This is a genomic window from Flavobacterium sp., from assembly GCF_035195345.1.
Classification (GTDB): Bacteria; Bacteroidota; Bacteroidia; order Flavobacteriales; family Flavobacteriaceae; genus Flavobacterium.
The window spans coordinates 576,715-633,021 of sequence record NZ_CP136574.1 but is presented as its reverse complement, the minus strand read 5'-3'; the positions used below and the strand labels follow the sequence as shown (position 1 = coordinate 633,021).

At 30.6% G+C, this 56,307-nt stretch carries 61 protein-coding genes, 1 tRNA gene and 1 pseudogene (1 of these 63 only partly in view); 36 read left to right on the top strand and 27 right to left on the bottom strand.

The features are described 5' to 3' along the window. Positions 1-395: the beginning of a 3-methyl-2-oxobutanoate hydroxymethyltransferase gene (gene panB / locus RSE15_RS03020; RefSeq protein ID WP_324069511.1), read on the bottom strand. The gene continues 424 nt to the left of window position 1, outside the view; 395 of the gene's 819 nt are visible here — the first part of the coding sequence; its start codon is at positions 393-395; its stop codon lies beyond the left edge, outside the window. Between the two features lie 126 nt (positions 396-521). Here panB and nhaD point away from each other — a divergent pair, with 126 nt between their 5' ends. From nhaD to RSE15_RS02985, 7 genes are all read left to right on the top strand, one after another. Next, positions 522-1,808, top strand: coding sequence for a sodium:proton antiporter NhaD (gene nhaD / locus RSE15_RS03015; protein ID WP_324069510.1), 1,287 nt, complete (start codon positions 522-524; stop codon positions 1,806-1,808). Between the two features lie 9 nt (positions 1,809-1,817). Beyond that, on the top strand, positions 1,818-2,258 hold the full coding sequence (locus RSE15_RS03010) for a YybH family protein (protein ID WP_324069509.1): 441 nt from the start codon (positions 1,818-1,820) through the stop codon (positions 2,256-2,258). Between the two features lie 89 nt (positions 2,259-2,347). Beyond that, positions 2,348-3,418, top strand: a complete 1,071-nt coding sequence (locus tag RSE15_RS03005) for a sensor histidine kinase (RefSeq protein ID WP_324069508.1) — start codon at positions 2,348-2,350, stop codon at positions 3,416-3,418. After that, on the top strand, positions 3,411-4,094 hold the full coding sequence (locus RSE15_RS03000; protein ID WP_324069507.1) for a response regulator: 684 nt from the start codon (positions 3,411-3,413) through the stop codon (positions 4,092-4,094). Before RSE15_RS03005 ends, RSE15_RS03000 begins: the two co-directional genes overlap by 8 nt. A gap of 13 nt (positions 4,095-4,107) precedes the next feature. Next, the gene (locus RSE15_RS02995; RefSeq protein WP_324069506.1) at positions 4,108-4,362 is read left to right on the top strand and encodes a hypothetical protein; all 255 of its coding nucleotides are present in this window, start codon (positions 4,108-4,110) and stop codon (positions 4,360-4,362) included. Next, positions 4,359-6,296: a KUP/HAK/KT family potassium transporter gene (locus tag RSE15_RS02990; RefSeq protein WP_324069505.1), complete on the top strand. Its 1,938-nt coding sequence runs from the start codon at positions 4,359-4,361 to the stop codon at positions 6,294-6,296. Before RSE15_RS02995 ends, RSE15_RS02990 begins: the two co-directional genes overlap by 4 nt. Continuing rightward, entirely contained in the window at positions 6,297-7,346 is a 1,050-nt protein-coding gene (locus RSE15_RS02985) for a porin (RefSeq protein WP_324069504.1), read from the top strand. On the opposite strand, the gene RSE15_RS02980 is transcribed toward RSE15_RS02985, so the two are convergent. The 3 genes from RSE15_RS02980 to RSE15_RS02970 are packed head-to-tail and all read right to left on the bottom strand — an operon-like array spanning position 7,318 to position 10,331. Next, positions 7,318-7,656, bottom strand: coding sequence for a ribosomal maturation YjgA family protein (locus tag RSE15_RS02980; RefSeq protein ID WP_324069503.1), 339 nt, complete (start codon positions 7,654-7,656; stop codon positions 7,318-7,320). The two genes, RSE15_RS02985 and RSE15_RS02980, sit on opposite strands and share 29 nt — an antisense overlap. A gap of 50 nt (positions 7,657-7,706) precedes the next feature. Continuing rightward, positions 7,707-8,912 (bottom strand): SH3 domain-containing protein, encoded by a 1,206-nt coding sequence (locus RSE15_RS02975; RefSeq protein ID WP_324069502.1) that lies wholly within the window; start codon positions 8,910-8,912, stop codon positions 7,707-7,709. Between the two features lie 3 nt (positions 8,913-8,915). Then, positions 8,916-10,331 (bottom strand): L-serine ammonia-lyase, encoded by a 1,416-nt coding sequence (locus RSE15_RS02970; protein ID WP_324069501.1) that lies wholly within the window; start codon positions 10,329-10,331, stop codon positions 8,916-8,918. Between the two features lie 150 nt (positions 10,332-10,481). On the opposite strand from RSE15_RS02970, the gene RSE15_RS02965 reads away from it, so the two are divergent. After that, a complete protein-coding gene (locus RSE15_RS02965; RefSeq protein WP_324069500.1) occupies positions 10,482-11,390 on the top strand; it encodes an EamA family transporter in 909 nt (302 codons plus the stop codon). 135 nt (positions 11,391-11,525) lie between these two features. Next, complete coding sequence (dnaK, locus tag RSE15_RS02960) at positions 11,526-13,412, top strand: molecular chaperone DnaK (RefSeq protein ID WP_324069499.1); 1,887 nt, start codon at positions 11,526-11,528, stop codon at positions 13,410-13,412. 179 nt (positions 13,413-13,591) lie between these two features. On the opposite strand, the gene RSE15_RS02955 is transcribed toward dnaK, so the two are convergent. The 3 genes from RSE15_RS02955 to RSE15_RS02945 form a co-directional block, all read right to left on the bottom strand. Next, positions 13,592-15,568, bottom strand: a complete 1,977-nt coding sequence (locus RSE15_RS02955; RefSeq protein WP_324069498.1) for a M56 family metallopeptidase — start codon at positions 15,566-15,568, stop codon at positions 13,592-13,594. 1 nt (position 15,569) lies between these two features. Then, a complete protein-coding gene (locus tag RSE15_RS02950; RefSeq protein ID WP_324069497.1) occupies positions 15,570-15,929 on the bottom strand; it encodes a BlaI/MecI/CopY family transcriptional regulator in 360 nt (119 codons plus the stop codon). A gap of 84 nt (positions 15,930-16,013) precedes the next feature. Continuing rightward, positions 16,014-17,240 carry an MDR family MFS transporter gene (locus RSE15_RS02945; protein WP_324069496.1) on the bottom strand — a complete coding sequence of 409 codons (1,227 nt, stop codon included), beginning with the start codon at positions 17,238-17,240 and terminating at the stop codon, positions 16,014-16,016. Between the two features lie 84 nt (positions 17,241-17,324). On the opposite strand from RSE15_RS02945, the gene RSE15_RS02940 reads away from it, so the two are divergent. The 3 genes from RSE15_RS02940 to RSE15_RS02930 are packed head-to-tail and all read left to right on the top strand — an operon-like array spanning position 17,325 to position 19,306. Next, positions 17,325-17,915: a DUF1684 domain-containing protein gene (locus RSE15_RS02940; RefSeq protein WP_324069495.1), complete on the top strand. Its 591-nt coding sequence runs from the start codon at positions 17,325-17,327 to the stop codon at positions 17,913-17,915. After that, on the top strand, positions 17,908-18,558 hold the full coding sequence (locus tag RSE15_RS02935; RefSeq protein WP_324069494.1) for a TatD family hydrolase: 651 nt from the start codon (positions 17,908-17,910) through the stop codon (positions 18,556-18,558). The genes RSE15_RS02940 and RSE15_RS02935 overlap by 8 nt, the downstream gene beginning before the upstream one ends. Before the next feature lie 25 nt (positions 18,559-18,583). Then, positions 18,584-19,306 (top strand): tRNA threonylcarbamoyladenosine dehydratase, encoded by a 723-nt coding sequence (locus RSE15_RS02930; protein WP_324069493.1) that lies wholly within the window; start codon positions 18,584-18,586, stop codon positions 19,304-19,306. Positions 19,307-19,341: 35 nt separating this feature from the next. Here the strand turns inward: RSE15_RS02930 and RSE15_RS02925 are convergent, their stop codons facing one another. From RSE15_RS02925 to RSE15_RS02915, 3 genes are read right to left on the bottom strand one after another with little or no spacing between them, the layout of a single operon-like run. Further along, complete coding sequence (locus RSE15_RS02925) at positions 19,342-19,791, bottom strand: hypothetical protein (protein ID WP_324069492.1); 450 nt, start codon at positions 19,789-19,791, stop codon at positions 19,342-19,344. A gap of 20 nt (positions 19,792-19,811) precedes the next feature. After that, entirely contained in the window at positions 19,812-20,834 is a 1,023-nt protein-coding gene (locus RSE15_RS02920) for a GyrI-like domain-containing protein (RefSeq protein WP_324069491.1), read from the bottom strand. Positions 20,835-20,867: 33 nt separating this feature from the next. Beyond that, the gene (locus RSE15_RS02915) at positions 20,868-21,071 is read right to left on the bottom strand and encodes a hypothetical protein (RefSeq protein WP_416380764.1); all 204 of its coding nucleotides are present in this window, start codon (positions 21,069-21,071) and stop codon (positions 20,868-20,870) included. 59 nt (positions 21,072-21,130) lie between these two features. Between RSE15_RS02915 and RSE15_RS02910 the strand changes: the two genes are divergently transcribed. Beyond that, positions 21,131-21,514, top strand: a complete 384-nt coding sequence (locus RSE15_RS02910; RefSeq protein WP_324069489.1) for a pyrophosphohydrolase domain-containing protein — start codon at positions 21,131-21,133, stop codon at positions 21,512-21,514. A gap of 62 nt (positions 21,515-21,576) precedes the next feature. On the opposite strand, the gene RSE15_RS02905 is transcribed toward RSE15_RS02910, so the two are convergent. Next, positions 21,577-22,644 (bottom strand): branched-chain amino acid aminotransferase, encoded by a 1,068-nt coding sequence (locus tag RSE15_RS02905; protein ID WP_324069488.1) that lies wholly within the window; start codon positions 22,642-22,644, stop codon positions 21,577-21,579. A gap of 313 nt (positions 22,645-22,957) precedes the next feature. Here RSE15_RS02905 and RSE15_RS02900 point away from each other — a divergent pair, with 313 nt between their 5' ends. The 4 genes from RSE15_RS02900 (at position 22,958) to RSE15_RS02885 (ending at position 25,066) form a co-directional block, all read left to right on the top strand. Next, on the top strand, positions 22,958-23,449 hold the full coding sequence (locus RSE15_RS02900; RefSeq protein WP_324069487.1) for a DUF4920 domain-containing protein: 492 nt from the start codon (positions 22,958-22,960) through the stop codon (positions 23,447-23,449). After that, positions 23,449-23,919, top strand: a complete 471-nt coding sequence (locus RSE15_RS02895; protein ID WP_324069486.1) for a hypothetical protein — start codon at positions 23,449-23,451, stop codon at positions 23,917-23,919. Before RSE15_RS02900 ends, RSE15_RS02895 begins: the two co-directional genes overlap by 1 nt. 154 nt (positions 23,920-24,073) lie before the next feature. Next, a complete protein-coding gene (gene mnmD, locus RSE15_RS02890; RefSeq protein WP_324069485.1) occupies positions 24,074-24,739 on the top strand; it encodes a tRNA (5-methylaminomethyl-2-thiouridine)(34)-methyltransferase MnmC2 in 666 nt (221 codons plus the stop codon). A 132-nt stretch (positions 24,740-24,871) separates the two neighbouring features. Beyond that, the gene (locus tag RSE15_RS02885) at positions 24,872-25,066 is read left to right on the top strand and encodes a hypothetical protein (protein WP_324069484.1); all 195 of its coding nucleotides are present in this window, start codon (positions 24,872-24,874) and stop codon (positions 25,064-25,066) included. 37 nt (positions 25,067-25,103) lie between these two features. Here RSE15_RS02885 and RSE15_RS02880 read toward each other — a convergent pair whose 3' ends face one another. Further along, positions 25,104-26,042 (bottom strand): LysR substrate-binding domain-containing protein, encoded by a 939-nt coding sequence (locus tag RSE15_RS02880; RefSeq protein WP_324069483.1) that lies wholly within the window; start codon positions 26,040-26,042, stop codon positions 25,104-25,106. Positions 26,043-26,136: 94 nt separating this feature from the next. Between RSE15_RS02880 and RSE15_RS02875 the strand changes: the two are divergent. The 4 genes and pseudogenes from RSE15_RS02875 to can all read left to right on the top strand — a co-directional run bounded on the left by RSE15_RS02875 (position 26,137) and on the right by can (position 29,308). Further along, positions 26,137-26,615: pseudogene (locus tag RSE15_RS02875) on the top strand (Dps family protein). 87 nt (positions 26,616-26,702) lie between these two features. Further along, the gene (locus RSE15_RS02870; protein WP_324069482.1) at positions 26,703-26,993 is read left to right on the top strand and encodes a hypothetical protein; all 291 of its coding nucleotides are present in this window, start codon (positions 26,703-26,705) and stop codon (positions 26,991-26,993) included. A 63-nt stretch (positions 26,994-27,056) separates the two neighbouring features. Further along, on the top strand, positions 27,057-28,652 hold the full coding sequence (locus RSE15_RS02865) for a SulP family inorganic anion transporter (RefSeq protein ID WP_324069481.1): 1,596 nt from the start codon (positions 27,057-27,059) through the stop codon (positions 28,650-28,652). 20 nt (positions 28,653-28,672) lie between these two features. Continuing rightward, positions 28,673-29,308, top strand: coding sequence for a carbonate dehydratase (can, locus tag RSE15_RS02860; protein WP_324069480.1), 636 nt, complete (start codon positions 28,673-28,675; stop codon positions 29,306-29,308). Between the two features lie 2 nt (positions 29,309-29,310). On the opposite strand, the gene RSE15_RS02855 is transcribed toward can, so the two are convergent. Next, positions 29,311-29,883: a pentapeptide repeat-containing protein gene (locus tag RSE15_RS02855; protein ID WP_324069479.1), complete on the bottom strand. Its 573-nt coding sequence runs from the start codon at positions 29,881-29,883 to the stop codon at positions 29,311-29,313. 127 nt (positions 29,884-30,010) lie between these two features. Between RSE15_RS02855 and RSE15_RS02850 the strand changes: the two genes are divergently transcribed. Further along, a tRNA-Ala gene (locus tag RSE15_RS02850) sits at positions 30,011-30,084 on the top strand. Between the two features lie 31 nt (positions 30,085-30,115). Here the strand turns inward: RSE15_RS02850 and RSE15_RS02845 are convergent. Together RSE15_RS02845 and RSE15_RS02840 are read right to left on the bottom strand one after the other, a co-directional pair. After that, positions 30,116-30,880: a TIGR02757 family protein gene (locus RSE15_RS02845; RefSeq protein WP_324069478.1), complete on the bottom strand. Its 765-nt coding sequence runs from the start codon at positions 30,878-30,880 to the stop codon at positions 30,116-30,118. A gap of 1 nt (position 30,881) precedes the next feature. Next, positions 30,882-31,550 (bottom strand): ABC transporter ATP-binding protein, encoded by a 669-nt coding sequence (locus tag RSE15_RS02840; RefSeq protein ID WP_324069477.1) that lies wholly within the window; start codon positions 31,548-31,550, stop codon positions 30,882-30,884. 279 nt (positions 31,551-31,829) lie between these two features. On the opposite strand from RSE15_RS02840, the gene msrA reads away from it, so the two are divergent. Genes msrA through RSE15_RS02825 form a run of 3 tightly spaced genes read left to right on the top strand, consistent with a single transcriptional unit; the run spans position 31,830 to position 33,406 of the window. Then, positions 31,830-32,357 carry a peptide-methionine (S)-S-oxide reductase MsrA gene (gene msrA, locus RSE15_RS02835; protein WP_396161573.1) on the top strand — a complete coding sequence of 176 codons (528 nt, stop codon included), beginning with the start codon at positions 31,830-31,832 and terminating at the stop codon, positions 32,355-32,357. 15 nt (positions 32,358-32,372) lie between these two features. Beyond that, on the top strand, positions 32,373-33,041 hold the full coding sequence (gene folE / locus RSE15_RS02830; protein ID WP_324069476.1) for a GTP cyclohydrolase I FolE: 669 nt from the start codon (positions 32,373-32,375) through the stop codon (positions 33,039-33,041). A gap of 53 nt (positions 33,042-33,094) precedes the next feature. Beyond that, positions 33,095-33,406 (top strand): hypothetical protein, encoded by a 312-nt coding sequence (locus tag RSE15_RS02825; RefSeq protein ID WP_324069475.1) that lies wholly within the window; start codon positions 33,095-33,097, stop codon positions 33,404-33,406. 42 nt (positions 33,407-33,448) lie between these two features. Here RSE15_RS02825 and RSE15_RS02820 read toward each other — a convergent pair whose 3' ends face one another. The 4 genes from RSE15_RS02820 to RSE15_RS02805 all read right to left on the bottom strand — a co-directional run bounded on the left by RSE15_RS02820 (position 33,449) and on the right by RSE15_RS02805 (position 37,448). After that, on the bottom strand, positions 33,449-34,285 hold the full coding sequence (locus RSE15_RS02820; RefSeq protein ID WP_324069474.1) for a GIN domain-containing protein: 837 nt from the start codon (positions 34,283-34,285) through the stop codon (positions 33,449-33,451). 306 nt (positions 34,286-34,591) lie between these two features. Then, the gene (locus RSE15_RS02815; protein WP_324069473.1) at positions 34,592-35,317 is read right to left on the bottom strand and encodes a head GIN domain-containing protein; all 726 of its coding nucleotides are present in this window, start codon (positions 35,315-35,317) and stop codon (positions 34,592-34,594) included. 17 nt (positions 35,318-35,334) lie between these two features. Next, positions 35,335-37,113: a PspC domain-containing protein gene (locus tag RSE15_RS02810; protein ID WP_324069472.1), complete on the bottom strand. Its 1,779-nt coding sequence runs from the start codon at positions 37,111-37,113 to the stop codon at positions 35,335-35,337. Positions 37,114-37,118: 5 nt separating this feature from the next. After that, on the bottom strand, positions 37,119-37,448 hold the full coding sequence (locus RSE15_RS02805) for a PadR family transcriptional regulator (protein ID WP_153200888.1): 330 nt from the start codon (positions 37,446-37,448) through the stop codon (positions 37,119-37,121). A 232-nt stretch (positions 37,449-37,680) separates the two neighbouring features. On the opposite strand from RSE15_RS02805, the gene RSE15_RS02800 reads away from it, so the two are divergent. From RSE15_RS02800 to RSE15_RS02755, 10 genes are all read left to right on the top strand, one after another. After that, positions 37,681-38,136, top strand: coding sequence for a DUF4442 domain-containing protein (locus tag RSE15_RS02800; protein ID WP_324069471.1), 456 nt, complete (start codon positions 37,681-37,683; stop codon positions 38,134-38,136). 122 nt (positions 38,137-38,258) lie between these two features. Continuing rightward, positions 38,259-39,164, top strand: a complete 906-nt coding sequence (locus RSE15_RS02795; RefSeq protein WP_324069470.1) for a TIGR01777 family oxidoreductase — start codon at positions 38,259-38,261, stop codon at positions 39,162-39,164. An 84-nt stretch (positions 39,165-39,248) separates the two neighbouring features. Next, on the top strand, positions 39,249-39,812 hold the full coding sequence (locus tag RSE15_RS02790) for a nucleotide exchange factor GrpE (RefSeq protein ID WP_324069469.1): 564 nt from the start codon (positions 39,249-39,251) through the stop codon (positions 39,810-39,812). A 56-nt stretch (positions 39,813-39,868) separates the two neighbouring features. Next, positions 39,869-40,987 (top strand): molecular chaperone DnaJ, encoded by a 1,119-nt coding sequence (gene dnaJ / locus RSE15_RS02785; protein ID WP_324069468.1) that lies wholly within the window; start codon positions 39,869-39,871, stop codon positions 40,985-40,987. Positions 40,988-41,145: 158 nt separating this feature from the next. After that, positions 41,146-42,066, top strand: coding sequence for an ABC transporter ATP-binding protein (locus RSE15_RS02780; RefSeq protein ID WP_324069467.1), 921 nt, complete (start codon positions 41,146-41,148; stop codon positions 42,064-42,066). Between the two features lie 2 nt (positions 42,067-42,068). Continuing rightward, on the top strand, positions 42,069-43,376 hold the full coding sequence (locus RSE15_RS02775) for an ABC transporter permease (RefSeq protein ID WP_324069466.1): 1,308 nt from the start codon (positions 42,069-42,071) through the stop codon (positions 43,374-43,376). 43 nt (positions 43,377-43,419) lie between these two features. Then, a complete protein-coding gene (locus RSE15_RS02770; RefSeq protein WP_324069465.1) occupies positions 43,420-43,821 on the top strand; it encodes a hypothetical protein in 402 nt (133 codons plus the stop codon). 23 nt (positions 43,822-43,844) lie between these two features. After that, positions 43,845-45,008, top strand: coding sequence for a sigma-54-dependent transcriptional regulator (locus RSE15_RS02765; RefSeq protein ID WP_324069464.1), 1,164 nt, complete (start codon positions 43,845-43,847; stop codon positions 45,006-45,008). Positions 45,009-45,095: 87 nt separating this feature from the next. Beyond that, positions 45,096-45,710 (top strand): DEAD/DEAH box helicase, encoded by a 615-nt coding sequence (locus RSE15_RS02760; RefSeq protein ID WP_324069463.1) that lies wholly within the window; start codon positions 45,096-45,098, stop codon positions 45,708-45,710. Positions 45,711-45,724: 14 nt separating this feature from the next. Beyond that, complete coding sequence (locus RSE15_RS02755) at positions 45,725-45,943, top strand: DUF2007 domain-containing protein (RefSeq protein WP_324069462.1); 219 nt, start codon at positions 45,725-45,727, stop codon at positions 45,941-45,943. 58 nt (positions 45,944-46,001) lie between these two features. On the opposite strand, the gene RSE15_RS02750 is transcribed toward RSE15_RS02755, so the two are convergent. Further along, on the bottom strand, positions 46,002-48,125 hold the full coding sequence (locus tag RSE15_RS02750; protein WP_324069461.1) for a M3 family metallopeptidase: 2,124 nt from the start codon (positions 48,123-48,125) through the stop codon (positions 46,002-46,004). Between the two features lie 175 nt (positions 48,126-48,300). Here RSE15_RS02750 and RSE15_RS02745 point away from each other — a divergent pair, with 175 nt between their 5' ends. After that, positions 48,301-49,935 (top strand): ABC-F family ATP-binding cassette domain-containing protein, encoded by a 1,635-nt coding sequence (locus tag RSE15_RS02745; RefSeq protein WP_324069460.1) that lies wholly within the window; start codon positions 48,301-48,303, stop codon positions 49,933-49,935. Between the two features lie 34 nt (positions 49,936-49,969). Here the strand turns inward: RSE15_RS02745 and RSE15_RS02740 are convergent, their stop codons facing one another. The 7 genes from RSE15_RS02740 to RSE15_RS02710 form a co-directional block, all read right to left on the bottom strand. Beyond that, positions 49,970-50,311, bottom strand: a complete 342-nt coding sequence (locus RSE15_RS02740; RefSeq protein ID WP_324069459.1) for an FEKKY domain-containing protein — start codon at positions 50,309-50,311, stop codon at positions 49,970-49,972. Continuing rightward, complete coding sequence (locus tag RSE15_RS02735) at positions 50,301-51,452, bottom strand: carboxypeptidase-like regulatory domain-containing protein (protein WP_324069458.1); 1,152 nt, start codon at positions 51,450-51,452, stop codon at positions 50,301-50,303. Before RSE15_RS02735 ends, RSE15_RS02740 begins: the two co-directional genes overlap by 11 nt. 42 nt (positions 51,453-51,494) lie before the next feature. Further along, on the bottom strand, positions 51,495-52,388 hold the full coding sequence (locus RSE15_RS02730) for a hypothetical protein (protein WP_324069457.1): 894 nt from the start codon (positions 52,386-52,388) through the stop codon (positions 51,495-51,497). Between the two features lie 2 nt (positions 52,389-52,390). Continuing rightward, positions 52,391-52,924, bottom strand: a complete 534-nt coding sequence (locus RSE15_RS02725) for an RNA polymerase sigma factor (RefSeq protein ID WP_324069456.1) — start codon at positions 52,922-52,924, stop codon at positions 52,391-52,393. 210 nt (positions 52,925-53,134) lie between these two features. Then, positions 53,135-53,830, bottom strand: coding sequence for an ABC transporter ATP-binding protein (locus RSE15_RS02720; RefSeq protein WP_324069455.1), 696 nt, complete (start codon positions 53,828-53,830; stop codon positions 53,135-53,137). Positions 53,831-53,850: 20 nt separating this feature from the next. Next, entirely contained in the window at positions 53,851-55,314 is a 1,464-nt protein-coding gene (locus RSE15_RS02715; RefSeq protein ID WP_324069454.1) for a DUF5687 family protein, read from the bottom strand. Positions 55,315-55,364: 50 nt separating this feature from the next. Then, positions 55,365-56,186, bottom strand: coding sequence for a DUF6929 family protein (locus tag RSE15_RS02710; RefSeq protein ID WP_324069453.1), 822 nt, complete (start codon positions 56,184-56,186; stop codon positions 55,365-55,367). Positions 56,187-56,307: the final 121 nt, after the last annotated feature.

Genomic DNA, 56,307 nt, shown 5'->3' with positions numbered 1-56,307 from the left:
ATTGAATCTTTGATTTCACTTCCACCTTCTAATTTAACGGCATGTCCACCGCTTTCTTTCATAATTCGGATAGCAGAGCGTAAGGCTTCTTTAGAATCTGATTGGTAGCTTCCGAAGGGTAAATCAACTACAACCAAAGCTCTTTCACTAGCTCTAACTACACTAGAGGCGTGATAGATCATTTGATCAAGTGTAATTGGAAGCGTAGTTTCATGTCCGGCCATTACATTACTCGCAGAATCACCAACTAAAATTACGTCAACTCCAGCAGAATCTACAATTTTTGCCATTGTAAAATCGTAAGCAGTTAACATGGAGATTTTTTCTCCATTTTCTTTCATTTCAATTAATGTTTTTGTCGTAATTCTCTTGTAATCTTTCTTCGCTACTGACATTATTTTTAATTTTAAAAAAAACAAAGGTACTAAATGTTATTTGCTTTTTAGTTTAAAAAAAATAATTATCAAATATTAAATTAAAGTTAAATTAATGTTTTATTTTTGTGTTTTAAATACAAAAAAATGATATCTATCTTACTTTTAGTAGCAATTTTAGGCTATTTGTCTGTTATTCTTGAATCTCCTATAAAAATTAACAAAACGATTACTGCTTTACTTACTGGAACAATATGTTGGGTGGTTATTGCCTCATTTAGCCATGATGATCAACATTTAGTTACCGAAAGATTAATGGAGTATTTTGGAGAAATTTCAGGCTTGTTAATTTTTTTAATGGGTGCTATGACTATTGTTGAGTTAATAGATATTCACAAAGGTTTTACGGTTATTACAAGAAGAATTAGAACTACATCAGTTTTAAGATTATTATGGATAGTTGCATTTATCACATTCTTTCTTTCAGCCTTATTAGATAACTTAGCTACTGCAATTATTATGGTGACGCTTCTAAGAAAGTTAATGCCTAAAAGCGAAATTAGAATGTTATTAACAGGTATTGTTGTAATTGCAGCCAATGCAGGAGGTGCTTTTAGTCCTATTGGAGACGTTACGACAACTTTATTATGGATTGGTGGTCAGGTTAGCTCTTTTGGAATTGTAAAAGCGTTGATTTTACCTTCAATTATGGTTTTATTAGTTCCGGTGATTATAGCAAGTTTTAAAATGAAAGGTTTTGCTGTTCTTCGTGCTCAAGTTTCTATGGCTCAAGTGAGACAGGAAGAAAAAATGAGAGGAAGTGTGAGTGTGTTTATTGCTGGTGTAGTAGGTTTAGTTATGGTACCTGTTATCAAAACATTAACTGGTTTACCTCCCTTTATAGGGGTTTTAATTTCGCTATCAATGGTCTCATTGGTTTCGATTATGTATCATAGAAATAAAACACAAGAAGAAAAAGATAAATTTTCGGTTGCTTATGCTTTAACCAAAGTAGATGTAAGTTCTATACTATATTTTATGGGTATTTTATTAATGGTATTTGCTTTGCAAGAAGTAGGTGTTTTGAAAGAAATGGCTACCTTTTTAATTACGAATTTACCAAATACAAATTCGATGGTTATAGCTATTGGTGCCTTATCATCAATTGTGGATAATGGAAGTTTAGTTGCTGCTACTCAAGGAATGTTCTCACTTGCAGATTACCCAATGGATCATACATTGTGGGAGTTTATTGCTTTATGTGCTGGAACGGGTGGTAGTATGTTGGTTATTGGTTCTGCTGCTGGGATTGCGGTTATGGAAAAAGAAAAAATTACTTTTATGTGGTATTTAAAAAAGATAACTCCTTTAGCTGTAGCAGGTTATATTGCTGGAATTGTAACTTATTTGGTTCAAGTGCTACTAATGCATTAAACTAAATTTATGAGAGCTAAACTTTTTATTCTTTTTATTCTTCTATCAAATTCGATATTAGCACAAGAAATTTCTCCTAAAAAAGTAATTGATGATTTTTTTACTGCTTTTCATGCCAAGGATACTACTGCTTTAAAGCAGTTGTGTCATGAAGATATTGTAATGAAAACAATTGCTAATACTAAAGAAGGCAATAAATTGGTTGAAGCACCGTTTCAAGATTTCTTAAAATCGATAGCTACAATTCCGTCTAATATGAAGTTTTTTGAAAAATTAACCGATTACAAAGTAGAAATAGATGGTAATTTGGCACATGTTTGGACGCCTTATGAGTTTTATGTGAACGATACTTTAAGTCATGTAGGAGCCAACGCATTTACGCTTTTTAATGATAACGGCAAATGGCAAATTATTCATTTGATTGATACTAGAAGGAAGAAATCTTTATAAAATCTTTATACTTATTAGTATTTCTTTTATACACTATTTACAAAACCCAACTTATCTTTGCCAAGTAATTCAATGGTAAAGTTTAAAACGTGTTTAGTAGAACATCAAATCCGAACAATCAATATATTTTTAGCACAGTATTAGTAGTGCTAATTTCGCTTGTTTGCTTTGCTTTTAAAGAGATTATTGGTTATAAAGTTATTGCCTTTATTCTGTTGGTTACCGTTTCTTTTGTAGCCATGTTTTATAGAATTGTTCCCACATTATTATCAGCTGTTTTAAGTGCTTTAATTTGGAATTTCTTTTTTATCAAGCCTTATTTTACTTTTCATATCGGAAATACTGAAGACCAATTTATGTTCTTTATGTATTTTGTAATTGCTTTAATAAATGCGGTTTTGACATTTAAAATTAGACAAATTGAACGAATAGCAAATGAAAAGGAGTCCAAATTAAAATCTATAAAACTCTACAACACCCTTTTAGATAGTTTATCTCACGAGTTAAAAACGCCTATTGCTACCATTATTGGTTCGACCGATGCACTTCAAAGTAATGCAATTATGACTGATAATCAGAAGGAAAAATTATTGGAAGAAATTTCAATTGCAACACTACGATTAAACAATCAAGTAGAAAATTTATTGAACATGTCACGATTAGAATCAGGCGTTATAGTTCCGAGAATGGATTGGGTGGATGTAAATGAAATTGTATATGAAGTTATTCGATCACTTCAAATTAAATCCTATTCACAAAAAATTGAAGTTAATGCCACTGAAATTTTCCCGTTATTCAAATTAGATTACGGATTAATGGAGCATGTAATTTATAATTTATTAAATAATGCTATAATTTACACACCTCAAAATAGTAATATAACAATCGATTTATCCCAAAATGAAGATACCTTGCAAATAGTAATTTTAGACGAAGGAAATGGTTTTCCAGAAGATGAAATTTCTTTTGTTTTCGAAAAATTTTACCGACTTAAAAATTCACGACCAGGTGGTTCTGGGATAGGATTATCAATTGTAAAAGGTTTCGTTGAAGCGCAAAACGGAACAATATCTTTAGAAAATAGTGTAGAAGGTGGAGCAAAATTTGTAATCCAAATTAAAACTGAAGTTTCAAAATTTAATCCGATAGAAAATGAATAAGCGCCAAATTTTAGTTATTGATGATGAAACACAAATCAGAAAACTTTTAGAAATTACTTTAAGTACAAATGATTTTGAGGTGAAATTAGCAGAAAATGGCTTACAAGGCATTCGTTTCGCGGCCACTTTTCAACCTGATTTGATTATGCTTGATTTGGGTTTACCCGATGTTGACGGACAAAAAGTGTTGCAACAATTGCGCGAATGGTATTTGAATCCAATTATGATTTTATCGGTTAAAAGTGAGGAATCGGAAATTGTAAAAGCATTAGATAATGGAGCAAATGATTATTTAATTAAACCATTTAGAACACAGGAATTATTAGCAAGAGTGCGTTCTCATATGAGAAACCACATCAAAGAAGCCTCGGAACCAGTGATTAGTTCAACTAATTTTTCGATTGATTTGATTGCCCGAATCGTTAAAGTAAATAACGAAGAAGTCAAATTAACTCAAACGGAGTTTAATTTATTAGCCATTTTGGCAAAAAACGAAGGAAAAGTATTAACACATCAATACTTATTAAAAGAAATTTGGGGAAAAAGTTATAGTGATCAAACACAATATCTACGAGTATTTGTAGCACAATTAAGAAAAAAAATTGAGAAAGATGCCAATCATCCGGAAATGATTCTCACCGAAAGCGGAATTGGTTATCGATTTATTCTGACATAAAAAATCATTACATATGGAAAATTCAGACAGCAACACAGCTAATGTGCCAAGCAACAGCGATAGCTTGTCTTTAAATAATGCAATTCGTCCTCCGTCATCTAAATCGAATTCAGATTACTGGCTTCGAGAATTTATCAAAATTAATCAATGTCCACAACGAGAAGACGCCTTAGAAAACCAACTCAAAGATTTGAGTTTAGTAGCTGAAAAATTAGGAATGTATTATGCATCGCACTTTATTAAAAATATAAATAATACTAAAAAATGAGTAATTCAAATTATCAAAAAGTAACAGCAGCAACACTTTTAGTAGCATTAGGAATCATTTATGGAGATATAGGAACGAGTCCATTGTATGTAATGAAAGCAATTATTGGAAATAGAGAAATTTCTAAAATGCTTGTTTATGGAGGAATTTCATGTGTTTTTTGGACACTAACATTTCAAACTACTTTTAAATATATCATATTGACATTAAGAGCAGATAATCATGGTGAAGGCGGTGTTTTCTCCTTATATGCTTTGATTAAACGTTTTGGAAAAGGAAAATTAGTGATTCCAACTATTTTAGGAGCAACCACTCTTTTGGCAGATGGAATTATAACACCACCAATTTCAGTAGCTTCTGCGGTAGAAGGTTTAGAAGCTGTAATTCCAAATTTGCCTACTGTTCCAATTGTAATTGCCATTTTATCGGGTTTGTTTTTGTTTCAAAGATTTGGAACCCAAAAAGTAGGCTTCTTTTTTGGACCAGCAATGGTAGTTTGGTTTTCGATGTTATTAATTTTAGGGATTTCACAAATTGTTATTCATCCTGAAATATTAGAAGCTTTAAATCCAATGTACGCCTATAGATTGTTAGTTGAGTATCCACATGGATTTTGGTTACTTGGCGCTGTATTTCTTTGTACTACTGGAGCTGAAGCTTTATATTCGGATTTAGGACACTGTGGAAGAGACAATATTAGAATAACATGGATTTTTGTAAAAACTGCTTTAGTAGTTAATTATCTTGGTCAAGGCGCATGGATTATGACGCAAGGAAGCCAATTTCTAGAAGGAAGAAATCCATTTTATAGTATTATGCCTCAATGGTTTTTAATTTTTGGAATTATCATTGCTACAATGGCAGCTATTATTGCTTCACAAGCATTGATTAGTGGTTCTTTTACATTGATTAATGAAGCTATTTCACTTAATTTTTGGCCTAGAGTTGCCTTAAAAAACCCAACAAATACGAAAGGTCAAATTTATATACCTTCTGTAAATACAATTTTATGGATAGGTTGTGTATTAATGATTTTATATTTTAAAAATTCGGAACACATGGAAGCAGCTTATGGTTTTTCAATAACTGTAGCCATGTTAATGACCACTTTTTTATTGTCATATTACTTGTTTTACATTAAGAAAATCAAAATCGGTTGGATTGCATTGATTTTATTTCTTTTTTCAGTTATTGAAATCTCATTTTTTATTGCAAATGTGGTCAAAATTAAAGAAAGATGGATGTTTTTATTCTTTGAGTTGTTCATTTTTATGGTAATGTATGTTTGGTATTATTCAAGAAAGATTAACAACAAATTTTTAAAATTTGAAAACATAAAAGAACATGCTTTTAAATTAGAAGAGTTAAGTAATGACGACACAATTCCAAAGTATTCAACTCATTTAATTTATCTTTCAAAAGCAGATAAAATCAATCAAATAGAAGAAAAAATTATAAATTCAATCTTTTCAAAAAAACCAAAAAGAGCGGATGTTTACTGGATTTTACATATTAATCGTACAGATGAACCGTTTACGCTAGATTATGAAGTTCATGAAATTATTGATGACAAAGTGATTAAAATAGTTTTAAATGTTGGGTTTAGAATCCAACCGAAGGTAGAATTGTATTTCAAAAAAATTGTTCAAGATTTAGTACAACAAAACGAATTAAATTTACATACTCGACCAGATGGATCAACAAAATACAATACAGAACCTGACTTTAAATTTGTAATTTTGGAAAAATTTTTATCGGTTGAAAATGAATTTTCAATAAAAGAAGGTTGGTTAATAAATAGTTATTTTATTTTGAAAAGAATGGCAATTTCAGATACAAAAGCATTTGGTTTAGATAAAAGTGATGTTGTAGTAGAAGAACTACCGATGGTATACCAACCCACAACAAATATTTCCTTAAATAGAAAAAAATAGATGAAAAATATAATTAAGTTTTTAATAATTGGCATTTCAGCAATATCGTTTGCTCAAGAAAAAGATTCGTTAACAATTAAAGTTTCAGGTTTTTTGGAAACGTATTATGCGTATGATTTTAGTAATCCAACAAACGATGCTAAACTTCCATTTATGTACAATTACAACCGTCATAATGAGTTTAATGTGAACAATGGATTAATTCGCACGCAATTGCAATATGGAACTACTTATGCGTCAATCGCAGTTCATGCAGGAACGTATGTAGACGATAATTATGCATCGGAAGATATAAAATTATTGAGTGAAGCTTATGTAGGACTGTTTTTGAATGATAATCAAAAATCATCAATAGAAGTTGGGATTTTACCAAGTTATATCGGTTTTGAATCGGCAACTACTGCTTCTAATTTGACTTTAACGCGTTCTCTTTTAGCGGATAATTCGCCCTATTTTATGACGGGAGTAAAGTATAATTACAAACCTTCAGATAAATGGAGTTTTTCGGGATTGGTAACTAATGGTTGGCAACGCATTAACAAGCCGCAAAAAGACGTTGCTCCAGCTTTTGGAACACAAATTGTTTATAAACCAGGAGAAAAAGCAACTTTGAACTGGAGCACATTTATTGGAAAAGAATTTTATGCAACCGAATTAGCAATGCGTTATTTCAGTAATTTGTATTGGGACAATACGTGGAATGCAAAGTGGCGCACCATTTTAGGATTTGATTTCGGAATTCAAGATAGTTCTTCGTTGAATGACAAACATTTGCATTGGATGAGTCCCGTTTTGATTACACAATATTCGATAAATCCCAAATGCCAAACGGCTGTTCGAGTAGAATATTATCAAGATGAGGATAATGTCATTGTTGCTACATTAGATGCCTTTAAAACTTCTGGAGCATCTATAAATTTTGATTATTTGTTAAATTCAAAAGTAAAATTAAGAACCGAAGCCCGTTATTTCGATTCAAAAGAAGCTGTTTTCTTTGATACTAAATCCAATAACTTTTTTGTTACTTCGAGTTTAAGTTTTGAGTTTTGATGAACTTCCAATCGATTAGAAAAGCTAGTAAAGTTCCAATTACATAGCAAAGTAAATCCAACCAAAGAAAACCTTGACCCAAAATATAATGTCCTAAAGTGGTTTTACGAATGGCAATTAACCAATCAATTTGTACTAATTGTAAAAATTCGATTCCAAAACAAAAAAGTAGGGAGAATAGGAGTGAAGTTGATTTTTTCGATTTTATAATTAAAAATCGAAATCCGAAGTAAATCAAAACAGCATACAAAATATCTCCTATAAATAAAGGAACAACAGTTGTTTTTCGGGATAAAATTCCTAAAATCAATGTTATAAATAGTGCTAAAAAATAATATAATCTATTGTTTTTCAATATACTTAACAATAATAATTTACTTCGATTGAATACAAAACACCATCCTTAAAATAAATAGAATAAAAACCTGAATCAAAAGAGATATTATAAAAATGAGGATTCTTAAAGCTATATTCTAAATATTGACCATACTTCAAAATAAAATCTTTTTCAGAAATTTGTTGACTAAATATGGAATGGGCATCAAAATAAAATTTAGTATTAGGTTTAAAAAAGATTTCTACCAATTCTGCTTTATTGGTTTCTTGATCTACGCTAATTATAAAATCTGAATAATGATATAAAACATTAGATAAATATACACCACACTCATCTTCAACATTCTCAATTTTTGATGGCTTTCCAAATTTTTTCAGCAAATCTGTGTACGAAATCGCTGTATTGTCAAACTTAAAATCATTGATTTCAAAATAGGATGTTTGTATTTTTTCTTGTAGTAATTTAAAGTCTAAATCTGTATGTAATCCTATATTTTTAGCAATTAAAATATTAAACTCCGTATCTTTAATTAATTTTTCATCATTTAATTGTTTGGCTACTTCTAAGTACCGTTCTAAAGCAGGCAATTCATTAATATCACCGCTGTTCCATGTTAATTCTACTAAACGTTCTCCAATGGTTTTTCTATTCGCAACATCAGTTTTTGGTAGTTTATCAAATTGTGTCAATAAATCTTCATAAACAGGTCGTTTTCCTAAATATTTTGCTAAAACAAATTTTGCTACATTTGGTTCAAATCCATATCCAATATTAACCCATTCTTCTTTATTTACAGGAAAATAACTAACCGAAACCGCATCACCATTAGTCAGAATTTCTCTTACAGAAGCCAATTTATCAGGTTTACTTCTAGCTTTTAAACCAGCTACGGTAACAAATAAATGATTGCCACCATAATAAGCATCACCACCTTTAATAATTGGGTTCGAAGTGTCTTCGATAATTTTATCGTTTCCATTCATAGTAGTTCGAATCAACTCTTTTTTTACAAAACCAATGGTAAAATTATCCGATTGCACTTTGAGCCAACCATTTTTTAAATCGTCAATGATTTTTACTTCAGCACCATATCTAAAATAACCGTAAAATTTACTTTCTGTAGATGGTTTTTCAAATAATTTGGTATCATTAATAATCCAATATCTGTCTTGAGCAATTGAAAACACATGCGTAAATAGAAATAAACAGATAAAAAGAAACTTCCTCATAAATTAACAATCCGACATGTTTACTGCTATTGCTAATCCACCTTCAGATGTCTCTTTGTATTTTGAATTCATGTCTTTTGCAGTTTGCCACATGGTGTTAATTACTTTATCAAGTGGTACTTTTGCATGTAAAGCATCGGTTTCTAATGCTAATTCAGCAGCGTTAATTGCTTTGATTGCACCCATCGTATTTCTTTCAATACACGGAATTTGCACTAAACCACCAATCGGGTCACAAGTTAACCCTAAATGATGTTCCATTGCAATTTCGGCTGCCATAGTAACTTGAGCTGGAGTACCGCCCATCAATTCACACAAAGCTGCTGCTGCCATAGCACTCGAAACTCCAATTTCTGCCTGACAACCGCCCATAGCTGCAGAAATGGTAGCCCCTTTTTTGAAGATAGAACCAATTTCGCCCGCCACCATTAAAAATTGTTTGATTTCTTTTTCGCCCGCTTTGTGATTTTCAATTACTAAATAATACATTAAGACAGCTGGAATAACTCCCGCACTTCCGTTGGTAGGCGCTGTAACTACTCGGCCTAACGAAGCATTTACTTCATTTACTGCCAAAGCAAAACAGCTTACCCATTTTAAAATCTGACGAAATTTAACTTCGGTTTGTCTTATGATTTGCAACCACGAATAAGGATCTTCATACGGTAAAACGCCAATTAAGTTTTTGTGCATGTCATACGCTCTACGCTTCACATTTAATCCACCTGGAAGAATTCCTTCCGAATGACATCCAATGTACATGCATTCCAACATCGTATCCCAAATGCGAAGTAATTCGTTGTGAATTTCTTCTTCGCTTCGCATGGTTTTCTCGTTTTCGTAAACGATTTCAGATATTTTTTTATTTTCGGCTAAACAAAAAGCTAATAATTCATCTGCTTTTTCAATTGGAAAAGGAAAAGTATGTAAAATTTCTTCTTTGTGATGGTCTTCTTTTTCTTTAACTACAAATCCGCCACCTATAGAATAATAGGTTTCCGAATATGTTTCGGTATCGGTTTTAGCTGTAAAAGTTAATCCGTTAGCATGAAAAGGTAAAAAGTTTCTATTGAACACAATATCCGTTTCAAAACAAAACGGAATTAAAATTTCATTCCCTAAGAAAATTTCTTTTTTGTTTTTGATGGCCGAAATAATCACATCAATACTTTCTACAGGAATATATTCTGGATCAGCCCCACTTAAACCAAGCATTACGGCTAAATCTGTTGCATGCCCTTTTCCAGTTAATGATAAGGAACCATATAAATCTACTTTGACACCAATAATGTTGTCAATTAAATTACGTTCGCGCAATTCTTTTAAAAATTGTTCGGCAGCACGCCATGGTCCAAGAGTGTGAGAACTCGAAGGTCCAACACCAATCTTTAACATATCAAAAACGGATATACATTCCATAATTTTATTTCTTTACTACAGCAAATATAGTCTTTAAAATTGAATTTATACAACTCCGATTACAGTTCAAAAGTTAAAAAAAATTGAATTAATAACATAAAATTAGGATTCGAATCGTGAAATTTTTAGTTCATTTGCAAAAAAAAAATAATGCCCATAAATAAATATTTTTTGTCCGCTTTATCTGCCTTTATTATTTGGGGATTTTTTAGTTTGGCTTTGAAACCGCTTGCTAATTATGCTTCACTAGATATTTTATTCTTCCGAGTTTTTATAGCTACGGCTTTCTTATTGGGAATTAATTTAATTTTTAGAAAATCAGTTGTTCTAGAAGCGAAGAAAACTTTTAAAGAACTTTCCAAGAAAAAACAAAAATCAGTAGTAATCATGACGGTTGTTGGTGGACTTTTATTAGTATTGAATTGGTTTTTATTTATCTATGCGGTGAATCACGTGAGTTTGCAATCAGCTTCATTTGCTTATATTATTTGTCCCATTTTAACCACTGTCTTAGCTTTTATATTATTGAAAGAAAGAATTGATTTATGGCAATGGATTGCAGTAGGATTGTGCGTAATTAGTTGTATCATATTATCTTATGGAAATTTCAAAGATTTGATTTACAGCGTAATCATCGCTTTAAGTTTTGGATTTTATTTGGTTTCCCAACGGAAGAATAGTGATTTTGATAAATTCTTGGTGTTAACCATTCAAATGATAGTTTCATCGGTTATTTTATTGCCGTTTTATCCTAGTTTTGGTAGCGCTATCCCAACCGAGTTTTTGTTTTATGGTTTTCTTTTAACTATAGTAATTGTTTTTACCATTATTCCATTGTTCCTGAATTTATATGCTTTAAAAGGATTGAACTCTTCAACTGTTGGCATATTGATGTATACTAATCCCTTGATTCATTTCTTTTTAGCCATTTTCTATTTTAAAGAATCGGTTTCAATTGCACAAATTGTTTCTTATTCCTTGATTTTGATTTCTATCTTGGTTTTTAACTTGACGAATTTTAAAAATCTAAGACATAATAGAGTTAAAAAACAACTATAAAACGACATTTTGTCAGTATTTTAAACCTGACAAAAGCTGTTTTCTGTCAATTTCCCTTATTTTTCGTAATGGCACAATCCTTGAATTAAAGACATCGAGTTTAAAATTGAAATTTAAAATCTAACAAGTATAAAAATGAGCAAAATTATTGGAATCGACTTAGGAACAACCAACTCATGTGTGGCTGTAATGGAAGGTGGAGAACCTGTTGTAATTGCAAACGCAGAAGGAAAAAGAACAACACCATCTGTTATTGCATTTGTAGAAGGTGGCGAAATTAAAGTTGGAGATCCGGCAAAAAGACAAGCAGTAACTAACCCAACAAAAACGATTGCTTCTATCAAACGTTTTATGGGTAACAAGTATACTGAAAGTGCAAAAGAAGCTTCAACAGTAGCTTACAAGGTAGTAAAAGGGGACAACGATACTCCACGTGTTGATATCGATGGTCGTTTATACACACCACAAGAATTGTCTGCAATGACACTTCAAAAAATGAAAAAAACAGCTGAAGATTATTTAGGTCATTCAGTTTCTGAAGCAGTTATTACTGTTCCAGCTTACTTTAACGATGCGCAACGTCAGGCTACGAAAGAAGCAGGTGAAATTGCAGGTTTGAAAGTAATGCGTATTATCAATGAGCCTACAGCAGCAGCTTTAGCTTATGGATTAGACAAACAAGGTAAAGACCAAAAAATTGCAGTTTATGATTTAGGTGGAGGTACATTTGATATTTCTGTATTAGAATTAGGAGACGGAGTTTTTGAAGTTTTATCTACAAACGGAGATACACACTTAGGTGGAGATGATTTTGACCAAGTAATTATCGATTGGTTAGCTAACGAATTCAATGCAAATGAAGGTGTTGATTTACGTAAAGACCCAATGGCATTACAACGTTTAAAAGAAGCAGCTGAGAAAGCTAAAATTGAATTATCAGCTTCTGCTCAAACAGAAATCAACTTACCATACGTAACAGCTACGGCTTCTGGACCAAAACACTTAGTTCAAACTTTAACAAGAGCAAAATTCGAGCAATTAGCTGAAACTTTAGTAAAACGTTCTATGGAACCAGTTGCTAAAGCGTTAAAAGATGCTGGTTTATCAGTTTCTGATATTGACGAAGTAATTTTAGTAGGAGGTTCAACTCGTATTCCTGTTATCCAAGAACAAGTAGAGAAATTCTTCGGTAAAAAACCATCAAAAGGAGTAAATCCTGATGAAGTAGTAGCAATTGGAGCTGCCATTCAAGGTGGAGTTTTAACTGGTGAAGTAAAAGACGTATTATTATTAGACGTTACTCCACTTTCATTAGGTATTGAAACTATGGGAAGTGTAATGACAAAATTAATTGAGTCGAACACTACTATTCCAACAAGAAAATCACAAGTTTTCTCAACAGCAGCAGATAACCAACCATCGGTAGAAATCCATGTTATTCAAGGAGAAAGACCAATGGCAAATGATAACAAAACAATTGGTCGTTTCCATTTAGACGGAATTCCACCAGCACCAAGAGGCGTTCCTCAAATTGAAGTAACGTTTGATATTGATGCAAATGGTATCATTAAAGTATCAGCTACTGATAAAGGAACAGGTAAGTCGCATGATATTCGTATTGAAGCTTCTTCAGGTTTAACTCCAGAAGAAATCGAAAAAATGAAAAAAGATGCTGAATTAAATGCTGAAGCCGATAAATTAGCTAAAGAAAGAGCAGATAAGTTAAATGAAGCTGATTCAATGATTTTCCAAACAGAAAGTCAATTGAAAGAAATTGGTGATAAATTAACTGCTGAGCACAAAACAGCTATCGAATATGCATTAACTGAATTGAAAATGGGTCATGAAACGCAAGATTTAGACGCTATTCAAAAAGGTTTAGACAACGTAAATGCAGCTTGGAAAACAGCTACAGAAGAAATGTACAAATCACAAGAGCAAGGAGGAGCTTCTCAAGCTGAGCCACAAGCAAGCGCTTCAGGAGACCAAACGCAAGATGTAGATTTCGAAGAAGTGAAATAATTAATTATTAATTCATTTCAGAAGAAAATGACTTAATAAAAAATTTTATAATAATTGATAATAGTGAGCTTGATATTTTATCGAGTTCACTATTTTTAACTTAAGCTGTTTAAGTTAAAGTAACTTATATTATCAAAAATCCCGATTTTGAAACTGTTTCAAAATCGGGATTTTTTTTGTTATTTGGTTTCAATGATGATTTTTTTGATTCTTTTTTTCTCTTTTGAAGTTGATTCGTCTTCTATGATTTTAATATCTTTTATTTTTTCAAGTTCGTAGTTTTTGAAGAAATCAATATTGTCTTCAAGAATTTTACCTTGAAACTCTAATTTTAACTGATTTAAATAATGCGTAGGGTAACCAGGAAATTTAATTCTGTCACCTTCAAGAACTACGACAACATCACCGCTTTTAAGTTCGATTGTTTTTGGTTTTTCTTTAGTATACTTTTTTTGAATTTCAATTGATTTTTGAACATTATTGTTGTTAACATTTATAGATTCTATGTCTTCGTTTTCAATTTTGTCTAATTCTTCTTTCGTTGCTTTTTTACCATTGATATAAATTTCAGTATCTTCAGAAATTTCATTAGAAATTTTAGTTATAATTTTAATTTCTTTTTTAACAGTTCCTTTTTTTATATCTGCAGACTTGATAATTTCAGTATCAATTTTGTCCATTTCTTCTTTAGATATTACTTTTTTATCAAGATATATAATGGTTTTTGGTTCGTCTGAAATGGTTGAATTTCCTTTGAAAATCATAATTTTTTTTCCGCTTTTTTCATCCTCATTCATTTCGATAGCTCCGTCTAATTCAACGATTTTATCTTTCATTTCCTCTTTAGAATATTCTTTTCCATTGATGATGTATATTACTTCTTCAGTATCTGATTTTTTTATTTCGATAGTTTGGGTTTCATTCCATTCAAGTTGATCTGCATCCATTTTAGCAAAAACGGTTGAAGTGTTATTTCTGTCGAAACCGATATTTCCTTTCTCGTTTTCATTTATTTCTTTAAAAAAACGTATTGGTTCTATAGCTTCATGTCCCTTGATTGAAATTTTCCCGGAAGTTTTATCGCTATCTTCAAACTTAGCTTCTAAAGCAATGATTTCATTTTTTGCATTTCGTTTTATTTTTGAAATTTTTAAGTCGATATTGTATTCTTTTTTTAATAATTCTGTTTCTTCTTTTATTTGCTCATCAGTTGTGTTTTTATCAATTACAAATTGAATTAATTTATTGGTAATTGATTTTGAAATAGATATTTCCTTTACTTGCGCTACCGTTTCAATTTGAAACAGTAACATAAAACCTACTAATAGCGGAAGAATTGTAGCATACTTCCAAGCATTTCTTTTGTGGGATTGATTTGTGTGTAACATAATGATTCGTTTTTTGATTAATGATTGATAAAATTGATTAGTAATACTTAAGTCGTGTTGATGAATCACAACTTTTAATAAGGTTATTTGATATTCGTATTTGTTTTCGATTTGTTGAAAGGTTTCACTATCGGCAATAAACTCAAGATTTTGAAGCATTGCTTTTCGATACAACCAAATGATTGGGTTTGCCCAAAACACAGCACAAAATAGTTTTCCTAGCAACACATCAATTGAATGTTTTTGCTTCACATGAATACTTTCGTGTGTTAAAATATGTTGTATTTCTGCTTCCGAAAATAAATGAGGATTAATAACAATGTAATGAAAGAATGAAAATGGATTTTCGGTTGTATTCGAGTGAATTAAGATGAAATCTGCTTCTTTCTGTTGGTTGTGCTTTCTGATTCTATTGTAAAATGATGCTATTTCGATACCAATTTTTACTAAAATTAAAACACAAATTACAACATATGCTGTAGTCAAAATTAAAGACCAATCTATTGGAGTTTCTTGAATGGGAACTTCGATATAATCGCTGTTTACAGTAGTTGTTTCTTGATAAAATTCAGGAACAGGTGTTGGGTCAACCCAAATGGTTTTCGTAAACGTTATCAAGGGTAAACATAAGGATATTAGCAATCCTAAAATCAGGTACAAACGATTTGAGACAAAAAACGTTTCTTTTCTCAAAAATAAGACATACATCAAATAAAATAAAATGATAAGTCCGTTTGCCTTTATAAAATATAGCATTAGATTTTCCATACTATTTCTTTTTTTCGATTAACGCTAAAATCTCGCGAAGTTCATCAGCCGAAATTTTATCTTCTTCTGCAAAATAGGAAACCAAATTTTTGTATGAACTATTGAAGTAGTTATCAATAGCGGTATTCATAAAAGTTTTTCTGTAATCTTCAATGGCAACAATAGGAAAGTACTGATGCGTTTTTCCATAGGCATTATAACCAACATAACCTTTTTCCTCAAGATTACGAACAATGGTTGAAAGTGTATTGTAATGAGGTTTATCGTCGGTGATTTCTTCTAAGATATCTTTTACAAAAGCTTTTTTTAGCTTCCATAAAATGTGCATAATTTCTTCTTCTTTGTTGGTTATTTTTTGCATGACTTATCGTTTTGATAAATCAAAGTTAAACTATATTTTTAGTTATACAACTATTTTTATAGTTATTTAACTAAATTTTTAGTTTTACAGGTTTCTAGGTGGTTCATATTTAACCAATTTCATGGTCCAAATGAAAAGTAAAACACCAATAACTCCCAGTGTTCCCATAAAAAACCAGTTGGTTTGATAATTGAAAATTGAAATCATTTCCATCCCAGTTTTAGCGCTTAAGATGTGAGCCAAACTATAACTCATGGTAAAAATTGCCATGTAACGACCTTCATGTCCTTTTGGAGCGCGACTCATAGCAAATGAATTTGAGAAAGGAAAAGCAAACATTTCTGCAAATGTCATAAATATCATCATAACAATTAAAATACCTGCCCATTGGTTAATTAATAACAAGTAAAAGCAAGTTGCCATCGCTAAACAACCATAAGTGATTACTTTTAATTTGTTAATTTTATGACGTTCAATATAACTCACAATTGGCATTTCTAAGAAGAAAACCAATATACCATTAAGAGTTAGTAGTAATCCTGTTTGAAATTCACTCAAATTAAATTGCTCTTTATGGTAGAGTGGAATGGTAGTAAACAATTGAAAAAATAAGATACCTGTTATCAAAGTTCCTCCAAGGAAAATCCAAAAAGGTTTATCTTTAAAAACTGAGTGTGTTAAAATTTCTCCCGGATGTTCTGAATCGGTAAATTTTGATTTTTTCTTTTCTTTCACCTTAATCCAGAATATTAAAATAGCTAAAATACATGTAGCTCCATCCACCCAAAATAACCCTTTATAGCCAACACTCATGATTAACAATCCTCCAAGTGCGGGACCAGCGGCAAATCCTAAATTTATAGCCAATCTTACTAGGGTTAACGCACGCGTTCTGTTTTCGGGTTTTGCGTAAGCGCCTAAGGATACAAACATGGCAGGTCGAAACATATCGGCAATAACCATAATAAAAAACATAGCGACAAGCAATCCTTCAAAACTAGTAATAAATTGTAGTCCAAAAAAGGCAATACCACTAGTTAATAAACTAAATATCATTATTTTGTAGAATCCAATTTTATCGGATAATTTACCGCCTAACCAAGAACCTAGAATAGAGCCACAGCCAAAACTTACCATAATCCAACCTACTTGACTATATGAAAAATGTAAATCTTCTTTCAAGTATTTAGACAAGAAAGGCAATACCATAGTTCCAGCACGATTGATAAAAGTGATAAGTGTAAGTATCCAAATTTCGCGAGAAAATCCTCTGAAATTATCGACATATTTATTAAAAGCTCTTTGTAGCATACCTAATATTGAATTGCAAATTTACAAAAGCTAAGACGATTACAATGTTATAGAAATTATATATTTTTGTAAAAAATACAACTAATGAAATATATCTTACTTTTTCTTTTTTGTTCAACTTTTGTTTTTGCTCAAAAAGATTTGTTGGCTTCTAAGAAGTTTCAAACAGAATTGAATCAAAGTTATGCAGATTCATTGAAAAGTCCATTAACTAAAGAAGATTTAAATCATTTTAAAGGTCTTGATTTTTTCCCAATAGGCGAAAAATACATTGTTGAAGCTACTTTTGTTAGGACAAAAAAGGAAAAACCTTTTGGCATGAAAACAACCACATCAAGAACACCATTATATAAAAAATATGGTGAGTTGCGTTTTTCAATTGAGGGAAAGGAATTCAAATTAAATGTGTATCAAAACATAGATTTAATTAAAAAATCGGGGTATGATGATTATTTGTTTTTACCATTTTCCGATTTAACCTGTGGAAAAGAAAGTTATATTGGAGGAAGATATGTTGATATGAGAATTCAAAAAGGTACTATTTGGACGATTGATTTTAATAAAGCATACAATCCGTATTGTGCTTATAATTATGAATATTCGTGTCCGATTGTTCCTTTAGAAAATGATTTAGATATTGAAATTTTAGCAGGTGTAAAGAAATTTCATGACTAAGTTTATCAATTTACATACGCACAAATTTTCCAATCTTTCAGATGTTATTGAAGTTGTAAATCAATATCCTTGGGAATTTAAATCTATTTTATCAAACTATTCTATTGGAATTCATCCTTGGTATATTGATGAAGAACGACTGAATAATGATTTAAAAATTATTAAAGAAAAACTACAATTAAAAAAATGTTTGGCACTGGGTGAGTGCGGTTTAGATAAACGAATAGAAATCCCTTTGGATGTCCAAATTTCAGTATTTAAAAAGCAATTGGAAATTGTAAAACAAACTAAGAAACCAATTGTGTTGCATTGTGTTGCTGCTTATGATGAAGTAATAGCTATAAAAAAAGAAATGAAAATAGATAATCCAATGATTATTCATGGATTTTCAAAAAATGATCAAGTGGCTCAGTCTTTATTAAAAAACGGATTCTATTTATCATTTGGAAAATATTTACTTCGTAATCCAGATTTAGAAAAAGTATTTACCTTTGCACCCGAAAATCAAATTTTATTAGAAACAGATACGATTGAAGAATCTATTTATCAAGTGTATGAAAAAGCAGCTTTGATAAAAGGAATTTCCATAGACGAACTAAAAACGATTGTTTTTACTAATTTTTCGAGAATTTTTAACAACTAACAATTAACTAAAACCATAAATTAAAATGGCAAAGTGGAAAGAAAGAGCAGCTTTATTATTCAAAGAAGAAGGAATTCAAAAACTTGAAAATGCAAATGTATTAGTAGTTGGATTAGGTGGAGTAGGAAGTTTTGCTGCCGAATTTTTAGCACGAGCTGGTGTGGGAAGCATGACAATTGTTGACGGAGATGTTGTGGATATTACTAATATTAACAGACAATTACCCGCTTTGCACAGTACGGTAGGTGAGCCAAAAGTAAAAATTGTAGGTGATCGATTAATGGATATTAATCCAGAATTGAAACTTACTCGAATTGAAGAATTTTTATCTCCAGAACGCGCATTTGAATTGGTTTCTCCAGAGTTTAATTACGTTTTAGATTGCATTGATAGTTTGACTCCAAAAATCAACCTAATATTGGCTTGTAAACGAAAAAAAGTCAAAGTTATTAGTAATATGGGAGCAGGAGGTAAGTTTGAAGCTGAGAAAGTTCGTGTAAAAGATATCAGTAAAACAGATTATTGTCCGTTAGCCAAGCAAGTAAGAAAGCGTTTGAAATTAGAAGGCATTTCAAGTGGTGTTAAAGTGGTTTATTCTTATGAACGTCCCGATTATGATAGTGTTAAGATGACAGATGGTTCTAATTTCAAAAAGTCGTTTTATGGAACCAATAGTTGGATGCCTGCTTTATTTGGTTTACATGCTGCAGAAACCGTTGTTAAACATCTTATAGGAAAGAATAAGTAATAAAAAAGGACATTTTTAAATGTCCTTTTTTTTGTTTATCTAGAAGTTCTTAGTGTGATATCTTCGTTATATTTATAGTAAAATGTTTGTACTTTTTCAAGGTTTAAATTTCCTTTAGTATCAATTACTTTTTCTTTAAGTAACCATTTTACTAGTTTTTGCATGTTTTTTTTAGAATTCATTCCCATGCCTGAAATAACATGTTCAACACTTGTTGTTTCAACTTTAATTTTTGCTGTTAAAAAGTTTATAATGATATAATCATCATCACTGTATTGATTGGTTTCATTGTCATGAAATTTAAAAAGTAATATTTCATCATCGCTTTCTAAAGAATAGAACGAATGTTGTATTATGTTTATTTTCTCATACTTTAAAATTGGATTTCCATCTAACAATACTTTGTCATCTTTAATTTCAACTTCTTGCGCAGAAATGAATGTAGCAATAAATATAAATGCAATTGAAAAAATAAGTTTGTTCATTTTATAAATAGTTAAATAAATTATTTAGTTGTATTTGTTGTTGAGGTTTCACTTGTGCCAACAACTTCTTGTACTTCCGTAGGTTTTGGTTTTGGAATGTATACTCGTTTTTTGACCGGAATATAAATCTCAGTTACCCATTTTGAAGGTTTACGTTCTTTGGGTAAGCTAATTTTATAAACTTCAATATTTAAACCTTCAGTATCTTTAATTAATTTTTTCTTATTAATGTAGTTGATGGTTTTATTCCAAGCTTCTATATTATGAGAATAGTCACCTGTTAAAGTAGTTTTAATGGCTAAAAAATCATCAAAATGGCCACCTGAAATCTCACTACCAGAAGTAGTTAGTATTTCTTCTTCCACAGGAACACACATTGAAAAAATGGTTGTTTTAGCTTTTTTGTCCCAGGTTTGATGAGTAATAAAAGGAGAACCAATGATGGCAATGTCATTCTTTTCAACAAATGCTATCATATTTTGCAGCATTTTTTTAGATACTTTTTGAAAATCGGCAAAAAAGCAAGTGTCAATTTGTTGAATATAATTGGTTGCATGTTTTTTTACTATACCATGCACTTTAATGTTGTAGGTATTTAGTTCTTTAACCAAATAATTATCAATATTGTTTAATCCATCTTCTAATTTGTCACCTAATACATTTTCAACTCCACCTTGTAAAATACTTCGCAATTTTAATTCAAAGTCCAAATTTCCTTTTAATTCCCATGAAATTAATGTTCCTTTTTTTGTTTTTTGAAAACGCATAAAGGATTCATTCTTTTCTCCCGATAAGGAAATTTTTTGCAGTATTGTATCACCAGAAACTAATTTTACATTTTTAAAAACGGCTTCGTCTTTTTCCCATGGATTCCAATCGATAAGAGATGTGCTATCTGAAACTAAATTATATACAATATCTTTAGAAATTTTGGTTTCTTTTGAGCGTATCACTTTGTAATCGCTTTGTTGGGTAGCCACAAAAACCACAAAGGCAACACTTAAAAGAAGTAATAAAAGAAGTATGTATTTTAAAATTCTCATTGAGGAATGAATTTGTTTTTCAAAAGTAATAAATTAATCTTTCATAAGTACTTTAATTATAAACAGTAATCCAATAAAAACTAAAAAACCTACAAAAACCCAATACGTTCCTTTGTAAAAAGGTTTTAAAACTTTTAAATCTTTACGATACACTAATATCATTGTAATTACAAAAGCAATAATAAAGAAAATTGCAAAGTAGATTTGACCTGTTGAAAACATATTGAAAATTTTCACAAAAATAGTAATTTAATACTATCAATTTTTTTAATTTTAGTGAAATTTATAGTATAATTATGCAAAAACAATTAAAAGCAGTAAAGCTATTTCATGAAACTTATGGATTAGGTGTCAGTGAAGAAATGAAAGCCGATTTAGGTAATTTAAAAAACGACCTTCGTTTTAATTTAATGAAAGAGGAAAATGAAGAATATTTAGAAGCAGTTCAAAACAATGATTTAGTTGAAGTTGCCGATGCTTTAGGCGATATGTTGTATATTTTGTGTGGAACAATTTTAGAACACGGTTTGCAACATAAAATTGAAGAAGTTTTTGATGAAATTCAACGTTCTAATATGAGTAAACTTGGTGAAGATGGAAAACCAATTTATCGAGAAGATGGAAAAGTAATGAAAGGGCCAAATTACTTCAAGCCAAATTTTGAGGAGATTTTAAAATAAAAAAAAAGGCGATTTCAATTTTGAAATCGCCTTTTTACTTATATGTTTTTTAATTTTGAACACTATATCTTAACAGTCCAACCAAAAGTGTCTTCTGCTAATTTGTATTGAATGTTTGTTAATTTTTCTTTGATTTCTAAAGCAACTGCATTTTCTAATTTTGGTAATTCATAATATTCGCCTAAATAAGAAAAACCTACAATTGGATTAATAACGGCAGCGGTTCCAGCTCCAAAAATTTCTTTTAGCGAACCATCTTTTGCAGCGGCTACTAATTCGTCAACTAAAACGGAACGTACTTCTACTTTAATGTTTTCTCTTTTTGCTAATTCGATAACACTTTTACGAGTTACACCATCTAAGATTCTTTCACTTGTTGGAGCAGTATATAAAGTATCATTAATTCTAAAGAACACATTCATTGTACCTGCTTCTTCTAATTTTGTATGAGTAGCGTCATCAGTCCAAATAACTTGTTGGAATCCTTGTTCGTTTGCTAATTTTGTTGGATAAAATTGAGCTGAATAATTTCCAGCCGCTTTTGCAGCACCAATTCCACCATTCGCAGCTCTACTAAAATGTTCTGCAATAAGCACTTTTACTTCTCCAGAATAATAAGCGCGCGCAGGTGATAAAATTATCATAAAACGATAATCTTGAGAAGGAGCAGCAATTACTCCATGTCCTGTTGCAATCATAAACGGACGAATATATAAGGTATTTCCTTTTCCTTTTTTAACCCATTCTTTTTCAATTTCTAATAAATGGTGTAAACCTCCTAAGAAAATATCTTCTGGAACTTCTGGCATTGCCATTCTAGTTGCACTTTTATTAAAACGGTGAAAGTTTTCATCAGGTCTAAATAACCAAACAGCATCTTGTTCGTCTTTGTAAGCTTTCATGCCTTCAAAAATAGCTTGACCATAATGAAATACTTTTGCTGAAGGATCTAGTAAAAAAGGGGCATAAGGTTCTATAACAGGTTTTTGCCACACTCCATTCACATAATCACATACCAACATGTGATCTGTAAACACATTTCCAAAGGTTAAGTTTTCAAAATCAACCTCGTTGATTTTTGAATGTGGAGCCGAAATAATATCAATTTCGTTTAAAGTTTTTAATTCCATTAGAGGTAAACTGTTATAATTTATAGTTTTGTAAAATCGTTAAAAAAAAGACGATTTATTGATTTTCGTTGCAAATTTACTAAAAAAAAAGAAGTTTTGTTTTTACTTATTTAAAAATAATTATCAACAACTACCGAAATTAATTCTTAATAAAAACTTTAAAATACATTAAAATCAACTAAAATGAGAATAAATAATGAATTGTTTTTTTATGAATTTAAATTCAATTTTATGTTCAAAAATAACTTTTTTTTGATGCGAAGTAAAAGTAAAAAAAATATAGTTAATTTTGTAGAAATAATATTCAATTAAGATGAAAAAAATACTTACTCTTTCTCTATTGACAATTGCTTTTGTGAGCTGTGAACAAAAAAAAGAAACTACACCAGAAGTTGCTAAAGTGGATTATGTTGTTTTTGGAGATTCAATTTCAACTGAAGGCGCTTTGTCGAATGCTGAAATGATGGAAAAATTCAAATCATTAAAAGAAGGCGATACTCTAGAAGTAAAATTCAAATCAGGAATTAACGAAGTTTGTCAAAAGAAAGGTTGTTGGATGACATTAGATTTAGCAGATGACCAAGAAGTTTTTGTGAAATTTAAAGACTACGGTTTCTTTGTTCCTAAAAATGCACAAGACAAAGAGGTTATTGTAAATGGAAAAGCATTTGTAAGTGTAGAAAGTGTTGATGTTTTAAAACATTATGCCAAAGATGCCGGAAAATCGCAAGCAGCAATTGATAGTATTACTGAGCCAAAAGTTACGTATTCATTTATGGCAGATGGTGTTTTAATTGCTAAGTAATGAAGAATTTATTTTTAATTTTTGTATTATCTTTTTTTATTTTTTCTTGTGAAAACTTAAAAAATAGTGATTCTATAGAAGTTTTGGGTATTGAAGTTTCAAAAAAAGATTCTATCTCAAATAATAAAGACGGATTTGAAATGTACGAAATGTCAGAAATGGCAGCACTTATGGAGCAAATGTATGTGGATAATGAACGATTGAAAGAACGCATCATTAAAGGAGATACTATTGGTAAATTTCCACAACATTTCATCAAAATTCATAAAGCGGTAATGACTGATGAAACTGATAAAGATGCTTTTTTTAATGAACAGGCGGCTAAATTTATCAAAGCGCAAGAATTAATTTATCAAGACCCGAAAAACGCCAAAGAACATTTTAATAACGGCATAGATGCTTGTATCAAATGCCATGAAGTAAAATGTGGTGGACCTATTCCGAAAATTAAGAAGTTGTATATTGAGTAAAACTTGATATAGTTTTTAAATCGTTGTTTAAAGTTATTTGCTTTGTCATTCTGAACTCGTTTAACTTCGATTTCAGAATCTTTTTAAGAGAAGCTGAAATTAATTCAGCTTTGCACAAAACACTTTAAACAACTTTTTTTATATTGTAAATCCAATGAAAAGAGAAATTATTATCACCGACGACGGTTCCACCACTATTCGAATTCCGGAATGGGATGAGAACTATCATTCAACTCACGGTGCTATTCAGGAAGCAAAACATGTTTTTATAAAAAACGGATTGGATTTATTTCAAAATCAAGGTTCAATTTCGATTTTAGAGATTGGTTTCGGAACGGGTTTGAATGCATTCATCACCTTTTTAGAAACTTTAAATAAAGATAAAGTCAATTATGTTGGAGTAGAAGCATTTCCTATTTCAGCTGAAGAAATTGCTCAAATGAATTATGTTTCCGAATTGCAGGCTATACAATATAAGGAAGTTTTTAGTACAATGCATTCTTGTAATTGGGAACAAAATCAATTTATTTCAAATAACTTTCATTTAACCAAAAGACAACAGTTTTTTCAAGATATTGAAGATAAAAATCAATTCGATTTAATTTACTTTGATGCTTTCGGATTTCCTTTACAACCTGAATTATGGAGTGAAGTGATTTTTAAAAAAATGTACGATGCACTTTTTCCTAAAGGAACTTTAGTGACTTATGCTTGCCGTTCTACAATTAAAAACGCAATGTTAAGTGTTGGATTTTCTATTGAAAAACTACCTGGAGCACCTGGAAAACGCGAAATGTTACGTGCGACAAAAAATGTATGATTTTTACTGTAAAGTAAAAATTTAATAAAAAATTAGCATTTTTTTTATCAACTATATCCTTTTTGTGAAGTTTTTTTATTTATCTTTACTACAAGTTCTAGTCCCAAGTTTAACCTTTTATCTTGAATATGTATGCCCAGAGCAATGTTTTCCTACACCAAGTCGATTTTGGAAAGAGTGAGTTTTGATGCGAAACTGTTTTGTAAAGAATTAGAAAAAGCAATGCGAACATTGCTTCCTTATGAGATAGATCAATTGAGAGAATGGCTTTTGCAGTTTACTGTTGAAAAGCCAGAATTAAGGCAATGTTTAATTTATATCAACTAAAAATAGTAAGTCCCGATTTTATCGGGACTTTTTTGTTTTATTTAGATTTTGGACTTATAATTTCTACATCACTAAAAGCAATTGCGCCTCTAACAACTCCAGAAATTACATCACGTAGTGCATTAATAATATGAATTTTTAATTCATTTTTAGGATAAATTAGACTTACTTCTCTTGCAGGTTTAGGATCTTTAAAATGTTTTAGTTTTTCTTTGTTTTTCTCATTCAAATCTAACGTATGTAGATAGGGAAGTAAGGTTGTTCCAAGACCTTCATCTGCTAATTTAATAAGTGTTTCAAAACTTCCGCTTTCCAATTGAAAATGACTGTCGGCAAAGTATTTATTGTTTTTACATAAATTCAAAATTCCATTTCTAAAGCAATGTCCATCTTGTAATAGCAATATTTTATCCAAATCTAAATCAGAAATTTCAATTTCCTTTTTATCAATGGCAGAATGATTTTTTGGTACATAAGCAACAAAAGGTTCATAATACAATACAATTTCTTTTAGATTTTCTTCTTCTAATGGAGTTGCTGCAATGGCGCAGTCTAAATGACCATTTTTTAATCTTTTGATGATTTCTTCCGTTGTTTGTTCTTCTATAATTAAATTAACTTTTGGGTATTTCTTAATGAAATTATTTAAAAACATAGGTAATAATGTTGGCATCACTGTAGGAATTATTCCAACTTTAAACTCACCACCAATATACCCTTTTTGCTGATCTACAATATCTTTGATCCTTCCAGCTTCATTTACAATATTCTTTGCTTGATTTACGATTTTTTCACCAACTTCAGTTAATAAAATAGGTTTTTTGCTTCGATCAAATATTAATATTGATAATTCATCCTCTAATTTTTGAATTTGCATGCTTAGAGTAGGCTGAGTTACAAAGCACTTTTCTGCAGCAAGTGTGAAATTTTTATATTCCGCAACGGCTAAAACATAGTATAGTTGAGTAATGGTCATATTATTGATATTTATTATGCAAATATAAAAACTATCAATTAAATTTATACAGCTAAGGGGTTAAATTTTGTAAATTTGAGTAAGTAAAGAAATTATGAAACACAATAGTTTAGGATTGCCCGTAAAAGAATCAGAAGAATTAGTTATAGAACTAAATGGTTTGTTATCCAATTTTCAAATGTATTACCAAAATTTAAGAGGTTTGCATTGGAATATTCGTGGTAAACGTTTTTTGATTTGCACTTAAAGTTTGAAGAGTTGTACAACGATAGTCAAATTAAAATTGATTTAATTGCCGAACGTGTTTTAACATTAGGAGGAACTCCATTACATACTTTTTCAGATTATATAGAACATAGTAAATTACAAATAGGAAAAAATATTTCTAATGATGTTGAGGCGTTTCAATTGATTTTAGAATCATTAAGTATTTTGTTGCAAATAGAAAGAGTAATTTTGAATAAAGCAGCTGAAATTAATGACGAAGGAACTAATTCAATGATGAGCGATTTTATTGCTGAACAAGAAAAAACCAATTGGATGTTGAAAGCTTGGATGGAAGAAGAAATTTAAAGCACTATTTTAATTATACTCCAATAAGAGTTTTTTTAATAATAGAATTTATTGAAATAATAGATAAAATATTTTTATATTTGTTATATGAAATTTTTATCTGTTATTTTTTTAGTTTCATTTCTAACATTTTTAATTACACCTACAGTTTTAGGAGTAATTGATAATGAAGCAGATACTTCCTATTTTTACAGCATGTGTGAAGAGGAAGAGAATTTCACGTCCTACAGTGATATTGAGTCAATACAGACTAATTGTATTTCAGTTTTTAAAATTGCAATTAAAGGCTTAACAGAATCTAGCTTTGTATTTGTTGCTAATTTAAGTTTCGATAATTTAGCGCATCAAATTTTTTCTCCCCCTCCGAATTTTATTTAATACATTTTCTTTTTTTGAACTCATTTTTAGAGTTTATTATTAATGTATTAATAATTAAAATTCATGAATACTCATTCTTTTTTTTCCAATGTAAGAGGTGATCTTGCAGCTGGTTTAGTAGTTTTTTTAGTAGCTTTACCTTTGTGTTTAGGTATTGCGTTAGCCTCGGGAGCACCATTGTTCTCAGGTATAATTTCGGGTGTAATAGGAGGTATTGTAGTTGGGTTTTTAAGCAACTCAGCACTAAGTGTTACAGGACCAGCAGCTGGTTTAACAGCTATAGTTTTAACAGCCATTTCAGATTTAGGTGGTTTTGATATTTTTCTTGTCGCAGTAATTTTAGCGGGTGTAATTCAAATTGTATTTGGCTTTTTGAAAGCAGGTAGTTTTTCTAATTATTTCCCAACAAGTGTCATTGAAGGTATGTTGGCTGCTATTGGTATAATTATAATTTTAAAACAAATTCCCCACGCCTTTGGACATGACATAGATAATGAAGGTGATTTTTTCTTTATCGAAAAATCGGGTCATACCACTTTTGATACTTTAATAGAGTCAATAAATTATATTCATACAGGAGCATTAATTATAGCGCTATTATCATTAGCTATTTTGTTTATTTGGGAAAAAATTCCTTTCTTAAAGAAAATAAAAGTGGTTCCTGGAGCTTTAGTTGTTGTGGTAGTAAGTATACTTTTGAATGAGTTTTTTATTCAATCGGATTCTAGTTTGGCTATTGTAACACAAAATCACTTAGTAAGTTTGCCTTCGTTTACTGAAATTAGAAGCGGTTTTGCCATGCCAAATTTTACTTCTTTAACAAATGAAAAAGTTTGGATTGTTGCTGTTACTATTGCAGTTATTGCATCCATTGAAACCTTATTGTGTGTTGAGGCAACCGATAAACTCGACCCGTATAAACGATTTACAAACACTAATCGCGAATTAAAAGCGCAAGGAATTGGTAATATTTTAAGTGGATTTTTAGGTGGTTTGCCAATGACATCGGTTGTTGTTCGTTCCTCTGCTAATATTAATTCAGGTGGTAGAACTAAGCTAGCAACTATTTTTCATGGTTTTTTATTGATTCTTTTTGCATTATCAATACCATTTGTATTAAATAAAATTCCATTAGCTGCTTTAGCCGCTGTTTTATTAATGGTGGGTTATAAATTAGCAAAACCAAGTGTGTTTATTCATCTATGGAAAAATGGTTATTCTCAGTTCATTCCATTTGTAATAACTGTAATTGCGGTAGTTCGTATCGATTTATTGAAAGGAGTTGCAATTGGATTAGGAGTTAGTGTTTTGTTTATATTGTATCAAAATTTAAAAATAGCTTATTCATTTAAGAAAGAATCATCCCAGAATGGAGATGTAATTACAATAAAATTAGCTCAAGAAGTTTCGTTTTTGAATAAAGCGGCCATTAAAAATACTTTAGGAAGCATTCCAGAAGGTTCGGAATTAATTATTGATGCCTCAAGTACAAATTATATTGATTTTGATGTGGTAGAATTGATTAAAGATTTTAGAAATGTTAAAGCCGAAGACAAGAAAATTAAATTGACATTGAAAGGTTTTAAAGACCATTATGACATAGAGACGACTGAATTTAAGCATGTAAAAATTAAAGACGAAAAAAAACAATATAAATAACTTTATTAAACATAAATAAAATGAGTGATTTTTATAAAAAAATACTAGAAAATAATAAGCAGTGGGTTGAGAAAAAATTAGCAATTAGTCCCGAGTATTTCAACAATTTAGCAGAAGGACAACAGCCACCTTTATTATGGATTGGTTGTTCAGATAGTAGAGTTCCGGCTAATGAAATTATTGGAGCAGAGCCTGGAGAAGTTTTCGTACATAGAAATATTGCTAATATGGTAATTCACTCCGACATGAACATGTTAAGCGTTTTGGATTATGCTGTAAATGCATTAAAAGTGAAACACGTTATTGTTTGTGGGCATTATGGATGTGGTGGTGTGAAAGCTGCAATGGGAAATAGTTCTATTGGAATTATTGATAATTGGATTCGCCACATTAAAGATGTATATCGTTTTCATCAAAAGGAGTTAGATGCTATCACAGATGAAAATGAACGTTTCAATAAGTTTGTTGAAGTCAATGTGAAAGAACAAGTTTTAGATTTAGCCAAAACATCCATAGTACAAAATGCTTGGAAAAACGGACAAGAATTATCGATTCATGGTTGGGTTTATGGTTTAAATTCTGGCTATGTGACAGATTTAGGAGTAAATTTTAGTTGCGATAAAGATTTAGACGATGTGTATCAGTTGAAATTTTAAATTTATTTAATTACTAAATCATATTTTTTAAGCAGACCAGATAAATTTTCTGTAGAAAAAATTGCTCGTTTCAACTTGTTTTTTTCAGGATCAATAACGAAATCATAACTTGTAGAAAAATCAGTTTTATTAGCTGTTGTTCCTATAAAAACAGCATGTCGTAAATTGCAGTTGTCAAATAAAGCTTCCGTAAGGTCGCTTTCCATAAAATCAACTGCAATCATACTACAGTTAATAAATTGCATTCTTTTTAGCTTTAAGCTATAAAATTGAGCATAATCAAGCAAGCTGTCTTTAAAGTGGAATTCATATAAAATTTGATCAGTCATTGCAAAGTTAACGGAAGTAAAATCACATTTTGAAAACCAAACATCACGTAAAGAAACGTGGTTGATTTTTGTGCCTTTAAAATTACATTCGATGAAATTACAATCGATAAACGTTACAGCAACAAAGGAACACAATCTAAAATCACAATTGGTAAAAGTGCAATTTTCGTATTCTTTGTATTTTACATCGCTTTCTGCATAGGTTAGATCAGTAAAGTTTTGGTCGGTAATGTAATCTGCGTGCATGGTTATGTTTTAGAGTTATAAAATTACTTTATTTTTATGAGCCAATCAAAGGTTTTTATTTTAAGTTGTGCACTGAATTATTTAATTAGGCAGTATTAAAAAAAAGCTTATATTCGTACAATAAAATGGGGATGTAGCTCAGTTGGCTAGAGTGCTTGACTGGCAGTCAAGAGGTCGTGGGTTCGAGCCCCATCTTCTCCACAAGAATCCTGTTTCGGCAGGATTTTTTGTTTTAAAACCCTTCAAAAACACCCAATCCAAATAGGGCAAAATCATATTTTACAGGGTCGTTTGGGTCTAATGCTCTTAAATTTTGGTCGAGTTCTGCTAAGGCTTTAGCATCGTTTTGTTTACGAGTTAATAATCCAAGTTTTCGAGCTACATTACCCGAATGCACATCTAAAGGACATGAGAGTTGGGAGGGAGATATGCTTTTCCAAATACCTAAATCTACTCCTTTGTTATCTTGCCTACAATTCCATCTAAGCCACATATTTAGTCGTTTACTTGAAGAATTCTTGTTAGGGTCAGAAATGTGTTTTTCAGTTCTATTTAAATGCTCAATTTCAAAGAAGATAGTTTTAAATTTTGATATAGCATTTTGCATAGAATCCTTTTCTTGATGTATTGTAAAAATTGATTCAAGTCCTCCGTGATTCAAATATATGTTTTGAAGACTTTTAATAAATCCAATGAAATCCTGCCCGTTGAATGTTCGATGGACAAAAGTTTCTAAACGTTGTAAATCATTACCATTATGAGACATAACAAAATCATAGGGAGAATTTCCCATTAAATCCATCATTTTCTTAGCATTGTTAATAATCATCTTGCGATTGCCCCAAGCAATAGTTGCTGCTAAAAAACCTGCAATTTCAATATCTTCTTTCAAAGTATACAAATGCGGAATTTGTATGGGATCGCTATCTATGAAATTGGGATGGTTGTATAAATCAACTTTTTCATCTAAAAATTCTTTTAACTCGGATTTTGTCATTTTAAGAATTTACAATAATTAAGCCGTCTTTCATTACTAATTTTTTATCGGCCATATTTGCTAACTCTTCGTTATGGGTTACAATTACAAAAGTTTGATTAAATTCTTCGCGAAGTTTAAAAAATAATTGGTGAAGCATTTCGGCAGATTGTGTATCTAAATTTCCAGAAGGTTCATCGGCATAAATTACTGCGGGTTTATTAATTAATGCTCTGGCTACCGCAACACGTTGTTGTTCACCACCTGATAATTCACTTGGTTTGTGATGTGTTCTTTCTGAAAGTCCTAAATAGTTTAATAATTGTTTTGCCTCTTTTTCTACTTCTTTTTTATCGCGATTAGCTATGAAGCCAGGTATACAAACATTTTCTAAAGCCGTAAATTCTGGTAACAATTGATGAAATTGGAAAATAAAGCCTAAATGTTGGTTTCTAAATTTTGAAAGTTCTTTGTCTTTTAAATTCAAAACCGATGAACCATTGATTTCTAAAACAGTATCATTTTGCTTAGTTGGTAAATCTAATGTACCTAAAATTTGAAGCAACGTTGTTTTACCAGCACCCGAAGCGCCAACAATAGAAACGATTTCGCCTTTTTTAATATGTAAATCAACTCCCTTTAAAACATGAAGGGAATCGTAATATTTATGTAGATTTTTTGCAGTAATCATAATGGAACATTTCTACAAAGAAACAAAGATTTTTATCGAATAAAAAAACAATTCTTTTCCTATTACTATTTATCAAATAATAAAGTTAAGTTAAAATGTAATTTATGTTTAATTTTTGTTTAAATTTGTTAAACAAAATAACGAATTGAATTAATGAAAAATAAAATAAAAGCATTATCGTTAATTTTTGGTTTGGTTTTTACTTCTTGTACAGCTAAAGAAAAACCAATGATCAAGGATGATTTTAAAGAACCTGTTAAAGTTAAAGAAATTGAAGGTATGGAAGTTGCAACATTTGCTGGAGGCTGTTTTTGGTGTACAGAAGCTGTTTTTTTAGAAATTAAAGGCGTAGAAAAAGTAGTATCTGGTTACATTGGAGGAAAGACTAAAAATCCAACTTATAAAGATATATGTACAGGAGAAACAGGTCATGCTGAAGCAATTCAAATTACCTATAATCCAAAGGAAGTAGCGTATGAAGATTTATTAGAAGTTTTCTTTGGAACACATGATCCGACTACGTTGAATAGACAAGGAGCTGATGTTGGAACGCAATACAGAAGTGAAATTTTCTATCATTCTGAAGCTCAAAAAGTAAAAGCTGAAAATTATATTGAATTGTTAGTAAAAGAAAAATTATACGATAAATCTATAGTTACTAAAATATCTTCAGCTACTCAATTTTATCCGGCGGAAGATTATCATCAAAATTACTACAATCAAAATTCAAGTCAAGGTTATTGCCAAATGGTGATTGCTCCAAAATTAGAAAAATTGCACAAATATTATAAATCGAAATTAAAATAGAAGGGGAAAATTGCTATGAATACTGCTATTGAAAAAGAAATATTCGACATTATTGGTGATAATCATCAAATGACCTCGGTTGAAACACCACTAAGGCCAGATGCTTTTGCTAGATCTGATGAACAAAAAATGCAAGTTATTGAGCATCATTTTGAAATCATTATGAAAGAATTAGGGTTAGACCTAACAGATGATAGTTTACAAGGAACTCCTCATCGTGTTGCTAAAATGTTTGTACAAGAAATTTTTTCGGGATTAAATCCGGCAAACAAACCAAAAATTTCGGTTTTTGATAATTCGTATCAATATGATAAAATGTTGGTGGAGGCAAATATCAGTTTTAATTCTACTTGCGAGCATCATTTTTTACCAATTGTTGGAAAAGCGCACGTTGGTTATGTTTCGTCTGGTAAAGTTATTGGTTTGTCTAAATTGAATCGAATTGTAGATTATTATGCAAGAAGACCACAAGTGCAAGAACGAATGATTATGCAGATTTTTAATGAGCTTAAACAAGTTTTAGAAACAGATAATGTAATGATTGTTGTTGAAGCTTCACATTTGTGTGTTTCGAGTAGAGGGATTAAAGATGAAAGCAGTTATACTTCAACCTTACAATATGGAGGTGTTTTTAATCAAAAAGAATTTCGTGATGACTTTTACAAAATGATTCATAAAGAATAAAAAAAAGTGGCATTAGTTTTGTACATTCGTTATACAGAATTAATATTTTTAAAATGATACATGATCAAGTTCCTTCGGGAGCAGTTTCTACTAAAAACAATAAAGGGACAATGTTAGTTCTTAGCTTATTTTTTGATGGAATAGGGATGTTGTCTTATGTTATTCCTGTTTTTGCGGAAGTTACAGATCTATTTTGGGCGCCAATTTCAGCACTATTACTGCTTATAATGTTTAAGGGTACAGCAGGAAAATTAGCATCCATTTTTGGACTTATAGAAGAGTTATTACCTTTTGTTGATGTGATTCCTACGTTTACAATTACATGGTTTTATACCTATGTAATTAAAGGAGGTAAAGACCAATAAAAAAAGAGCTGAATATTAATTCAGCTCTTTTTTTATTGATTTTTATTTTTCTTTCTTATACAAAGTTGCATTATTTGCAAATTTGGTTATTTCAATTTTTGATTCTCCAAGTAATTCAATTTCACTTTTTCCAGAAGCCATTAAAATAAGTTCGTTAGTTACATTAACATAACATTTTGAATAACCCTCTGTAGTTAATTCTAAATTAGCAATAATTAGTTTTTTTGCGGTTAGTATAATGTAATTATCTAATCTAATTTTAGCATCATTCACGTTTCCTTCAATGGTAGCTTGACTTTTTTGGTACATGTCAAGTTTCAATTCTTTACCAGTAACTAGCGCTTTTAAATCAGCATTTTTACTTAATTCAATTGAGGTGTTATCTGCTTTAACATTAATTTCTGCTTCAGATTTATCGTTTAAAATTAATGCAAAATAATTGGCTTTCACATTTAAAAAAGATCTTGAATTATCATAATTTTTAATAGTGATATTATCTAATTCTAAATCTGCTAACGAATGAATAGTGCTTTCATTTTTAGCTGTAATTAATTTTAAATCAGAAGTATAATTAATTCTAATAGCAAATTTTTTTTTACCAGTTACTTCTCTTAATGCCGATACTTTTAAAGTACCACCTATAACTTCATAATTAATGATATCATGTAAATTGTCATCGGCTTCAATTTCAAAAGAAGTTTTATCTGCTTTTACTAAAAAAACTTCAAAATTGTCATTTATTTCTATGTTTTCAAAAGTTGGAATTTCTTTAACAGAAACAGTTACAATTTTAGAACCCTTTATTTTCTCTTTTTTCTGAGCAATTACAAGCGATGTAAACAGTAAAAGTGTAAGCAGAAACGATATTTTTTTTGTCATTTTTTCGAAATTTTTAATATCACAAACATACACAAAATTTATTCCAAAATTATTATTTTAGGAAGATGACATAAAATTTTCTACTTGAAAATGCACAATAACATAAAAGCACCAGTTATAAACTGATGCTTTTTATATTTATATGATTGAATCTATTAAATATACCATAAGGGTAAAAACAAATTCTACGACTTGAATTATTAACTTAATCATGAGAATGAGATTTAGGACTAATTTTAGTACTGTAAATTTATAAAATGCTTAAATTAAAGCTGTTAATTATATATTAATTATTTGTTAAATACGTTAGTTTTTAGAAACGCTTCCGCCAGAAGATTCTTCTTTTACCACCTTTTTTGGATTTTTTACGTATTCAATAGAACTTCCACTAGATGCTTTTGCATTTAAAAGAACTATTGGATTTACAGTTGTATTACTACCACTTGTAGACTCAGCTGTAATTTCATTCGCTGCTAATTCTTGCGCATTAATGGTGCTTCCACTTGATGAATTTGTTTTTACAATTAATGCTTTACCCGACAGTGTTATTTCGCTTCCGCTTGAAGATTCACTTTCTACTTTTTCATATTCTAAATCAGTATTAATTGAACTCCCGCTGCTTGTTTTAACCGTTAAGTTAGTTCCTTTTAAAGTGCTTTTTGAACGAATACTCGCTCCGCTAGACGATTCTAATCCGTTAATTGTAGTTGTTTTGACATGAACAATAGCACTTTCCATAGAATTAATATTGCCTTCAATTTTTACAATTAAAGTACCGTTTTCTACTCTTGTAATGATATGTTCCATCAAGTTGTCATCAACTTCAACAATTACTTCCGTTGGATTTCCTTGTTCAACAATTACTTCAACACCTGTACTAGCGTCAATTTTTGTAAATGGTGTATCAATAGTCCTTTTTTCGGATACTACATTTCCACTACCATCTATGCCATTTCCTAAGTTTAAATTGGCATTACAAGAAGCTAAACTTAATGTAATTAGTAGCGCAATTAATTTAAAAGTCGTTTTCATATTATTTGATTTAGATTTTATCTATTTTTTTGTTCTTTAATTTCTTTGTAAACCTTTTTCTCAACTTCATCAGCTGCTATAATATATTCTTCTTTTTTTGTGACAACACCTGTTTTCTCTGTATTTACTACTTTTTTCACAAGTACTCCGTTTTCATCATAATAGATTGAAGCAGCGGTATCACCAGTTTCTATTTTTACACTTAAACTATCGTCTATTTCTTCTGAAGAACAATTCAAACAATTTACCTTATCTTGATTTACTTTAAAAACTGGGTTTTTAGTGTCAAATTCATTTTCATCAAAAAACTCATAATCACTTCTGTCAAAGTTACTAAAACTATCGTCTATTTGAAAGATTGTTCCTTTTGGTAAATAAAGGTAAATTTCTACTTCTTGGCCTCTAAATTTATTGTCTACACCTGTTAGTAAGTAATTATTAAAGGTTATGTTGTTTTCTTCGATTTTATAGTCGTATTTGATTTTTTCAGCTCTTTTTTTCGCTTGTGAAGTTGATTTACCATTAGCTAACTTTTCTATTAAAATGTAAGGTGTAGTTTCATCGGTATATTTAACCTCAATACTTACGTTGTTTGAGTAAATGATTTCATTATCACCTTCATCTTGTGTTATCTTGTATTCATGATTTCTGTAAATACTTTTTGAATAAAAATCATTATTCTTAAATTTTATTTTCAAAGTATCTGTTGGTGCAATTGCAATTAATTCTTTTTGAACTGATTTACCTTCAAATGCTAGTTGAGAGGCTTCATTAATTCCTAGTGTTATTAATATTCCTACTGTAATAATCCAAACTGCTAGTAAGCTATATTTTACATAGTTTCCAATTGATCTAATAGTATTAACCATTAATTTTAATCCTAAAATAAATAAGAAAAATAATGGAATTCCAAATCCTAATAAAAATAGTATTCCTTGTGCCCAAAGTGGTGTTTCTAACCCAATAGGAGTTTGAATGTGATTCAAAATATAGTTCTCAGGCATTGTTGATGAAAATATCATGATAATGCTTGTTATAATAATGCCTAGCAATGCTATTGCTGAGAAAAATAAGATGAATGAACCTATTATTTTTGCAAATACTTTGAAAATTGTTGTAATAACTTCTTCAATTGAAGAACCAATTCTAGAAGCTCCTGATTTAGCGGTATGGGCAATTTTTTCGGTATCAATACTATTTATTTTAGATGTAATATCATCAAATCCTTCTTTTACTTTTTTCTCAATATTAGAAATGGTAATGGGTTCACCTTTCATTTCTAATTTCTGAGTTGTAGATATTGCTTCGGGAACTAAAATCCACAATACGATGTAGACGAATAGACCCGTACCAAATCCAAAAAATAAAATAACCATAAAAATACGTAACCATAAAGTGTCAATTCCTAGATAATGTCCTAAACCAGCCATTACACCACCAAGCATACCGTTTTCTTTATCTCGATACAATCTTTTTGAAGGGTAATAAAAGTTTGTTGAAGCACCCGAATTTGATTGATAAGTTGTTTTGTCATCATCAATCTTATAATCTTCAGGTTGTCCCATAATAGAAATAACTTCTTCAATTTCAGTTAATCCTACAACTTGTTTGTCATTTTTTAATCGCTCTTGAAATAATTCTGCAATGCGACTTTCAATGTCTTTCATGATTTCATCTCTACCATCTGGAGCAAGAGAGCGCTTCACCGCATCAAAATAACGCGATAACTTCTGATAGGCATCTTCATCAATATGGAAGAAAAAACCTCCTAAATTTATACTTATTGTTTTGTTCATGACTCTTAGTTTTGACTAGTTATTATATTTACGGCATCAGCTAATTCTTTCCAGGTGCCATTTAATTCTTGTAAAAATTCTTTCCCTTCATCGGTTAATCCATAATATTTTCTTGGCGGACCCGATGTTGATTCTTCCCAACGATAATTTAATAAGTTATCGTTTTTTAATCTTGTTAATAAAGGATAAACGGTGCCTTCTACCACAAGTAGTTTTGCGTTTTTTAGCGTGTCTAGTATTTCAGAGGTATAAGCGTCTTTTTCTTTTAATACAGATAAGATACAAAACTCTAAAACACCTTTTCGCATTTGCGCTTTAGTGTTCTCAATGTTCATAATTCCTTTTGTTTTTTTTAATTAAACTGTTCATTTTTTGATTGTTTTGCTTACGCAGTTGATTGATTTGATGATTGAAACTAGTATACCTATTAATTTCTTATACAAAGATAAGTCTAAAAGAAGGTATTATGTAACGCATAGTACTAATATTTAACATATATTTAACAATTAAAAAAATAGTAGGAATGCATAGTATTTTTTGTATTTTTACAAAATAAATCAATGAATCATGGAGTTTACACCTGCAAAACTGAATCTTTTTACCTTTTTTAAACTGCCATCTGCTTTTTGGAGTGGCCTGCGTGTGAAATCAATTTCGCCAGAAGTTTGTGAAGTAACGGTTAAACACCGTTGGTTCAATCAAAATCCGTTTAACTCTATGTATTTTGCTGTACAAGCAATGGCAGCAGAATTTACAACCGGTGCTTTGGTTATGTATCAAATTAAAGAAAGCAAAAAGAATATTTCAATGTTAGTGGCTCAAAACAAAAGTGTTTTTACTAAAAAAGCTACTGGAAGAATTACTTTTACTTGCAATCAAGGAACAGCAATTAAAGAAACTATTGAAAAAGCAATAACTTCTAATGAAGGACAAACCATTTGGCTAACCTCTACAGGTAAAAACGAAAATGGCGAACAAGTTTCAGAAATGCAGTTTGAATGGACTATTAAAGTTAGAGCTTAAAAATTACTTTTAATTATCACATCCGAAACTAATTTATTCGAAACGCTCAACTATTCCTAAACATACGTTAATTTACTTTCATTGTTCTTTTTTTGATTGTAACTTTGAGAAAAAGGAAAAAGATGACCATTTTAATTACAGGTGCAACAGGATTAGTAGGGCAGGAGTTGGTAAGCTTGCTTTTGCAAAACGGACACACTGTTCATTATTTATCTACGTCAAATAATAAATTAGTTACGAATTCTAATTATAAAGGTTTTTATTGGAATCCAAAAACAGCAGAAATTGATACCGATTCATTAGCTGATGTTGAGGTTGTTGTTCATTTAGCGGGTGCAAGTGTAGCTAAAAAATGGACAAAATCATATAAAGATGAAATTATCGATAGTCGTGTACTTTCAACTAAATTATTATTTCAAACCCTTCAAAATACACCAAATCAAGTAAAACAAATCGTGTCTGCTTCCGCAATCGGAATTTATCCTGATAGTTTAACCAATATTTATCATGAATCTGATTTGGATATTGATGTTTCTTTTCTTGGAAATGTGGTGAAATTATGGGAAAATGAAGTCAACCAATTTGAAAAATTACAACTCATCGTTTCTAAAATCAGAATCGGAATTGTGTTGGCTAAAAATGGTGGTGCTTTGCAAGAAATGGTTAAGCCAATTCAATATGGAGTAGGAGCAGCATTTGGTTCTGGAGAACAATATCAATCATGGATTCACATTCAAGATTTAGTTGCTATTTTTTATCATGTCATCGAAAACAAACTTCCAGGAATTTATAATGGTGTTTCACCTTATCCTGTAACTAATACAGAACTTACTAAATCAATTGCTAAAACGCTTAATAAACCATTTTTTCTTCCCAATATCCCAAGATTCGTAATGCAGCTTATTCTTGGAGAAATGCATCAAATTTTATTTTCAAGTCAGCATGTAAGTTGTAGAAAATTATTGGATGAAAACTTTCAATTTAAATTTGCTTCTTTAGACAAAGCTTTGAATGATTTGTTGAAATAAAGTATATCTTCATCTTTTTTCCTGACAATTTGACATTTTTAAACATTTGGCAATACATTTGCAATCCCATTTACTAAAGTAAAAATGTTTAAAAAAATGTTTAAAAATATGAGTCAAGAAAGTACTGAAAACATCGAAAAGGAGAACATTAATGAAGAAAATGTTTCAGAAACTCAAGGAATTCCTACACCTGATTTATCTGTAGAAGAGCAATTACAAGAAGAATTAAGCAATGAAAAAGACAAATTTTTACGTCTTTTTGCTGAATTTGAAAATTATAAACGAAGAACTACTAAAGAACGTATTGACTTATTCAAGACTGCTAACCAAGAAGTTTTGCAAGCAATGTTACCTGTATTAGATGATTTTGACAGAGCTTGGGCACAAGTGTCTAAGTCAGATGATGAGGCTTTGGTAACTGGAGTACAATTGATTCATGATAAATTAAGAAGTACATTAGTTGCTAAAGGTTTGGAAGAAGTTGAAGTAAGAGCGGGAGATGCTTTTAATGCTGATTTTGCAGAAGCAATTACCCAAATTCCAGCGCCAAACGATAAATTAAAAGGTAAAATTGTAGATGTTATTGAAAAAGGTTACAAATTAGGAGACAAAATTATTCGTTTCCCAAAGGTTGTAATCGGACAATAATTTTTACCGTAGAAACGCGATTCATCGCGTTTTAATCATTATTATAATATTTTAAAATGAAAAAAGATTTTTACGAAATATTAGGCATTTCAAAAAATGCTACAGCAGAAGAGATTAAGAAAGCATATCGTAAGAAAGCAATCGAATTTCATCCTGACAAAAATCCAGGGAATAAAGAAGCGGAAGAAAAGTTCAAAGAAGCTGCCGAAGCTTATGAAGTATTAAGTGACGCTAACAAAAAAGCAAAATATGATCAATATGGTCACCAAGCTTTTGATGGTGGTGGATTTGGCGGTGGTCAACACATGAACATGGATGATATTTTCAGTCAATTTGGCGATATTTTCGGAGGCGCCTTTGGTGGTGGAGGATTTTCTGGTTTTGGCGGTGGCGGTGGTCAACGCAGAGTAAAAGGAAGCAATCTTCGTATCAAAGTAAAATTGACTTTGGAAGAAATTGCAAATGGTGTTGAAAAGAAAGTAAAAGTTAAACGTAAAGTTCAAGCTAAAGGGGTAACCTATAGAACGTGTCCAACTTGTAATGGTTCAGGACAAATTATGAAAATTGCGAACACAATATTAGGTAGAATGCAAACTGCTACTACGTGTCATACATGTAGTGGTTCTGGTCAAATTTTAGATCAAAAACCTGTTGGAGCCGATGCGCAAGGAATGTTATTGGAAGATGATACGGTTTCAATCAAAATTCCTGCAGGAGTTGTAGACGGAATGCAGTTAAAAGTAGCTAACAAAGGGAATGAAGCCCCAGGAAGCAATAGTATTCCGGGGGATTTAATTGTTGCTATTGAAGAAATTGAACATGAATTCTTAAAGCGTGAAGGTGAAAATTTGCATTATGATTTATACATCAGCTTTGCAGAAGCAGCATTAGGAGTTTCTAAAGAAATTGATACCGTTTCAGGAAAAGTACGTATCAAATTAGAAGAAGGAATTCAATCGGGTAAAATTTTACGTTTGAAAGGTAAAGGTGTACCAAGTATTAATGCTTATGGAAATGGCGATTTGTTAGTTCATGTGAACGTATGGACGCCAAAGACATTAAACAAAGAGCAAAAACAATTTTTCGAAAAAATGCTTTCCGATGAAAACTTCATTCCAAGACCTGAGAAATCAGATAAATCTTTTTTTGAAAAAGTTAAAGATATGTTTTCATAATTAAATATAATTTAATACTTTTGAAACTCACTTTCTTAGGAGAGTGAGTTTTTCTTTTTCATAGCAATTTTTCCCATCCTTTAGCAATGAAGGGTGGGTTTTTTTTGTAACAAAAGCATTTTTTTGCTACTAATAAGTAAATAAAATCAACTCAATTTATGAGCAATATTCTCGAAGTACAAAACGTAGTGAAACAATATGGCGATTATACCGCTTTAAACAACGTTTCGTTGCAAGTTCCTAAAGGAAGTATATACGGACTTTTAGGTCCAAATGGTGCTGGAAAAACATCTCTTATTCGTATAATTAATCAAATTACGATGCCAGATAGTGGAATAGTATTGTTAGATGGTGAAAAACTTAAACCACAGCATGTTCAATATATTGGCTATATGCCCGAAGAACGTGGTTTATACAAAACCATGAAAGTTGGCGAACAATGTTTGTATTTGGCACAATTAAAAGGAATGCCAGAAGCAGAAGCTAAAAAGCAACTTAAATATTGGTTTGAGAAATTAGAAATTCAAGGTTGGTGGGACAAAAAAATCCAAGAACTTTCTAAAGGAATGGCGCAAAAAATTCAGTTTGTAGTTACCGTTTTGCACAATCCCAAATTATTGATTTTAGACGAACCATTTTCGGGTTTCGATCCAGTTAATGCAAATTTAATTAAAGATGAAATCATCGAATTGAATAAAAAAGGAACATCGGTAATTTTTTCTACACACAGAATGGAATCGGTTGAAGAAATGTGCGATTACATTGCTTTAATTCATAAATCCAATAAATTAATCGAAGGGAAGTTAGAAGATGTAAAACGCCAACACAGAACTAATACGTTCCAAGTAGGTATTATTACAAACAATATTGAAGGTTTAATGTTGCAATTAACACATAAATTTACGTTGAATCAAACCAATTTTAAATCATTAAACGATGATTTAAAATTAGAAGTACATTTAGGTCAGTACAATTCAAACGAATTACTTTCTATTTTGACACAATTTGGGCAAGTTACTCACTTTGTTGAAAAAATTCCAAGTGTAAACGATATTTTCATTCAAACCGTAAGCCAATAATCATGAACATATTATCCTTAATTATCAAGAGAGAATTTATTGCCAAAGTGCGTAATAAATCGTTCATCGTAATGACTTTTTTAAGTCCGCTTTTATTTGTTGGAATGTCTGTTCTAGTGGGGTATTTATCTACTATGAATAAAGATTCGGTAACTCAAATAGCTATTCATGACGAAGCTGGTTTACTTAAAAATGAATTTAAAAACGACAAGTATACTAATTATACAGATTTGTCTGCATTATCATTCAAAACAGCAAAAGATACTGCAAATAAAAGCTATGAAGGATTACTTTATATTCCAAAAGTAACTACTGTTCAAGATTTAAAAGAAAAAGTAGAATATATTTCAGAAGATAGTCCAAGTTTAGACTTTATTTCGGATGTAGAAGAAGTTATAGATTCTGTAATTACACAAGAAAATTTAAAGGTTTTGGGTTTTGATGCAGATAAAATTGATAAAGCTAAAGCCGATTCTTCCTTAAAACTTTCCAAATTTTCGGGAGAAGAAAGTTTAAAAGGTTTAAATGAAATTAAAGTCATCATTGGAGGTTTGTTTGGGTATTTAATTATGATGTTCATTGTTATTTACGGCAATTTTGTAATGCGAAGTGTTATTGAAGAAAAAACCTCAAGAATTATAGAAATTATCATTTCTTCTGTAAAACCTTATCAATTAATGATGGGGAAGATTATAGGAAACTCATTGGCCGGAATCTTACAATTTTTAATTTGGGCAATTGTAGGAGCCTTATTGTTCTTTATTGCCTCCACATTTTTAGGATTGCAAATGGGAGCTTCATCAACAATGTCTCCGGAAATGGTCGAAGCAGCAGGAAATATTGATAAAATGGCTAAAATTCAAATGTATTTGAATGAAATTGCAAACTTGCCATTGGCTACATTAATTATTTCATTCATTATTTATTTTATTGGAGGTTATTTTTTATACAGCTCATTTTATGCCGCAATTGGTGCCGCAGTAGATTCTGAAACCGATTCGCAACAATTTTTATTACCGATTATTATGCCATTAATTTTAGGCGTTTATATCGGATTTTTTACTGTTATTAACGACCCGCATGGAACAATAGCTACAGTTTTTTCTATTATTCCATTAACCTCGCCAATTGTCATGCTAATGCGTATTCCTTTTGGTGTGCCATTATGGCAATTAGCACTTTCTATAGTTTTATTGTACGGAACGTTTATCTTTGTAGTCTGGTTTGCGGCAAAAATCTACCGAGTAGGTATTTTAATGTATGGAAAAAAACCAACTTGGAAAGAATTATATAAATGGTTGAAATATTAAAAGAGGTTAAGAGTTTGTAGTTTAGGAGTTTAAAAGTTTTTCTATGTTTTTTAAAATTTTATTTTATCTTTTGTTTTTAGTAGGTATTGTTTTTACAATATTTTCAAATGTGAAGTATAAAAGTTTGGATAGCATAGAAAAAGAATGTAAGCAACAACTTTTTTTGAGTAGAACAAAATTTGTTATTTTAATAGGAATAGTGAATATTATTATACTTATTTTCCTATTTAGATTTTTTGGAGAATTAGCAAGATATTTTTTCTTGGTATTTTTTTTATTTTGGAGTTTATTTGATTTTTTTGATTCTAAAAATAAAATCGAAATTATGAAAGAGAATAATTTTTCAAGTAATTTTTTAAGTGAATACAAATTATCGACAAGTTACCAAACTATTGGTTTGTTTTGCTTTTTCATTTTAATTGTAATGGCTTTTTTTAAAAATTAATTAGTGTATAGATTAAATAAAAAATGAGCAAAATCCTTATCATAGAAGACGAAGCAGCAATTCGAAGAGTATTAACTAAAATACTTTCCGAAGAAAATGATTCGTATAAAGTTGAAGAAGCAGAAGATGGTTTTCAAGGAATCGAAAAAGTTAAAAATGAGGATTATGACTTAATTCTTTGTGATATCAAAATGCCAAAAATGGATGGTGTTGAGGTATTAGAAGCCGTAAAAAAAATAAAACCTGAAATTCCAATGGTAATGATATCAGGTCATGGCGATTTGGAAACTGCAATAAACACTATGCGTCTAGGTGCTTTTGATTACATTTCAAAACCGCCCGATTTGAATCGTTTATTGAATACGGTTCGAAATGCCTTAGATAAAAAACAATTAGTTGTAGAGAACAAAATCTTGAAAAAGAAAGTCTCTAAAAACTATGAAATGATAGGTAATAGCGAAGCAATTAATCATATCAAAACAATGATTGATAAAGTCGCTCCAACTGATGCCCGAGTTTTAATCACGGGTCCAAACGGAACTGGAAAAGAGTTAGTAGCCCATCAATTACACGAAAGAAGCGAGCGTTGCAATGCTCCAATAATCGAGGTAAACTGTGCGGCAATTCCTTCTGAATTAATTGAAAGTGAATTATTTGGTCATGTAAAAGGTGCTTTTACTTCAGCGGTTAAAGATAGAGCAGGAAAGTTTGAAGCTGCAGATGGCGGAACCATTTTTTTAGACGAAATTGGCGACATGAGTTTATCTGCTCAAGCCAAAGTTTTACGCGCTTTACAAGAAAATTTAATTCAACGAGTTGGTGCAGATAAAGATATTAAAGTTAATGTACGAGTTGTTGCAGCAACGAATAAGGATTTAAAAAAGGAAATCCAAGAAGGAAGATTCAGAGAAGATTTATATCATAGATTAGCTGTAATTTTAATCAAAGTTCCCGCTTTAAATGACAGAAGAGAAGATATTCCAGAGTTGATAGCGCATTTTGCATCTAAAATCGCATCAGAACAAGGGAATACACAAAAATCATTTTCCAAAACAGCTATTAAACTATTACAAGAATACGATTGGACAGGAAACATTCGTGAGTTACGAAATGTAGTAGAGCGCCTAATTATTTTAGGTGGAGCCGAAATTTCAGAACAAGACGTGCAACTATTTGCGAGTAAATAATATTTAATGTTTCGAGTTTAAAGTTTTGAAATAATTATTTATTAGTCAAAACATGAAACTTTTAACCCGAAACCCGAAACTAAATCAATGCAATTAAAAAAAATAAATCCCAACCTTCAGAAAGCGTTAATTGAAAATGACTTTATTGAAGCGAATGAGTTACAACAAGAAACATTTTCAACCATTAAAAGTGGGGTGGATGCTGTTATTCAGTCACTTAGTGGTTCAGGAAAAACAACAACTATTTTATTGAATGTAATTCAAAGAATGGAAAAACCAGTAGGAGAAAGTACTCGTGCTTTAGTTTTGGTACAGGACAAAGAAAAAGTTTTGGAAGCTGTTGAGCAATTCAAAAAACTAAATCATTATACCAATTTACGTGTTTTTGGAGTACATGAAAAAGGCGATATGGATTACGATAAGAATCAAATTTCGTTAGGAATGGATGTTTTAATTGGAACACCTATTCGTATCAATGAAATGTTTTCTTCAGCTGGATTTAACATGAATACAATTAAAATGTTTGTGGTAGATGATGTAGAAGAAATGTTACGCAAGCGTGAAGATTCTATTATACAAAGACTTTCTATGAGTGCCGAAAAAACACAACGTTTGTTTTTTTGTTCTCAAATTACAGAAAGAGTCGAAATTTTAGCGGATAGAATAATGATTGAACCACTTTTCTTCGAATCAGAAGATTAGGTAAAAAGAACAATATGGGAATAATGAAAGTATTTTCGGGAAGTGAAATTCTTGCCGATGCCTTGAAACAAAAAATTGAGGCAGTAGGAGTTGAGGTTGTTAAAAAAGATAACTTACAATCGGCTCGAATGGCCGGATTTGGTTCTTCAGATTTAGCAGTTGAATTATTTGTAGACGAGCGTTATTATGGTAAAATTAGTCCAGTTTTAGAAGAATTTCGAATGAGTCTATAAACGACTCTTCAACACACTATAAAAAAGAAGCTCCTGAATTTTCAGGAGCTTTTTAGTTTTATTTCACTTGGTCTAAACCTCTTTTTCGTAGTAGTGGCGCTACACTAGGTTCGGCACCTCTAAAGCTTTTGTATAATTCCATTGGATCTTCAGTTCCTCCTTTTTCCAAGACATTTTTTCTAAATGATTTAGCATAATCGGAATTAAAAAGACCATTAATTTTAAATACTTCAAATGCATCGGTGTCCAATACGCCTGACCAAATATAACTGTAATATCCAGCTGAATAGCCACCTGCAAAAATATGATTAAAATAAGTACTTCTATATCTAGGAATAATAGTATTTGGTAAATTAATTTTAGTCATTGCTTCTTTTTCAAACGTTTCAGCATCAACTGTAATTGCTGCTTTTTGTGTGTGGTATTGCATATCTAAAATAGAAGCTGCCAAATATTCAGTAGTTGCAAAACCTTGATCAAAAGTACCTGCTTTTTGCATTTTTTCAATTAATGCATCTGGAATTACTTGTCCTGTTTTATAATGTTTGGCATAGATTCGCATTACTTCCGGTTCAGCTGCCCAATTTTCCATAATTTGAGATGGTAATTCAACAAAATCTCTCGGAACACTAGTTCCTGCTAAACTTTCATAAGTTACATTCGACAATAATCCGTGTAAAGCGTGTCCAAATTCATGGAAGAATGTACTTACTTCATCAAAAGTTAACAAGGCTGGTGCATTTTCTGTTGGTTTTGTAAAATTACACACGATTGAAACAACGGGAGCAATTCGTTTTCCGTTTTCCATTTTTTGAGTACGGTACGAAGTCATCCAAGCACCGCCACGTTTTGATGTTCTTGGGTGAAAATCCATATATAAAATTCCAACATGTTTTCCATCAGCTTCGGTAACTTCCCAAACGGTTACATCTTCATGGTATTTTGGAACGTTATTTAAAGGTTTAAATTGCAATCCATATAATTTTCCACAAACCGTAAAAACACCTTCTCTTGTTTTTTCTAAACTGAAATAAGGCTTCATTTCTTGCTCGTCTAAATCAAATCGTTCTTTTCTGATTTTTTCTGAATAATATCTCCAATCATAAGGTTGAACTTCATCTTTGATTCCGTCTTTCTGCATCATTATTTTAATGTCAGTAGCTTCTTTATTTGCCATATTCAATGCAGGAACCCATAAATCATTCAATAATTTTGTTGCAGTTTCTGGATTTTTTGCCATTGATTTTTCTAAAACATAATCAGCATGTGTAGCATATCCTAATAAACGTGCTTTTTCACCTCTTAAATTTGCAATTTTAATAGCAAGTTCTTTATTGTCTTTATCATTGTTGTGATTTGCTCTCATTTGGTACGCGTTCCAAATTTCCTTACGTAATTTTCTATTAGAACTGTATTGTAAAAAAGGCATCACACTAGAATTTGATAAAGTAAACATCCATTTTCCAGCTTTATCTTTAGCTTTTGCATCAGAAGCCGCAGTTTCAATTAGTTCATTCGGTAAACCTGCTAAATCATTTTTATTTGAAATCACCAATTCATAAGAATTAGTTTCCGCTAAGATATTCTGACCATATTTCAATGTAGCAACCGCCATTTCAGAATTGATTTCTCTCAATCTTTTTTTGTTTTCTTCGGATAAATTAGCACCACTTCGAACAAAATTCTTGTATAGATTTTCTAATATTTTGGTTTGCTGCTTGTTTAAATTTAAATTAGCTTGGTTACTCCAAACAATCTTAATTTTTTTAAATAAAACTTCATTTAAGTTAATGTTATCATTATGAGCAGATAATTTTGGCGCTAACTCCTTTGCAATAGCCTGAATTTCTTCATTCGTATTTGCACTGTTTAAATTATAGAAAACGGTACTTACTTTCGCAAGAAGTTTTCCTGAATTTTCCATAGCTAAAATTGTATTTTCAAAAGTAGGTTTATCAGTGTTGGAAACAATTGCATTAATTTCTGCTTCTTGTTTTCTGATGCCTTCTAAAATAGCAGGTTTAAAATGCTCATTTTTAATTAAGTCAAATGGAGGAACCTCATATGGTGTTGTGTACGTTTCAAAAAACGGATTCATAGTTGTTTGTTTTTTTTCTTGTGATTGCATAGAAACAGCACTAGTTAATGCTGAGAATAAAAGTATGGTTTTGATTTTCATCATATTGAATTTTAAAACGTAAAAATAATGGAATAATAGTATAATAGCAAAAGATAACTATATTTTATGAAATGACGCAGTTGCTTTCTTAAATCTAATTTAAAATCTATCTTTGCACCTTCAAAAATTTAAGGAATCACTTTTAACCTTTTAAACCTTAAACTTTTAAACTTACATTATGATTACAGTTAACGACATTGCAGTAGAATTTGGAGGAACCACACTTTTTAGTGAAGTAACATTTGCCATTAATGAAAATGATAAAATTGCCTTAATGGGTAAAAATGGTGCAGGGAAATCTACACTATTAAAAATTGTTGCTGGAGCAAATAAACCTACTCGTGGGGTTATTTCGGCGCCAAGTGATGCTGTAATTGCTTATTTGCCGCAACATTTGTTGACAGAAGATAATTGTACGGTTATGGAGGAAACATCAAAAGCATTTGCTTCGGTGTTGAATATGAAAAAAGAAATCGACGAAATCAATGAACAATTGACTATTCGTACTGATTATGAAAGTGATGAGTACATGAAATTGATTGAAAAAGTTTCGGAATTGTCTGAAAAATATTATTCTATTGAAGAAGTGAACTATGAAGCTGAAGTTGAAAAAATTTTAAAAGGCTTAGGGTTTGAAAGAGAAGATTTTAATCGCCCAACAAAAGAATTTTCTGGAGGTTGGAGAATGCGAATTGAGTTAGCAAAAATTCTATTGACTAAACCTGATTTAATTCTTTTAGATGAGCCAACGAATCACTTAGACATGGATAGTATTCAGTGGTTAGAAGAATTTTTGATTAACCAAGCGAAAGCAGTAATGGTTATTTCCCACGATAAAACCTTTGTTGATAATATTACCAATCGTACCATAGAAGTTACAATGGGACGTATTTACGATTACAAAGCAGTGTATTCTGAATATTTAGAATTACGAAAAGACCGAAGAATTCACCAACAAAAAGCGTATGATGAGCAACAGAAATTCATTGCGGATAACCAAGCTTTTATTGAGCGATTTAGAGGTACTTTTTCAAAAACAGAACAAGTGCAATCGCGTGTGCGAATGTTAGAAAAGATTGTTCCAATTGAAGTGGACGAAATTGATAATTCGGCTTTGAAGTTGAAGTTTCCTCCTTCAGTTCGTTCGGGTCAATATCCTGTAATTGTTAAAGATTTAGAAAAATCATACGGTGATAAATTAATTTTTAAAGATGCTAATTTAGTTATTGAACGCGGACAAAAAGTTGCTTTCGTGGGTAAAAATGGTGAAGGAAAATCGACCATGATTAAAGCTATCATGAAAGAAATTGAAATTAATAGCGGTTCTGTAGAAATTGGCCATAACTGTCAAATTGGTTATTTTGCTCAAAATCAAGCTGCAATGTTAGATGAAAATGCAACAATTTTTGAAACCATTGACAGAATTGCAGTTGGCGATGTTCGAACTCAAATAAAAAATATTTTGGGCGCATTTATGTTCCAAGGAGATGATATTCAAAAGAAAGTCAAAGTGCTTTCAGGTGGTGAAAAAACACGTTTAGCAATGATTAAATTGTTGTTAGAGCCTGTAAATCTATTGATTTTGGATGAGCCATCGAATCATTTAGACATGAAAACAAAAGACATTATTAAAGATGCTTTACGCGATTTTGACGGAACATTAATCTTAGTGTCGCACGACCGTGATTTCTTAGATGGTTTAGCCGAAAAAGTATTTGAATTTGGACACAAACGTGTAAAAGAACATTTCGAAGACATCAAAGGATTCTTAGCACATAAGAAAATGGATTCTTTAAAAGAGATAGAAAAGTAATTTAAAAAGCTCCATTTGGAGCTTTTTTTATGGCTTATTTCTTCTTCCACTTTTCAAATCCTAAAACACTTGGTTTGATTTCTTTTTGCCATAATTTACCAAATGTTTTATTTAAGTATTCAAAAACCATAACATTTTTAGTTTCATATTCTTTAAAATTGGTAGGAGCAACACAACCAAAATCATGAAATTGGACATTATACTTTTTAGCAAAAGCCAAATCTTCTTTGGAAATCACCGATGCAATTCCGCCTAAAAGATAAATCGTTTTTGTATTCGAATTAATTTCGATTTTGATGGTGTCGTTTTGTTTTTTTTCTTGAGCTTGAAATGTTAAGCAGAATATAAGAGCTATTAAGGTTAGTTTAAAGTTCATTGTTTTTAATTTTTGACGAAACATCTGCACCACCCCATTCTATAAGAGTAAAACCTTTACGTTCTGTTTTTGGAAGTTGTTGTTCGTTGTAATTTATAAAATTTTCTAAACCATAAAATTCCATATAAATTCTAATAGATGTTTCTGGTTTTGGATTGATTTTTAAATCAGCTATCTCATTGCATTTTTCATTTACTAAAAAATGAATAAAATTATATTTGTTTCGTTCTAAAATTGGCAACCAATATTGTATAAATTCGTTTGTTTCTTGATTGTTTAGACCAACATATTCTAACTTTTCAATTAAAAATTCGGCTAACTTATCTTTTGGAACTACAAAGCCATCATTATATTCGTAATGTTCTTTTGGGAAGTCAATTGTTCCATCCCAAAATAAAGAGTTGTAATAACGATTTGTTTTTTTATCGTAAATTTGTCCGTTTGGTTCTGCAATTACTTCCCAATTTTTATCGTATTTTGGAAAAGTAGTTAGTAGCTTTCCTTTTAAATTTAGTTTTATGTCAATTGTTGTTTTTTCTTTCGGATAAAGATAAATTACAGGTTTTTCAACCATAATTTGATGTTCTACTTTGAGATTAATAACAAGATTTTCTTTATTTTTAATTTTAACTTTTTGAGATTCGAATTGAATAAAAGATATTTCTAAAACATCATTTATTTTAACTTCAATCGAAAATTTTCCATCAAAATCGGTTTGAGCAATTGCGTTTGAATTCAGATTTTTTATATATGCCCCGGGAATTGCAAGTTTTCCATAATCATAGACTATTCCAGAAATTTTAAAAATTTCGGTTTCATTTTTTTGAACATTTTCTAAACTATATTCTTTATACATTTTTCGTAGTTTCCTCTTAGATAAATTTTTAGTTGTAATGGCAATAACTCCAAATTTACCTTTATCACCATATAAAGAAATAGCCTTTGCATCTTTCCAAACCATTACCGATTCAATATCGTTTGCATTTAAGAATTCTATAACTTCATATTTTAAGATGGAATCGTTTACAACAATTAATGGATCGTTTTTTTTGGAAACAATTTTTACATTTTTATCTTGACTAAAAGTAATATTTACTAAAAATAGTATAACAATTGTTAGTGTGAGTTTTAAAGTTTTCATTATTATGTTTTGATTTTTAAATTTGATATTGACATTGAACATTTACTTCTTAATCAAAATAATCACCACCCCTTTTTCTCCTTTTTTACCGTATATTTTTACAGCATCTACAGGTTGGATGACTTCAATTTTGTCAATTTTTTGTTTGTTTAATGGGGCATACGGACTGGTAGGATTTTCTCCAAATAGCGATTCTTCTGAATATTCCACTCCGTTAATAAAATAAATAGGTTCTTTTAGTTCAACGATAGACTCAATCTCATCTGGATTTAGGTTGGAAAGCGATTCTTTACTCAATTCACCATTGATAAGTAGTAAATCATCATTAGAAACTTTTTTATCTTTATCCTGATTAGTTGCTGCCAAATTCATCGAAACATCGTAACGCTTTCCCTTTGCTAAATAACCTACATTATTTATTGAAGCTGAATTAGATATATTATAATTTTGATTTGGAACCAAACTCGTTTTTGCAGTTTCTTGAACTTCTTCCATAGCAATAGGTGCAGAAAGTGTAACTTCTTTTTTCGATTTGTAATTTATCGTATCATTAATCACAATATTATTCTGAATCACAATTTGTTGTTGCAAAATCTGCTCAGCCTCTTTTTTAATTTCTGGAGATGTATTTACTAAACCATTCGCCGATGCTGGCGTTGGAATACTATTTTTTGTGGTGTCAACCGTAGTAATAGTATTTTCAGGAATTACTACATTTTCTTTTTCTTGTAGTAAGAAAAAAGTAAGTGTTCCAACTAAAACTATCGATGCAGCTACCGCTAATTTTTTCCACAAATGTTTTTCCTTTTTTAGCGTTTGTGTTTCTAGCTTATCTTCTACGCGTGCCCAAATCTTCTCCATACAAGGAAAGTCTTTCTGCTCGGCGTTTTCGGCAGCTTGTTGTATTTTTTTATATAATTTTTCTTCTGTTCCCATGACTATTTTGCTTTTTGATAATAAAAAGTTCTTACCAATTCTTTTAATTTACTCTTAGCGGCATTCAATTGCGATTTCGATGTTCCTTCACTAATACCAAGTTGTTCTGCAATTTCTTTGTGTGAGTACCCTTCAATCACAAACAAATTAAAAATCGTTTGACATCCATCGGGAATTCGCGTTAGTAAATTGAGTAAATCTTCTTCTTCTAAATCGGTAACTTCATCGGCAAGAGGTTGCGAATTATAGCTTACATCTTCCAAATACAAATTAAAGTTGATGTTCTTTTTAATTTGCAATAAACAATTGTTCACAGTTATTTTTCGTGCCCAAGCTTCAAAAGCCAAATCTTCTTTCAATTGATCGATTTTTGTAAATAGAGTAAAAAAGGCATCGGCTAATACTTCTTCTATTTCTTCCTCCTTTTTTAAATAGCGTTTGCACAAACGATAGAGTTTGGGCGCCATAATTTCATACACCATTCTTTGCGCTTCGCGGTGTTGTTTTCGGCAGCCTTGTATGTGTTTTACATCCATAAATGTTTTTTTTTTTCAAAAATCAATTTCAATTTCAATTTCAATTTCAAAAATCAAATTGTTTTACTTTTGAACTTGTTCTTGTCATTGATCTTGTTATTTATATAGAGCAGAAAAGTTGGTAAAAGGTTGGGACGACTTTAAATTATTTTCAAAAAAAAATCGCAAGTAGTTAAACTTACGATTATAAAAGTATGAAATAATATAGTGTTACACTGCGAAAAACGCTTCTAATTCTTTTAAAGTTTCTTCCGAAGTGATAATGTCTTTAACCACTTCACCTTTGTTTAAAGCTACAATTCGATTACAAACTTCAACAGTGTGAATTAAATCGTGACTAGAGATTAAAACCGTAATTTCTGGGTTTTCGGCTAATTCTTTAACAATTTTCTTCAATCGGTTTACAGTTGTGGGATCTAAATTAGCAAACGGTTCATCTAAAATAACTACTTCTGGATTTCCAATTAATGTTGCAATAATACCCACTTTCTTCATGTTTCCTTTGGATAAATCACGTAAGTATTTTTTAGTATTTAGAATTTCATTGTTAAAGAATTCTTCATATTTTTTTAGTAAAGCATCAACATCTGCTTTGTTTTGTCCACGTAATTCACCAATAAAATAAAAATATTCTTCGGCAGTTAAATAGCCAATTAAAAAACTTTCGTCTAAGAAAGCACCAGTGAATTTTTTCCAATTTTCATTGGTATTTACTTGAATAGTATGATTGATAATTCCACCAGTTGATGGTTCAATTAAATCTAATAACAAGCTAAAAAATGTTGTTTTTCCAGCGCCATTATTTCCCACAAGACCAAAACTTTGTCCTTTTGGAATTTCTAGTTCTTGAATATTTAAAACAGTCGTGTTATTATATTTTTTGGTAAGATTGTTTACTTGTATCATGATAATTTAGTATAATTAAATTAATTTTTTTGTTTGTATGCTACGATTGTCACGTATTTTTCTTTCTTATAAATTCTTTCAATAAGCAAAAAAAGTCTCGATTTGAAAAGCAAGCCAAGAAGCCCAAAAACGGCAATTAATGCTATTCCAATGTAAATATTGTCTACCAAAAGTCCCACTCCAAAAAGTAAAATTGGAATGACCATTTGAGGTAACGAAAACAATAAGGTTTTTACGTTGAATGCTTTTTTATCGGCAAAAGCTCCTTTTGCCGATTCTAAGTCAATTGCGGTTCTTGTGTAAGCACCAGTTAATAACACTAAAAATGAGTTAAATCCAATATTGTAAATACCTGTTGCTAATATTGTAATGTAGATATCCCAGCCAAAGTAAAGATAAAAGGAAGCCAAAAGCATACTAATTGCAGTTCCAATAACCATTAGCCACCATTTTGAATTCAAATATTCTTTATAGGAAATACTTTGTGTCATCATAAGCTGATAATATGAACTGTCCCAACTTGGAACAAATTGTCCAAAGTTAATTAGGAAACCACCCGTTACAAATACCGCTGCAAAGGCTTGCATTACCGAGTTTTTATAAATTTCTTGTGGAAAAAATATAAAACCATAAAACAAGAAAAATAAACTCATGTATAAAGTTGTTTTTGCTCGTTTATTTCGCATTAATAGCTTGATGTCGTTTTTTAAAAATGTTCCTAAAGTTCCAAATTGATTCAACCAAGTTAAGTCGTTTGTTGTAGCTAAATTCTTTTTTATATGCAATCTTTCGTCTAACGTTAAATCTTTTTTGAAGAAGTTAAAGGTGAAATAATAGATGATTACTAAAGCTAAAATTGGAAGTAAAACCATCCAGGCATGCTCATACAAGCCTTGAAAGAAAGGTTGGGTGTATATAGTAATATCAAATAATTGATAATACTGAGAAGCTATTAAACCGACAACAATTGTGACAAAGATGCCAAAAAGTACATCTTTGTTGTTGATTAAAATGTTTAAGAAATTGATAAATAAAATTATGGTCAAAAATCCTAAATGCCAGGTCGTAACGCCCAATATACTATATCCATTTATTAGTAAAATAATACTGAATGGAATAAAAAAGAAAGCATAAGTCGTATTAAAATAGTTTAGAGCCGTTTTTCCTAATGAGAAATGAACAATAGTGCCTCTTTTTATAGGTAAAACCAATAGAGGACGAATAGTTAATGTGGGTATTTTTTGAAAAAAATAACGCATCATCATATCCGCAAAAAGATAGTAAATAATAAATTTATTTACCGTTTCTAACGGTTCTAAGCCGGCTTTTTTAAATCCGTAAAAGACTACATAGCTCATCAAAACATACATTCCAGCAAAAGACAAGAATAAAAACCCCATGAAAATTTTAAAAGCCAAATTGGTTTTAAACGATGCAGACCGAACAAAAGATCTCCATTCGAGCGTAAGAAAATGTTTAATCATAATTTTATAGGTTTCTTATATGTATTATTTTCTTAGCAAACGTTACGATTTTATTTCTTAAAATTCAATTTATAAATTGTAGCCTCTAAATCTTCGGTGTCATTGTCTTCACATAATAAAAAGGTGAATTCGCTTTCTGTTTCCTTATACAAGGTTATTCCTTCAAATTTTTTATGTTCGGATAATAAGTGAACTTCTATGATTTCAAAGGTTGGTGCATGCATGACACCTAAAATGGTTCCTAAAACTTCGCCATCTTCATAAGTTGATGTTGTGTTTTCGGCGCAAGCCAAAAAATAAATAGTATCGCCAACCAAAATTGCATCGGTAAAAGTGGTTTCAATGTCATCTAATGTTGGAAGCGAAATCGGTACAAAACGAATACCATCTTCTTGATGATTAGGCACAATAAAAATTCCGTTTCGACTATTTTTTGAATTGCCCCTTTGAAAAAGCAACATGGTTTGATGCGCATAAATAGAGCCTTCTATATTCAATTGGTCGTCCGAAAAGGAACCAACATTTTTTAATTTGCGGTATAAAATACTCAAATCTTGCGATTGCAAGGTATCGGAACCTAAATCCAATGTAAACATAGTGTTCCGTTGATTGGTAGAGCCAGAGCCCAACATAATGAGCTGATTACCATACTGAGTGATGCTTTCTAAATCGGGTTTGTTTTCTTTGATAATGTTTTCTTTAGCCTCTTTTACCAATGGAAATTTGAGTAAAAGTTTTTTTTTAATATCATATTGATATAAAAATTGACTCGAATCTGAAATAACAAATAATACATTTTGAGAGTATAATAAACCAGATGGCGCTGCAATACCTTTTATAGTAAATAGATTACTAAGTTCAAATTTTTCCATATTTTTACCGATAACTTTGTGAAAATTTTAAGTCAGAAATTGCTCATAAAAGTACTATTTTTACACATATTAAGAAGCGATTGAAAATGGAAAATATAAATATTGAAGATTTTAAAGTAAA

What these genes read in the sequence shown, in the direction of transcription:
- RSE15_RS02870 (WP_324069482.1), top strand. Translation starts at nt 26,703, where the DNA reads ATGAAATTTTTATCTGTTATTTTTTTAGTTTCATTTCTAACATTTTTA.
- RSE15_RS02840 (WP_324069477.1), bottom strand. Translation starts at nt 31,550, where the DNA reads ATGATTACTGCAAAAAATCTACATAAATATTACGATTCCCTTCATGTT.
- RSE15_RS02710 (WP_324069453.1), bottom strand. Translation starts at nt 56,186, where the DNA reads ATGGAAAAATTTGAACTTAGTAATCTATTTACTATAAAAGGTATTGCA.
- mnmD (WP_324069485.1), top strand. Translation starts at nt 24,074, where the DNA reads ATGAAAAGAGAAATTATTATCACCGACGACGGTTCCACCACTATTCGA.
- RSE15_RS02805 (WP_153200888.1), bottom strand. Translation starts at nt 37,448, where the DNA reads ATGAACATTGAGAACACTAAAGCGCAAATGCGAAAAGGTGTTTTAGAG.
- RSE15_RS02985 (WP_324069504.1), top strand. Translation starts at nt 6,297, where the DNA reads ATGAAAAATATAATTAAGTTTTTAATAATTGGCATTTCAGCAATATCG.
- RSE15_RS02880 (WP_324069483.1), bottom strand. Translation starts at nt 26,042, where the DNA reads ATGACCATTACTCAACTATACTATGTTTTAGCCGTTGCGGAATATAAA.
- RSE15_RS02800 (WP_324069471.1), top strand. Translation starts at nt 37,681, where the DNA reads ATGGAGTTTACACCTGCAAAACTGAATCTTTTTACCTTTTTTAAACTG.
- RSE15_RS02855 (WP_324069479.1), bottom strand. Translation starts at nt 29,883, where the DNA reads ATGCACGCAGATTACATTACCGACCAAAACTTTACTGATCTAACCTAT.
- RSE15_RS03010 (WP_324069509.1), top strand. Translation starts at nt 1,818, where the DNA reads ATGAGAGCTAAACTTTTTATTCTTTTTATTCTTCTATCAAATTCGATA.
- RSE15_RS02775 (WP_324069466.1), top strand. Translation starts at nt 42,069, where the DNA reads ATGAACATATTATCCTTAATTATCAAGAGAGAATTTATTGCCAAAGTG.
- RSE15_RS02895 (WP_324069486.1), top strand. Translation starts at nt 23,449, where the DNA reads ATGAAGAATTTATTTTTAATTTTTGTATTATCTTTTTTTATTTTTTCT.
- RSE15_RS02905 (WP_324069488.1), bottom strand. Translation starts at nt 22,644, where the DNA reads ATGGAATTAAAAACTTTAAACGAAATTGATATTATTTCGGCTCCACAT.
- folE (WP_324069476.1), top strand. Translation starts at nt 32,373, where the DNA reads ATGAATACTGCTATTGAAAAAGAAATATTCGACATTATTGGTGATAAT.
- RSE15_RS02955 (WP_324069498.1), bottom strand. Translation starts at nt 15,568, where the DNA reads ATGGAAAATCTAATGCTATATTTTATAAAGGCAAACGGACTTATCATT.
- dnaJ (WP_324069468.1), top strand. Translation starts at nt 39,869, where the DNA reads ATGAAAAAAGATTTTTACGAAATATTAGGCATTTCAAAAAATGCTACA.
- RSE15_RS02760 (WP_324069463.1), top strand. Translation starts at nt 45,096, where the DNA reads ATGCAATTAAAAAAAATAAATCCCAACCTTCAGAAAGCGTTAATTGAA.
- RSE15_RS02780 (WP_324069467.1), top strand. Translation starts at nt 41,146, where the DNA reads ATGAGCAATATTCTCGAAGTACAAAACGTAGTGAAACAATATGGCGAT.
- RSE15_RS02965 (WP_324069500.1), top strand. Translation starts at nt 10,482, where the DNA reads ATGCCCATAAATAAATATTTTTTGTCCGCTTTATCTGCCTTTATTATT.
- can (WP_324069480.1), top strand. Translation starts at nt 28,673, where the DNA reads ATGAGTGATTTTTATAAAAAAATACTAGAAAATAATAAGCAGTGGGTT.
- RSE15_RS02820 (WP_324069474.1), bottom strand. Translation starts at nt 34,285, where the DNA reads ATGACAAAAAAAATATCGTTTCTGCTTACACTTTTACTGTTTACATCG.
- RSE15_RS02865 (WP_324069481.1), top strand. Translation starts at nt 27,057, where the DNA reads ATGAATACTCATTCTTTTTTTTCCAATGTAAGAGGTGATCTTGCAGCT.
- RSE15_RS02750 (WP_324069461.1), bottom strand. Translation starts at nt 48,125, where the DNA reads ATGATGAAAATCAAAACCATACTTTTATTCTCAGCATTAACTAGTGCT.
- RSE15_RS02795 (WP_324069470.1), top strand. Translation starts at nt 38,259, where the DNA reads ATGACCATTTTAATTACAGGTGCAACAGGATTAGTAGGGCAGGAGTTG.
- RSE15_RS02990 (WP_324069505.1), top strand. Translation starts at nt 4,359, where the DNA reads ATGAGTAATTCAAATTATCAAAAAGTAACAGCAGCAACACTTTTAGTA.
- RSE15_RS02910 (WP_324069489.1), top strand. Translation starts at nt 21,131, where the DNA reads ATGCAAAAACAATTAAAAGCAGTAAAGCTATTTCATGAAACTTATGGA.
- RSE15_RS02740 (WP_324069459.1), bottom strand. Translation starts at nt 50,311, where the DNA reads ATGAACTTTAAACTAACCTTAATAGCTCTTATATTCTGCTTAACATTT.
- RSE15_RS02815 (WP_324069473.1), bottom strand. Translation starts at nt 35,317, where the DNA reads ATGAAAACGACTTTTAAATTAATTGCGCTACTAATTACATTAAGTTTA.
- RSE15_RS02745 (WP_324069460.1), top strand. Translation starts at nt 48,301, where the DNA reads ATGATTACAGTTAACGACATTGCAGTAGAATTTGGAGGAACCACACTT.
- RSE15_RS02900 (WP_324069487.1), top strand. Translation starts at nt 22,958, where the DNA reads ATGAAAAAAATACTTACTCTTTCTCTATTGACAATTGCTTTTGTGAGC.
- RSE15_RS02715 (WP_324069454.1), bottom strand. Translation starts at nt 55,314, where the DNA reads ATGATTAAACATTTTCTTACGCTCGAATGGAGATCTTTTGTTCGGTCT.
- RSE15_RS02920 (WP_324069491.1), bottom strand. Translation starts at nt 20,834, where the DNA reads ATGAGAATTTTAAAATACATACTTCTTTTATTACTTCTTTTAAGTGTT.
- RSE15_RS02735 (WP_324069458.1), bottom strand. Translation starts at nt 51,452, where the DNA reads ATGAAAACTTTAAAACTCACACTAACAATTGTTATACTATTTTTAGTA.
- RSE15_RS02940 (WP_324069495.1), top strand. Translation starts at nt 17,325, where the DNA reads ATGAAATATATCTTACTTTTTCTTTTTTGTTCAACTTTTGTTTTTGCT.
- RSE15_RS02825 (WP_324069475.1), top strand. Translation starts at nt 33,095, where the DNA reads ATGATACATGATCAAGTTCCTTCGGGAGCAGTTTCTACTAAAAACAAT.
- RSE15_RS02970 (WP_324069501.1), bottom strand. Translation starts at nt 10,331, where the DNA reads ATGGAATGTATATCCGTTTTTGATATGTTAAAGATTGGTGTTGGACCT.
- RSE15_RS02975 (WP_324069502.1), bottom strand. Translation starts at nt 8,912, where the DNA reads ATGAGGAAGTTTCTTTTTATCTGTTTATTTCTATTTACGCATGTGTTT.
- dnaK (WP_324069499.1), top strand. Translation starts at nt 11,526, where the DNA reads ATGAGCAAAATTATTGGAATCGACTTAGGAACAACCAACTCATGTGTG.
- RSE15_RS02995 (WP_324069506.1), top strand. Translation starts at nt 4,108, where the DNA reads ATGGAAAATTCAGACAGCAACACAGCTAATGTGCCAAGCAACAGCGAT.
- RSE15_RS02725 (WP_324069456.1), bottom strand. Translation starts at nt 52,924, where the DNA reads ATGGATGTAAAACACATACAAGGCTGCCGAAAACAACACCGCGAAGCG.
- RSE15_RS02945 (WP_324069496.1), bottom strand. Translation starts at nt 17,240, where the DNA reads ATGCTACAAAGAGCTTTTAATAAATATGTCGATAATTTCAGAGGATTT.
- RSE15_RS02730 (WP_324069457.1), bottom strand. Translation starts at nt 52,388, where the DNA reads ATGGGAACAGAAGAAAAATTATATAAAAAAATACAACAAGCTGCCGAA.
- RSE15_RS02790 (WP_324069469.1), top strand. Translation starts at nt 39,249, where the DNA reads ATGTTTAAAAAAATGTTTAAAAATATGAGTCAAGAAAGTACTGAAAAC.
- RSE15_RS02845 (WP_324069478.1), bottom strand. Translation starts at nt 30,880, where the DNA reads ATGACAAAATCCGAGTTAAAAGAATTTTTAGATGAAAAAGTTGATTTA.
- RSE15_RS02720 (WP_324069455.1), bottom strand. Translation starts at nt 53,830, where the DNA reads ATGATACAAGTAAACAATCTTACCAAAAAATATAATAACACGACTGTT.
- nhaD (WP_324069510.1), top strand. Translation starts at nt 522, where the DNA reads ATGATATCTATCTTACTTTTAGTAGCAATTTTAGGCTATTTGTCTGTT.
- RSE15_RS02885 (WP_324069484.1), top strand. Translation starts at nt 24,872, where the DNA reads ATGCCCAGAGCAATGTTTTCCTACACCAAGTCGATTTTGGAAAGAGTG.
- RSE15_RS02810 (WP_324069472.1), bottom strand. Translation starts at nt 37,113, where the DNA reads ATGAACAAAACAATAAGTATAAATTTAGGAGGTTTTTTCTTCCATATT.
- RSE15_RS02925 (WP_324069492.1), bottom strand. Translation starts at nt 19,791, where the DNA reads ATGAACAAACTTATTTTTTCAATTGCATTTATATTTATTGCTACATTC.
- RSE15_RS02755 (WP_324069462.1), top strand. Translation starts at nt 45,725, where the DNA reads ATGGGAATAATGAAAGTATTTTCGGGAAGTGAAATTCTTGCCGATGCC.
- RSE15_RS02950 (WP_324069497.1), bottom strand. Translation starts at nt 15,929, where the DNA reads ATGCAAAAAATAACCAACAAAGAAGAAGAAATTATGCACATTTTATGG.
- RSE15_RS02930 (WP_324069493.1), top strand. Translation starts at nt 18,584, where the DNA reads ATGGCAAAGTGGAAAGAAAGAGCAGCTTTATTATTCAAAGAAGAAGGA.
- RSE15_RS03000 (WP_324069507.1), top strand. Translation starts at nt 3,411, where the DNA reads ATGAATAAGCGCCAAATTTTAGTTATTGATGATGAAACACAAATCAGA.
- msrA (WP_396161573.1), top strand. Translation starts at nt 31,830, where the DNA reads ATGGAAGTTGCAACATTTGCTGGAGGCTGTTTTTGGTGTACAGAAGCT.
- RSE15_RS02770 (WP_324069465.1), top strand. Translation starts at nt 43,420, where the DNA reads ATGTTTTTTAAAATTTTATTTTATCTTTTGTTTTTAGTAGGTATTGTT.
- RSE15_RS02935 (WP_324069494.1), top strand. Translation starts at nt 17,908, where the DNA reads ATGACTAAGTTTATCAATTTACATACGCACAAATTTTCCAATCTTTCA.
- RSE15_RS02765 (WP_324069464.1), top strand. Translation starts at nt 43,845, where the DNA reads ATGAGCAAAATCCTTATCATAGAAGACGAAGCAGCAATTCGAAGAGTA.